The sequence below is a fragment of the uncultured Aquabacterium sp. genome, assembly GCF_913773725.1.
Lineage (GTDB): Bacteria > Pseudomonadota > Gammaproteobacteria > Burkholderiales > Burkholderiaceae_C > Aquabacterium.
On the sequence record NZ_CAJYGK010000043.1, the window covers coordinates 1 to 46,426 of the forward strand.

Annotated in this window: 35 protein-coding genes; 17 read left to right on the top strand and 18 right to left on the bottom strand. The window is 67.3% G+C overall.

From position 1 onward, the window contains the following. Positions 1-116 precede the first annotated feature (116 nt). The 4 genes from QZ709_RS04885 to QZ709_RS04900 are packed head-to-tail and all read left to right on the top strand — an operon-like array spanning position 117 to position 10,773. Positions 117-1,997, top strand: coding sequence for an ATP-dependent helicase (locus QZ709_RS04885; RefSeq protein ID WP_294636184.1), 1,881 nt, complete (start codon positions 117-119; stop codon positions 1,995-1,997). Between the two features lie 49 nt (positions 1,998-2,046). Continuing rightward, positions 2,047-8,457: a DEAD/DEAH box helicase gene (locus QZ709_RS04890; protein WP_294636185.1), complete on the top strand. Its 6,411-nt coding sequence runs from the start codon at positions 2,047-2,049 to the stop codon at positions 8,455-8,457. A 4-nt stretch (positions 8,458-8,461) separates the two neighbouring features. Next, positions 8,462-10,576: a UvrD-helicase domain-containing protein gene (locus QZ709_RS04895; RefSeq protein WP_294636186.1), complete on the top strand. Its 2,115-nt coding sequence runs from the start codon at positions 8,462-8,464 to the stop codon at positions 10,574-10,576. A gap of 59 nt (positions 10,577-10,635) precedes the next feature. Then, positions 10,636-10,773 (top strand): hypothetical protein, encoded by a 138-nt coding sequence (locus QZ709_RS04900; protein ID WP_294636187.1) that lies wholly within the window; start codon positions 10,636-10,638, stop codon positions 10,771-10,773. Positions 10,774-10,947: 174 nt separating this feature from the next. Here QZ709_RS04900 and QZ709_RS04905 read toward each other — a convergent pair whose 3' ends face one another. Then, complete coding sequence (locus QZ709_RS04905) at positions 10,948-11,163, bottom strand: hypothetical protein (RefSeq protein WP_294636188.1); 216 nt, start codon at positions 11,161-11,163, stop codon at positions 10,948-10,950. Between the two features lie 228 nt (positions 11,164-11,391). On the opposite strand from QZ709_RS04905, the gene QZ709_RS04910 reads away from it, so the two are divergent. The 4 genes from QZ709_RS04910 to QZ709_RS04925 all read left to right on the top strand — a co-directional run bounded on the left by QZ709_RS04910 (position 11,392) and on the right by QZ709_RS04925 (position 19,055). Then, positions 11,392-12,909: a glucan biosynthesis protein gene (locus tag QZ709_RS04910; RefSeq protein ID WP_294636189.1), complete on the top strand. Its 1,518-nt coding sequence runs from the start codon at positions 11,392-11,394 to the stop codon at positions 12,907-12,909. Then, a complete protein-coding gene (gene mdoH / locus QZ709_RS04915) occupies positions 12,906-15,131 on the top strand; it encodes a glucans biosynthesis glucosyltransferase MdoH (protein WP_294636190.1) in 2,226 nt (741 codons plus the stop codon). Before QZ709_RS04910 ends, mdoH begins: the two co-directional genes overlap by 4 nt. Positions 15,132-15,206: 75 nt before the next feature. Then, the gene (locus tag QZ709_RS04920) at positions 15,207-15,689 is read left to right on the top strand and encodes a glutathione peroxidase (RefSeq protein WP_294636191.1); all 483 of its coding nucleotides are present in this window, start codon (positions 15,207-15,209) and stop codon (positions 15,687-15,689) included. Positions 15,690-15,764: 75 nt separating this feature from the next. Beyond that, positions 15,765-19,055: an AAA family ATPase gene (locus QZ709_RS04925; protein ID WP_294636192.1), complete on the top strand. Its 3,291-nt coding sequence runs from the start codon at positions 15,765-15,767 to the stop codon at positions 19,053-19,055. Positions 19,056-19,065: 10 nt separating this feature from the next. Here the strand turns inward: QZ709_RS04925 and QZ709_RS04930 are convergent, their stop codons facing one another. Next, positions 19,066-20,751 carry an FAD-dependent oxidoreductase gene (locus QZ709_RS04930; protein ID WP_294636193.1) on the bottom strand — a complete coding sequence of 562 codons (1,686 nt, stop codon included), beginning with the start codon at positions 20,749-20,751 and terminating at the stop codon, positions 19,066-19,068. A 90-nt stretch (positions 20,752-20,841) separates the two neighbouring features. On the opposite strand from QZ709_RS04930, the gene trmL reads away from it, so the two are divergent. Beyond that, the gene (trmL, locus tag QZ709_RS04935; RefSeq protein ID WP_294636194.1) at positions 20,842-21,312 is read left to right on the top strand and encodes a tRNA (uridine(34)/cytosine(34)/5-carboxymethylaminomethyluridine(34)-2'-O)-methyltransferase TrmL; all 471 of its coding nucleotides are present in this window, start codon (positions 20,842-20,844) and stop codon (positions 21,310-21,312) included. 36 nt (positions 21,313-21,348) lie between these two features. Here trmL and QZ709_RS04940 read toward each other — a convergent pair whose 3' ends face one another. The 4 genes from QZ709_RS04940 to QZ709_RS04955 all read right to left on the bottom strand — a co-directional run bounded on the left by QZ709_RS04940 (position 21,349) and on the right by QZ709_RS04955 (position 23,886). After that, positions 21,349-22,401, bottom strand: a complete 1,053-nt coding sequence (locus tag QZ709_RS04940; RefSeq protein ID WP_294636195.1) for an NAD(P)H-dependent glycerol-3-phosphate dehydrogenase — start codon at positions 22,399-22,401, stop codon at positions 21,349-21,351. A 10-nt stretch (positions 22,402-22,411) separates the two neighbouring features. Then, complete coding sequence (secB, locus tag QZ709_RS04945; RefSeq protein ID WP_294636196.1) at positions 22,412-22,867, bottom strand: protein-export chaperone SecB; 456 nt, start codon at positions 22,865-22,867, stop codon at positions 22,412-22,414. A gap of 241 nt (positions 22,868-23,108) precedes the next feature. Continuing rightward, positions 23,109-23,369 (bottom strand): glutaredoxin 3, encoded by a 261-nt coding sequence (gene grxC, locus QZ709_RS04950; RefSeq protein ID WP_294636197.1) that lies wholly within the window; start codon positions 23,367-23,369, stop codon positions 23,109-23,111. A gap of 100 nt (positions 23,370-23,469) precedes the next feature. Further along, positions 23,470-23,886, bottom strand: coding sequence for a rhodanese-like domain-containing protein (locus tag QZ709_RS04955; RefSeq protein WP_294636198.1), 417 nt, complete (start codon positions 23,884-23,886; stop codon positions 23,470-23,472). Positions 23,887-23,997: 111 nt separating this feature from the next. Here QZ709_RS04955 and gpmA point away from each other — a divergent pair, with 111 nt between their 5' ends. Then, the gene (gpmA, locus tag QZ709_RS04960; RefSeq protein WP_109037562.1) at positions 23,998-24,741 is read left to right on the top strand and encodes a 2,3-diphosphoglycerate-dependent phosphoglycerate mutase; all 744 of its coding nucleotides are present in this window, start codon (positions 23,998-24,000) and stop codon (positions 24,739-24,741) included. Positions 24,742-24,780: 39 nt separating this feature from the next. Here gpmA and QZ709_RS04965 read toward each other — a convergent pair whose 3' ends face one another. From QZ709_RS04965 to lysS, 12 genes are all read right to left on the bottom strand, one after another. Continuing rightward, positions 24,781-25,857, bottom strand: a complete 1,077-nt coding sequence (locus tag QZ709_RS04965) for an endonuclease/exonuclease/phosphatase family protein (protein ID WP_294636199.1) — start codon at positions 25,855-25,857, stop codon at positions 24,781-24,783. Between the two features lie 125 nt (positions 25,858-25,982). Then, complete coding sequence (locus QZ709_RS04970; RefSeq protein ID WP_294636200.1) at positions 25,983-26,888, bottom strand: carbohydrate kinase family protein; 906 nt, start codon at positions 26,886-26,888, stop codon at positions 25,983-25,985. Between the two features lie 36 nt (positions 26,889-26,924). After that, positions 26,925-28,592, bottom strand: a complete 1,668-nt coding sequence (locus QZ709_RS04975) for a DUF3426 domain-containing protein (RefSeq protein WP_294636201.1) — start codon at positions 28,590-28,592, stop codon at positions 26,925-26,927. Positions 28,593-28,626: 34 nt separating this feature from the next. After that, entirely contained in the window at positions 28,627-29,559 is a 933-nt protein-coding gene (gene prmA, locus QZ709_RS04980; protein WP_294636217.1) for a 50S ribosomal protein L11 methyltransferase, read from the bottom strand. A gap of 30 nt (positions 29,560-29,589) precedes the next feature. Then, entirely contained in the window at positions 29,590-30,939 is a 1,350-nt protein-coding gene (accC, locus tag QZ709_RS04985; protein ID WP_294636202.1) for an acetyl-CoA carboxylase biotin carboxylase subunit, read from the bottom strand. A gap of 10 nt (positions 30,940-30,949) precedes the next feature. After that, positions 30,950-31,420, bottom strand: a complete 471-nt coding sequence (gene accB / locus QZ709_RS04990) for an acetyl-CoA carboxylase biotin carboxyl carrier protein (protein ID WP_294636203.1) — start codon at positions 31,418-31,420, stop codon at positions 30,950-30,952. 94 nt (positions 31,421-31,514) lie between these two features. Beyond that, positions 31,515-31,973, bottom strand: coding sequence for a type II 3-dehydroquinate dehydratase (gene aroQ, locus QZ709_RS04995; protein ID WP_294636204.1), 459 nt, complete (start codon positions 31,971-31,973; stop codon positions 31,515-31,517). A 178-nt stretch (positions 31,974-32,151) separates the two neighbouring features. Continuing rightward, positions 32,152-32,760, bottom strand: coding sequence for a TlpA disulfide reductase family protein (locus QZ709_RS05000; protein WP_294636205.1), 609 nt, complete (start codon positions 32,758-32,760; stop codon positions 32,152-32,154). A 14-nt stretch (positions 32,761-32,774) separates the two neighbouring features. Beyond that, positions 32,775-33,386, bottom strand: a complete 612-nt coding sequence (locus QZ709_RS05005; RefSeq protein WP_294636206.1) for a hypothetical protein — start codon at positions 33,384-33,386, stop codon at positions 32,775-32,777. Beyond that, positions 33,383-35,626 (bottom strand): molybdopterin-dependent oxidoreductase, encoded by a 2,244-nt coding sequence (locus QZ709_RS05010; protein ID WP_294636207.1) that lies wholly within the window; start codon positions 35,624-35,626, stop codon positions 33,383-33,385. Before QZ709_RS05010 ends, QZ709_RS05005 begins: the two co-directional genes overlap by 4 nt. A 103-nt stretch (positions 35,627-35,729) precedes the next feature. Continuing rightward, positions 35,730-37,889, bottom strand: a complete 2,160-nt coding sequence (locus QZ709_RS05015) for an FUSC family protein (protein WP_294636208.1) — start codon at positions 37,887-37,889, stop codon at positions 35,730-35,732. Between the two features lie 64 nt (positions 37,890-37,953). Beyond that, positions 37,954-39,480, bottom strand: coding sequence for a lysine--tRNA ligase (gene lysS, locus QZ709_RS05020; RefSeq protein ID WP_294636209.1), 1,527 nt, complete (start codon positions 39,478-39,480; stop codon positions 37,954-37,956). Positions 39,481-39,577: 97 nt separating this feature from the next. On the opposite strand from lysS, the gene QZ709_RS05025 reads away from it, so the two are divergent. The 7 genes from QZ709_RS05025 to QZ709_RS05055 all read left to right on the top strand — a co-directional run. Next, positions 39,578-40,993, top strand: a complete 1,416-nt coding sequence (locus QZ709_RS05025) for a teichoic acid transporter (protein ID WP_294636210.1) — start codon at positions 39,578-39,580, stop codon at positions 40,991-40,993. 19 nt (positions 40,994-41,012) lie between these two features. After that, a complete protein-coding gene (locus tag QZ709_RS05030; protein ID WP_294636211.1) occupies positions 41,013-41,672 on the top strand; it encodes an acyltransferase in 660 nt (219 codons plus the stop codon). After that, the gene (locus QZ709_RS05035) at positions 41,669-42,787 is read left to right on the top strand and encodes a glycosyltransferase (protein WP_294636212.1); all 1,119 of its coding nucleotides are present in this window, start codon (positions 41,669-41,671) and stop codon (positions 42,785-42,787) included. The genes QZ709_RS05030 and QZ709_RS05035 overlap by 4 nt, the downstream gene beginning before the upstream one ends. Positions 42,788-42,811: 24 nt before the next feature. Further along, positions 42,812-43,909 (top strand): glycosyltransferase family 2 protein, encoded by a 1,098-nt coding sequence (locus QZ709_RS05040; RefSeq protein ID WP_294636213.1) that lies wholly within the window; start codon positions 42,812-42,814, stop codon positions 43,907-43,909. A gap of 72 nt (positions 43,910-43,981) precedes the next feature. Next, positions 43,982-45,163 carry a DegT/DnrJ/EryC1/StrS aminotransferase family protein gene (locus QZ709_RS05045; RefSeq protein ID WP_294636214.1) on the top strand — a complete coding sequence of 394 codons (1,182 nt, stop codon included), beginning with the start codon at positions 43,982-43,984 and terminating at the stop codon, positions 45,161-45,163. Positions 45,164-45,196: 33 nt separating this feature from the next. After that, positions 45,197-45,841 carry a sugar transferase gene (locus tag QZ709_RS05050; RefSeq protein ID WP_294636215.1) on the top strand — a complete coding sequence of 215 codons (645 nt, stop codon included), beginning with the start codon at positions 45,197-45,199 and terminating at the stop codon, positions 45,839-45,841. Between the two features lie 43 nt (positions 45,842-45,884). Continuing rightward, positions 45,885-46,426 (top strand): AAA family ATPase (locus QZ709_RS05055; protein WP_294636216.1); only part of this gene is annotated, 542 nt, incomplete at its 3' end.

The window sequence follows — 46,426 nt, forward strand, 5'->3', positions numbered from 1 at the left end:
GGCCAAAGGAGCACCCCAGACAGATCACGCAGTAGACTTATCCACATCCGAACAGTCCATTTCTTCGTCAACTTAGTGGCTCAGTTTTGGACGTGACGCCTGGCTCAGTTTTGCTCGTGATTCAACATCATCCCTACAACAAGCATTTGCTCGTCAACGCTGGGCCCGGGGCCGGCAAGACGTCCGTTCTGGTGGGGCGAATCGTGCACTTGATACGAGAGCAGCATGTCGCCCCCAACGAGATCATCGTGTTGGCGTTCAACCGCGCGGTCGTCTTCGAGATCAAACAGCGAACACGTAAGCTGTTCCAACACCTCGGCTATGGCTCCTACGTGAAGCGATTGAGGGTGTACACCTTCCACGCTTTTGCCACGCTCCATCTCAACAGCGTGGATGACGCTGGCTACACGGCTGAAGGCAAGGACAAACTGCTGGCGCCGTTCGCGCAAAAACTGCAATCAGACCCAATGTTCCGACAACAAGTTGTCGGGGCTTGCCGCTGCATTCTGGTCGACGAGTTCCAAGACGCCACCGAAGACATCTACACCATCATTCAGCAACTGCACCTGGGCTCTGACCAGCAAGCCGGTGTGATGGTGATTGGTGACGATGACCAGGACATTCTGCGTTGGAACCGCAAGAAGAAGGAGTTCTCAGAGATCTACTTCAACCGGTTCCAAACGGATTTCGTAAAACCGACATTGACAACGCTTCACTTGGCGGTGAACTTCAGATCTGGCAAGAGAATCGTCGAGAAGAGCCAAGTCATGATCAATGGCTTCTTCGAGCACTGCCAGCTTTCACAACGGCTCAAACAGAATGTGGCTCTCAAACCAAGTGACGAACAGCTTGATGACTTGGTTGAGCGAATCGGGTGGCAAGACAAAAACTGGCAAGGCGCGCTTGAGCACGTAAAGAGTATGAGCCTTGAGGAAGTCAGGCCATGTGGTAAGTCCATTGCCATCTTGTGTCGCAGCAACGCGGAAGTTGCCAGTGCCTATTTCCATCTGAAGAATGTCGTTTCCAACTTGAAGGTGCAAGGAGGCGCGAACTTAAGGCTGGCAGATCTGAGGCATGTTGGTCTGTGGCTTGATCATCTGGAGGCCGAAGTCAAGATTGCAGATCGTTCGTTAAGTCCAGACCTGAAGGGCGAACTGCTCGCGTCTTTCAATGAGAATTTCCAGATTCCCGAGACGTCGAGGTTCCAGGCAGCGGGCCAAATTCAGGTCAGCTTGAGTGATCTATGGGATCTTTGCGACAAAGAAGGCAGTTTCCAACATCTATCCGATTTGATTCGGTTCATCAGGGGCTTAAACGTAGATGAGTTGACACGGCTGGTCAGTCGAGATCGTCATCTATCTCAGCCCATCGTCTCGACCATCAACAAGGTGAAGGGGCTTGAATTCGACCATGTGATTGTGTTGCCTTCGTACATAGGTTTTGCGCAGGGACTACAAGCCGGGTCGCCTGGATTGACGCTTGATGCAGCGGAGGAGGCGCGACTCTTGTACGTCGCAATGACCCGAGCAAAGGAGCGGTTGACCTATTTCGTTGGTGATCGTGAACACGCTTGGGCGAGCGCGTCAGACCGGAAGCCATTTGCTCCACCAAATTCAAACAATCAGAAGGTATTAGAAGGATTGAATGGTGAGGTGAGCTTGGGATGGTCGAGCACCAAAATCTACAGGTTCAATGACGAACCTGATGCTTGCCAAAACTATATTGAAAGACATGTCAGGGTTGGTGATGCCATCAGCGTGGGCGGTGTCAAAAATATGTCGCTCTTTCATCGCAACGCTGCTGGAGAGCAAAGACAAGTCGGCTACTTGGCTGAGAAATTCGGGCCAGGCAGCACAAACTCCTCGCTGGTGGTCAGTGCTGTTGTACGGTGGAAACCTGATGTGAAGAGAACAGGTGATTTTGATGCCAACATCGCATCCTCGGTTCGCCAGCGAGGATGGGCGTATGTGGTGTTGGTGTCTGGCCAACTACGGTAATCACACGCTTTATCCACCGCCAGTTTAATTTCAGATTTTCGGACTATTCATGCTTCCATCGCTTCTGGCCAGAGACATCAAGGCGGGCTTAAAGCAGTTCCTGGTTTCCGCGTTCGAACCCGCCGATGTTTTCAACCACGGCCTGATGTCTCGCTTCGTCAACGACGAGGCATCTTGGATGAAAGGCCCGTACCTTCAGCTGGGTTTGCCTTTTTCTCCCGGTGCGTCCGGAAAGCAGTTCTTCAAGAACTTTGAAACCGAACATCCTGGGCACAGCCACCAGGAAAAGGCATGGCTGCGCTTGTCCAGTGACCGTCTCGCAGCCAGCACGCTGGTGGCAACCGGTACTGGCAGCGGTAAGACGGAGTGCTTTCTGTACCCCTTGCTGGATCACTGCGCTCGAGCCAAGGCATCTGGTGAAGGCGGCATCAAGGCACTCGTCGTCTACCCCATGAACGCCCTGGCCACTGACCAGGCGCGCCGCATTGCGGGCATGGTGGCATCGATTCCAGCATTTGCGGGCTTGCGCGTGGGCTTGTACGTCGGTGGGCAAGCAGGCATGCCGGGTGAGGGGGCGATGATGACCCCGCAATCCTGCATCACCGATCGCGAGACGCTCCGCAAGCATCCCCCTGACATCTTGCTGACCAACTACAAGATGCTGGATTACCTGATGCTGCGGCCCAAGGACCGCCAACTCTGGTCTAAAAACACGCCGACTACCTTGCGCTACATCGTGGTGGACGAGCTGCATACCTTCGATGGGGCACAGGGAACTGATCTGGCCTTGCTGCTGCGGCGCCTTCGCGCACGCCTCAAGTCACCTCAGGGGCATCTCATTTGTGCAGGCACCTCTGCAACATTGGGCGCATCATCCGACTCCACACCTTTGCGTGATTACGCGATGCAGATCTTTGGTGTGGCGTTTGATCCCGAATCGGTTGTCACTGAAGATCGCCAAACCGTGGGCGCTTTTTTGGAAGACGCCATGGTGGAGTACATGTTCGCCTTTCGGAACGAGGAAGCCAGCAAGCTGGACCCCGCCGCCTACACCACGCCTGAAGCGGCGATCGCTGCGTGGTTCTCGGTGTTCTTCCCTGACCTGCCTGCCCCCGCTGATGTGGCCGACGCACAGTGGCGCGAGGAGCTGGGCCGCGTGCTCAAACAGCATCAGCTGTTCGTGAACCTGCTAAAACTGTGTAAGGCCGGAGTGGCGCGCTATCAAGATGTGACTGAGGCCTTGGCCCGTCACATGCCCGCCGCCACGCCCTTGCAGGTGGCACAGGTTCTGGACGCCGTGCTGGTGCTGGTGGCTTGGGCCCGCCGCGAAGGAGGCCAACCCCTGGTGACCTTACGCGTGCAACTGTGGGTGCGTGAGCTGCGCCGCATGGTGGGCAGGCTCAGCGTGGACCCTACCCATGTACGCTTGCGCAGCGAGGGCGACTTGCCCGGCGAGCGCGACGGTGTTTATCTGCCCATGGTTCAGTGCCGCCAATGCCGCACCACGGGCTGGATCTCGCGCCTGGTGCAGGGCAGCAGCAAGTTGTCCAATCAGCTGGACGAGATCTACAACACCTGGTTCTCGCGCCGTCCAGAGGCTGCTCGCTTGTACGCCGCTGCCAGCATCCAGCGCAGCCATGTCGAAGGCATTTTTGAGCGAGCCTGCGTGGCTTGTGGCACCTTGCAGCAAGCCAAGGACGAGTGCCTGGCATGCGGCCACCGGGAGTTGCTGGAGGTGTTTCACGTCACCGCGCAGAAAACCCAGGTGCGGGGCCAAGCCCAGTACACCTTGCACGACAACACCTGCCCTGCATGTGGCGACCAGAACGAATTGCTGCTGCTGGGTGCGCGCAATGCCACCTTGGGTGCTCAAGTGGTGGAGAGCAGCTGGGCCAGTGTCTTCAACGACGACAAAAAGTTGATCGCGTTTTCTGATTCGGTTCAAGATGCGGCCCACCGAGCGGGCTTTTTTGGTGCGCGCACCTACCAGAACAACATCCGCACGGCCCTGTCGCATGTGCTGGACGAGTTGGGGCAACCCTGCATGTCCTGGGCGGGCTTCCTGGCTGATGTGGAGGCACGCTTTGGCGCTGCGGGATCGGTGCTGGACATGCCCCCGACGCAACTGGTTGCTGAGTTCATTGCACCCAATATGACCTGGCAGCACGACTGGGCCGTGGAGCTGCTCCAAAAACAGCGTTTGCCCGCAGAGAGCAAGTTGCCGATGCGCGTCAAAAAGCGCTTCCTGTGGCAAGCCTTCAGCGAGCTGACTTACCTCAGCCAGCGTGGGCGCACACTGGAGCGGATTGGCAAGGCTGCGTTGGCTGTGCCTTGGGCTGTGGTGGAAGATGTGGCAGCGGAGCTGCTGCCTGTGTACCGCGAGCAGTACGGCGCGCATGGCCTTCAGCTCAACACTGTGGCCCAGTGGCTGTGGGGTTTCTTGACCCACATGCGTCGCAGGGGGGCAGTGTTTCACCCAGAAATGGTCGGCTATGCGGGTGATGGCAATGTGTATGCCCTCACCAAAACCGCGGGGCGCAATGAGTGGATGCCCAAGATGGGTGAGAACACCCCCCGCCCGGTGTTCTTGACCGAAGGCCAGCAGCGCGACTTTGACAAGCTGGCAGGTGTCAGGCGTGCCACCTGGTACGACCGCTGGGCAGACGCCGTGTTGGGCCAGCAGACCCTGCTGGGCAAGGGCATGGCCGAGGCCATGTACAAAGAGGCTCTGCGTGTGCTGAACGGTGCGGGCCTGCTGGTATGCACCAAGCATCAGCTAGGAGACACCTGGGCACTGAACCCAGAACGCTTGGAGCTTCACACCGCATTGGCTTTCGTGGCCACCGAGGGCAGCAAGCGCAGGCTCACGGTGCCTCAGCGCGATGCGGAACATCTGCTGGGCATGCCTTGCCTGGATGCACCCGAGTCGCACTACGAGGTGCTGCTGCCTGAGGCTTCGTCTTGGTGGGCTGAGCGCTTCAGCCGGGGTGACCTGCGCCGCGTGATTGCCGCCGAGCACACCGGTTTGCTGGAGCGCAAAGAGCGCGAGGACCTGGAGACCCGGTTTAAGCACAAGAACCCGCAGCCATGGTTTGAAAACCTGCTGTCGGCCACCCCCACACTCGAAATGGGTGTGGACATTGGTGATTTGTCGTCTGTGCTTCTGTGCTCCGTGCCACCCAACCAGGCCAGCTTCCTGCAGCGTGTGGGGCGTGCTGGCCGCAAAGACGGCAATGCCGTCACCACCACCCTGGCGGACGGCAGCAGCCCGCATGACCTGTACTTCTTCGCCGAAACCGAGGAAATGCTGGCCGGCGAGGTAGACCCGCCAGGCGTTTTCTTGCAAGCCGCAGAGGTGCTGCGTCGTCAGCTGTTCGCTTTTTGCATGGACGACTGGGTAGCCTCACTCAGCAACGACAAAGGCTTGCCAGAAAAGACGTCGCAGGCGCTGGACGCGATGGACAAGAAGAAGCTGGACCGCTTCCCTTACTTGTTAAACGACCATGTACTGGCCCATGAAGAGCGACTTTTCCAGGCCTTCATCGGCCTGCTGCAGCCAGATGTGGACGAGGTGGTGCAACAGCGCTTGCTGGACTTCATGCAGGGGCAAGGAGAAGGCGACGGCCTGCGCACCCGCCTGGTCAAGACGCTGACCGAGCTGCTGCAAGAGCGCAGCAGCTACAAGGTGCGCAAAGATGAGCTGGACAAGCAAAAAGCCAAGCTGTTGCAGCGCCCGCAAGATGACGCCACGCAAGAGGAGATCGACAACCTGCTGCGTGAGCGTGACAAGCTGCTGGAACTGATCAAAGAGATCGATGGGCGCGACCTATTGAACACACTCACCGATGCGGGCCTGATCCCGAACTACGCCTTCCCGGAGGCAGGCGTGGAGTTGAAGTCCGTGCTGTGGCGCAAGCGTGCCAGCGACGAGCCTGGCCAAGGCGCGTATGTGACGCTCAACACCTTGAAGTACGAGCGGCCCGCGCAATCGGCCTTGTCAGAGTTCGCCCCTGAAAACCGCTTCTATGCCAACCAGCGGCGTGTGGAGGTGGACCAGATCAACATGAATCTGGCCAAGGCCGACGACTGGCGATTCTGCCCCTCGTGCCATCACATGCAGAACCTGGCCGTTGAGCCTGATGTGCACATGGCCTGTCCGCATTGCGGTGACCCAATGTGGGCGGATGCCGCGCAGAAGCGCACCTTGTTGCGTTTCAGGCAGGCAATTGCGAACAGCAACGACACCGAAGTACGGATCGACGACAGCACGGAAGACCGTGAGCCGAAGTACTACATCCGGCAGCTGATGGCTGATTTCTCGCCCAAGGATGTGCGCGAGGCCTGGAAGATCACCACGGATGCCTTGCCCTTTGGCTTTGAGTTCATCAGCCGTGTCACCTTCCGTGACGTGAACTTTGGCGAACTGGCCAAGCCGGGTGAAGCCTTCAAGGTGGCGGACAAGGAATCGTCTCGCCCCGGTTTCCGCTTGTGCAAGCACTGCGGCAAGGTGCAAAAGCCTGCCAAGCGCAACGGCGAGGCGGGTGAGCAGGTGCACGCCTTTGATTGCCCCAAACGGGACAGCGACGAACCTGGCAATTTGCTGGAATGCCTGTACCTGTATCGCGAGTTCACCTCTGAGGCGTTGCGGATTCTGGTGCCGTACACCAAGAACGGTGTGGATGAACGGGTGGTGCAGTCCTTCATGGCCGCCGTGCAGCTGGGCTTGAAAAAGCGGTTTGGCGGCAAGGTAGACCACCTGCGCATGGTGATGCAGGACGAGCCAGGCAAAGACGGCGGTCCACGCCGCCACTTCGTCATGCTGTACGACTCGGTGCCCGGTGGCACCGGTTACCTGCACCAGCTGTTGGCTAAAGACGCGGCCACCTTGTCTGATGTCCTCAAGTTGGCCCTTGAGGCCGTGACCAAGTGCAGCTGCCAGGAAGACCCCGAAAAGGATGGCTGTTATCGCTGCGTTTACCAGTATCGGCTGGGGCGCAGCATGGAGCAGGTTTCTCGCCGGACTGCCCAGTCCGTGCTGGAGGACCTGGTGGCCTCGCTGGACCAGCTGGAGCGTGTCGAGACAATCAACGAGATCTACATCAACCCGAACTTTGATTCGGTGCTGGAAGCGCGGTTCATCGAGAGCCTGAAACGCTTGGGCGGTGTGGGCAGCATTCCGCCGGTCAAGCTGGTTCAAGACGTGGTCAATGCCAAGGCTGGGTTTGTGTTGGAAGTGGGCAGCCAGCGCTACAAGATCGAGCCACAGGTGAATCTGGGCAAGAACGATGGCGTCTTGGTGGCCAGCAAGCCAGACTTCGTGCTTTGGCCTTGGTCTGCATCAACTGCACGACGCCCCATTGCTGTGTTTTGTGATGGCTGGGCCTATCACAAGGAGTCGCTGAGGGAGGACGCCCTCAAGCGCAGTGCTTTGGTCAACAGTGGCCGCTTCTGGGTGTGGTCGGTGACGCACAACGACGTGGCCGCAGCGCTCAAGGGTGATCTTTCGACTGACCTCGAGTCACCTTTGACTTGCATGAGCCGACATCAAGGGCAAGTCGCGCCCGAGAAGGTGCCTAGGGCGCAGGAAGGTGCCTTCACTCAGCATGCTGTGGCCAGATTGCTGCACTGGCTGGCCACGCCATGCACGGAAGCCGCAGACCCTGTGGTCAAGGCGTTGCAACGCAACGCCTTGTGGCTCGGGTTCCTCATGGTCCCCAATGATGAGGCGTCTCGTACGGCTTGTTCAACAGAGTTGGCGGCTTGGCAGGATCGCCTGCCTGCTCATGCTCGCAGCCCGGGAAAGGGCTGGGTGCCCAGTGTGGCGAAGCCAACGGCGCCGTGTCGCTACTTCGGTACATGGCCGATGGACGTTGCTCGCAATGGCTTGGTCGACGGCACGGAAGTGTCAGCGCCCGGCGTCTTGGTACTGGTTGATCAACCAGAAGCGATTGAAGAACAGTTGCACATGTCCTGGCGCCACTGGTTGCATGTGTTCAACACCTTGCAGTCGCTGCAGCGGGTTTGGTTGGTCACGTCAACTGGACTGAGCGAGCTCGACTACAGCGGTTTGTCTGCTGACTTGCCCTCAAGCTTGCCTACGCCGGGTCAACTCCATGCTGGAGGCTCCGCCATCAATGAGGGATGGACAGTGGTGTTGAACGAGTCGCTGAAATCCCTGAAGGCGGGATTGGTTCAACTGGCCGAAGCTGGTGCATCCACCCCCGAGGTGGGGACGGAGCTGTGCGATGAGCGGGGTAAGGTCGTGGCCGACTGTGAGCTCAGTTGGGCTAACGAGAAGTTGGTTGTTTTGCGTGATGATCAAGCCGACTTGGCTGGAGCTTGGCAAGGTCAGGGGTGGTTGACCTTTACCCTGGATGAACAGACCGAGAGCATTGGTGATGAGCCTTGGCCAGATGTGGTGGCGCAGGCATTGGGACTGACGCTGGTCAGCAAGGAGTGATGTGATGAGCTTGCAACCCAAAGTTGCGTTGAGTAATGAGTTCCTGATTCAGTTGTCCAAGCTGCCCGCCAGCGTTCACACCAAGGTGATGAAGTGGGCCATCAAGTTCCAGAGTGATCCACGCAGTCCTGGCATCAATTACGAGAACATCAACGGCGCACGGGATGCGAACCTGAAGTCTGTTCGCATTGATCAAGACTGGCGCGGAATCGTCTTCAAACCCCAGTCGGGTGACGTGTACGTCCTGCTCTACGTCGATCACCACGACAGCGCCTACCGGTGGGCAGAGAACCGAAAGCTGGCCATTAACCCGGTCACGGGGGCGATGCAATTGGTCATGTTGGAGATGGGGGCTCCCGAGCTCGTCTCGGCGCCGGCACAGCCAGTGGCAGCCGATCCGTCTTCGACTGCCACAGTTGCTGCGCCAGCCGCCTCGTCTCCGCTGTTCGATACGCTGTCTGACCAAGAGCTGATGAGCCTGGGCGTCCCTCAAGAGCTGTTGTCATCTGTGAAGCGTCTGAGTTCAGATGCTGAGCTGGACGCCATGCAGCCCATGCTGCCTGTGGAGGCCTACGAAGGGTTGTTCCTGGTCGCTGCGGGTGATACGGTGACTCAGGTTCTGGTCTCGCGCGAGACGCGTGTCGACAAGGTCGTGGACACCACCGATTACGCGGCAGCTTTGAGTACGCCGGAATCTCAGGCGCGGTTTGTGGTGGTCAGCGACGATGAGACGATGGCTGCAATCTTGAATGCGCCCTTGGCACAGTGGCGTGTCTTCCTGCATCCCACCCAACAGAAGCTGGCGGTCGGTGACCGCAGTGGCCCGGTTCGTGTGCTGGGCGGTGCAGGCACTGGAAAGACAGTACTGGCCATGCACCGAGCCAAGTGGTTGGCTGAGAACCGGACGGGTGATGGACAGAAAGTGCTGTTCACAACCTTCACGCGGAACCTGGCGTCGGACATCGAGCAAAACCTTAAGACGTTATGCGGCGCTGCCACGTTGGAGAAGCTGGAGGTCAAGAACCTGGATGCATGGGTGAGCAACTTCATGCGTGCCAACAAGCTGGAACATCGCATCGTTTACGACCGCAAACAGGAGGGCGCGCTACAAGCCTGGCAGGCTGCCCTGGCGGTGCGAGACACCACACTGGATCTGCCTGATGACTTTTACGAGCAAGAACTAGAGCACGTGGTGCTGGCACAGGGCATCACCACTCAGGATGAGTACCGAACGGCTCGTCGCACAGGGCGTGGCGTGGTGCTCACTCGTGGCAAGCGTGACGCGGTATGGCCGGTGTTTGAGGAGTACCGGGGGCAACTGGCGTCTCGCCGACTCAAGGAGGTTGACGATGCCTACCGAGAGGTCGCGTCGTTGATCGCGTCAGAGGCGAAGCATCAATCTCGATATAGCGCCATCGTGATCGACGAGACACAAGACTTTGGTCCGCAGGCATTGCGGCTGCTGCGCGCGATGGCCAGCGGTGCACCGAATGATCTGTTCTTCGTGGGCGACGGCCACCAACGTATTTACAGCAGGCACAAAGCTGCGATGAGCAAATGCGGGATCGATATCCGGGGCCGCTCCAAAAAGCTGTACATCAATTACAGAACCACTGACGAAATCCGCCGTCAGGCGGTGGCCTTGCTGGAGGGCGTGGAGATCGACGACTTGGACGATGGCGCGGATGAGTCGAAGCGCTACCGCTCCTTGTCGCATGGACCGGTGCCCGAGGTGAAGGCGGTTGACGGCATTGAGGCTGCATTTTCGGAAGTCAAAACATTCCTCGATGGGTGGCAATCGCTGGGCGCGCAAGGTGGCTCACCAGTCACGTGCTGCGTGGTCGCTTCCAGTGAGAAGGTGCGTGATGCGCTTGCATCGCAACTGCAGCGAGTGGGATCGAGGACTGTTTCTGTCACCGCGCAAAGCAGTCACACCGACGAAACGGGGGTGGTCTACCTCGCCACCATGCATCGCGCCAAAGGCTTGGAGTTTGATTGCGTGGCGGTGGTGGCGCCTCGAAGCTACGCAGTTGAGGTGGCCGAGGAAGGGAACAAGAGGCAGTTGCTTTATGTGGCTTTAACCCGCGCGAAGCGGGGGGCGGTCCTCTTGCTCACATGATCTGAACAGACCTTTGTTGTTCGAGATGCTCAATGCGGTGTAGATCAGATGGGAAAGACATGGCTCCGCACCACAACGACAAGCTGGCCGTACTCATTGACGCGGGCAACGCGCAGGCCACCCGCCGTGTCGCCTGCCACCTCTTGCAGCAGGTTCTCGAAAAAGGCCTGTACCTTGGGCCCGATCAGGCGACCTAGATAGAGCTAGCGCGCGATGCTGGACAGTGGGAAGGGGCCGGCTGGCTGTCGCCCGCCCAGCCAAGTCGGCGCGTATTCGTAGCCCAGGGGCTAGGCGTCGAATACGGCGCCGATCAACTCGTCGCCATAGAAGACGTCCAGCGCAGTGAAGCGTTCCATCACGGCGTCACGGCGTCACGGCGTCCTGGATGTCTTGGGCACGACTTCCAGGCCGGCGACATCGAGCTGGCGCAGATTCGTCCCCTTGCGCTGCCGCTTGACCATCTGCCCGACGTCCCGCGCGGTGCGGACCACATGCGGTGCCAGGTAGTGCAGGGGCGTGTCAGCGGTGGCGTCTGCGGGGTCGGTAACCTGCGGATCCTTGACCACCCAAATAATGGTTGGCTGCACGGAAGTATGCAGACGCGTCGACTTGTAAGCCCTGCATCGCTTTGCCACCAACGGGAATTTTCCGCGTCGGCCCGACGTCCCACAGGCATCTTCAACACGCACCGCGCGCCGGGCATGGCGTTTGCCTGGGCGTTGCAGGCGGCCTCTGCCGCGGTGCCCGATGCGATGCCAACACACTCCTCTTCTCTCTCACGTTTTCCTGCTCTCCGCCCTGCGCTGTGGTGCGCCGTGGGGGCCTTGACCGCATTCATCCAGCCGGCCGCCCAGGCGCAGGCACGCACCCCGATCTGGGGCTTCGACGACGTGGCGGCCCTCGCCAAGGCGGCTGCCGGCCGGCCCTATGAAGAGCCGAAAGCGGCCCCCTTGCCCCCCGCCCTGCGTGAGCTCGATTACGACCAGACCCGGGACATCCGCTTCAGGCCCGCGCAGGCCCACTGGCGCAGCGAGGGCCTGCCGTTCGAGTTGATGTTCTTCCACCTCGGCGGCTATCACCAGTCGGCAGTCGGCATCGAGGAGATCACGCCCAGCAAGGTGCAGCCCATTGTGTACAAGGCTGATTTGTTCGACTTCGGTCGCAACCGGTTGCCGTCCCGCGAATGGGGTGACATCGGGTTTGCCGGATGGCGTGCGCACCACGTGCTGAACCGGCCCGACTACAAGGACGAGGTGATTGCCTTCCTGGGGGCCAGCTATTTCCGCGCCGTCGGCAAGGGCCAGCAGTACGGCCTGTCGGCACGGGGGCTGGCGGTGGACACCGTCGGCGGGCAGGGCGAGGAGTTCCCGCGTTTCACGCGCTTCTGGGTTCAGCGCCCGACCAAGGGCGAGGCCGTGCTCACGGCCTACGCCCTGCTCGACTCGCCGCGGGTGACGGGCGCATACCGCTTCGACATCCGGCCTGGCGTGACGACGACGGTGGACGTGCGCATGCGGGTGTTCCTGCGCAAGCCCGTGGCGACACTCGGCGTGGCGCCGCTGACCAGCATGTTTGTCTCCGGCGAGAACCAGCCACATCCGGAAGACTACCGGCCGGAAGTGCACGACTCCGATGGCCTGCAGGTTGCGCTGGCCACGCGAGAAGGGCGGCCCGGCGAGTGGCTGTGGCGCCCGCTGCACCGCCCGAACACGGTGCAGGTCAACGGCTTTCAGGCCGGTCGGGTGCACGGCTTCGGGCTGATGCAACGTGACCGCCGCTATGCCAGTTACGAGGACCCGGAAGCGCGCTATGAACGTCGCCCCAGCGTGTGGGTCGAGCCCGTGGGCGACTGGGGTGCCGGCCGGGTGGAACTCGTCCAGCTTCCGGCACCGGACGAGACGCACGACAACATCGTGGCGTACTGGGTGCCGCAGGGCATGCCCAAAGTGGGTGAGCCGATGGAATGGCGCTACCGCCTGCATTGGGAAGCCGAACGCGAGCATCGGCCACCGGGGGGCTGGGCGGTGCAGACCCGCATGGGGCGTGGTTGGGCGCCTTTGCCGCCGGGGGAGGCCCAGTATGTGGTCGATTTCGACGGGCCGGTGCTCGATGCCCTGCCTGCCGACGCCCGCCTCGAGGCGGTGGCCACCGTGGGACCCGGCGGGGCGCTGCTGGAGCAGCACGTCTTCCGCAACGAGCCCGGCGGCACGTGGCGGATGACGCTGCGTGTGCGCCGCGTTCACCCCACCCAGCCGGTCGAATTGCGAGCCTTCCTGCGCCGTGGCGGGGATGCGCTGACTGAAACCTGGACCATGCAGTTGCCGACACCATGAACCCGACATCCTCCCCTCAGGGCGCAGCGCCCTCACCGCAACGCGCCAGCATGCCGGCGCGCCCGTGGCGCGGCATCGTGCCGCAGCTGACACAGTGGCTGTCGGACCGCACCGGGGCCGTGGCATGGTGGCCAGGCACCAGCGAAGGCCGGCTGGCCTGGCCGGTGGTCGGCTCGTGGCGCGCGCCCTTTGCCTCCACCGACCTGCCCTGGCAGGCACCGCAGCCCTGGGAGCAGGCGGCCACCGAGCGCCGCACCCTGCTGCTGCAATCCGTGGCGTTGGGCTCCGCACTGGCCACCTTGCTCATCCTGCCGGCCCAACCGTTCGAAGCCGCCCCGCTGGCCAGCACGGTCTACGTGCTGATGTTCGCGCTGCTGTTCGCCTGGATCATGGCCGGCTTCGTCACGGCGCTGATGGGTTTGCATGCACTGCGCCACGGTGATCGCCATGCCCTGCGTGCGGCGTCGTTGTCGTCGCGCTCGGCCGAGCCCATCGACGTGCATGCCCGCACGGCCCTGATCATGCCCATCCGGCACGAGTCCGTGGCATCGGTCTTTGCCGGCCTGCAGGCCGTGGCCGAATCGCTGGCCTCCCGCCCCGAAGCCGGGCTGTTCGACGTGTACGTGCTCTCGGACAGCAGCGACCCGGACGTGCGGGTGGCCGAGCTGGCCTCGTTCTCGGCCTGGCGACAGGCCGTGGCCCGCACCGACCCCGCGCTCGCATCGCGGCTGTACTACCGCTGGCGTCAGCGCCGCACCCATCGCAAGGCGGGCAACGTGGCCGATTTCTGCCGGCGTTGGGGCCGTCGCTACCGCTACATGGTGGTGCTGGATGCCGACAGCGTCATGAGCGGCGACGCCCTGGTCACGCTGGTGCGGCTGATGGAGGCCCATCCGGATGCCGGCATCATCCAGACCACCCCGCAGCCCTGCGGTCTGCACACCGTGCACGCGCGTGCGCAGCAGTTCGCGGCGCGCATCACCGGTCGCCTGTTCACGCTGGGCATGCAGCACTGGCAGCTGGGCGATGCCCATTACTGGGGGCACAACGCCATCCTGCGTGTGGCCCCCTTCATGCAGCACTGTGCGCTGGCGCCGCTGCCCGGTCGGGGCGGTCTGTCGGGCGACATCCTGTCCCATGACTTTGTCGAGGCGGCGCTGATGCGGCGGGCCGGCTTCCAGGTCTGGATGGTGTCAGACATCAGCGGTAGCCATGAGCAGGTGCCACCCAACCTCATCGAGGAGTTGCGACGGGATCGCCGCTGGTGCCAGGGCAACCTGCAGAACCTGCGGCTCGTCGCCGAGCCGGGGCTGCATCCGGCCCACCGGGTGATGTTGCTGACCGGGGCGATGGCCTACCTGTCGGCGCCACTGTGGCTGGGCTTCGTGCTGTTGGGCTTGTGGTTGAACCTCGGGGTGCCCGGTTCCGCGGTGAACGACGGTGCGGCGTGGTGTGCCCGCTTGCTGTGGGGCGGGATGGTTGCCATGCTGCTGCTGCCACGCATGCTCGGTGCCTGGGCAGCGGCCGGCTCCGATGAGCGCCGCCGACTGGGCGGAGGCGCCGTTCTGGCCAAGGGCGTGGCGCTGGAGATGCTGCTGTCGGCGCTGTATGCCCCGATACGCATGGTGGCGCACACCGGCTTTGTGGTGGCAGCCCTGACCGGCTGGGCGCTCGAGTGGCGCTCGCCGCCGCGCGATGCGCAGGCCCTGTCCCATCGCCTCGCCTGGCAGGTGTTCTGGCCGGGCGCGCTGGCCGGTCTGTGCGTGACGGCCGCGCTCGCGCTGTGGGCGCCGTCCTCGCTGCCACTCGTGCTGCCGCTGGTGGTGCCGCTGATGCTGGCCGCACCGTTGGCGGTCTGGACGAGCCGCGTCGACGCCGGGCAGCGGCTGCGGGAAGCCGGCTGGCTGGTGACGCCGGAAGAGCGCTGGGCGCCGGCTGTGCTGAACAGGGCGTGGTCGCTGGCGGCGGGGCCCTGGCCCATGCCGCGCTGGCTGGACCTTCTGCGCGACCCCGCTCTGATGGCTCAGATTGTGAGCCTGTCCGCGCGCAGCAAGACGAGCGGTGCACGCGGAGTCGCCCGGCGCGGGTGGGTGGACCAGGCCCTGGAACAGGGGCCTCAGGTGCTGGACGAAGGCCAGCGCATGCACCTGCTCAACGAGCCTCGCCACCTGCTGCCGCTGGCCGCGGCCGACGCGCGGCGACGGTGTGTCGGCGAAGGCTAAGCCCCGCGCGCCGAAGGGGTGATGCGCTCGGTTACCATCCGGGCACTGTTGTTGCACCCCCGCAAGGAGCCCCCCATGGCCGGACTCGGCGACATCAACGTCACCACCATCGATGGCGCACAGCACCCGCTGAGCCACTTCCTCGGCAAAGCCACGCTCATCGTCAACGTGGCCAGCAAGTGCGGTTTCACGCCACAGTACAAGGGACTGGAGGCGCTGTACCGCGCCAACCGCGACAAGGGCCTGGCGGTGCTGGGCTTTCCGTGCGACCAGTTCGGACACCAGGAGCCCGGTGACGAGGCCGAGATCAAGTCTTTCTGCAGCCTGAATTACGACGTGACCTTTCCGATGTTCGCCAAGGTCGAGGTCAATGGGCCGGGCGCGCATCCTCTGTTCCAGGCGCTCAAGCAGCAGGCACCCGGACTGCTCGGCAGCGAGGGCATCAAGTGGAACTTCACCAAGTTCCTGCTGGATGCGCAGGGGCAGGTCGTGGACCGGTTTGCGCCGGTCACCCGTCCCGAAAGCCTGCAGGCCACCCTCGATCGGCTCATTGGCTGAGCCGGCTCCGACCGCGCGTGGCCAAGGCCGCGTGGTGGTAGGCTTCGCGTCCATCTTCCTGCTGATTGGGTCCCCGTGTCCACGCCAGACCTTGCTCCAGCCGCCCCGGGCCGCGTCCGCCTGAGTGGCGAACGCCTCCGCGCCCTGCGCAATCGGCTCGGCCTGAGCCAGGACGCGTTCGCGCTGGCGTGCTTCGAACGGCATCTGTGTGTGTCCATCGCCTCGGTGAAGCGGGCCGAGACGGGCAAGAGCGTGTTGTTGCGCACGGCTCGGCACTTGGCCGCATTTCACAACGTCGCCTTGGCAGACATCCTGGCAGAGGGGGCGGTGGGCGATGAAGCCGACGATCGCGACCTGCCGGATGAACTGCTGGTGGACGAGGCCATGCCCACAGTCCAGCGGGCCCCGGCAGCGTGGGGCCTGGACGGGCGCCGTGACGAGCTGGATGCCGCTTGTGAAGCCCGCCTGGTGCTGGTGCTGACGGCCTGGCCTGTCCCGCAGGCATCGCTGCCCGCCGTGTGCGCTGCCGTCGAAGCGGAGGGCGGGCTGGTGCATGCCCGGCCGGGGCCGGCCGGGCGCGATGCGGGACCAGGCTTCATCACCGTGCTGTTCGGGCAGCCGCGCGCCCAGCGCAGCGACGTGCCCCGCTCCGTGCGGGCGGCCCGGCAGGTGCTGCATGCAGCGGGCGATCGGGCGCGGGTGCTGTTGTCGGCCGGCCTGCTCACGGGGGACGTGCTTGACTGGCCTCTGGCGCGCGAGGACTGGCGCCGCGCGCTCTCGGCCGAGCCACCTGCGCTGTACGTGCACCGCACGCTGGGCGCCGCCTTGCGGGTGCAGCACGAACTTCAGCCCAGTCCGGTTCCGGATGCCCTGCTGCTAGGGGAGCCCCTGCAGCGGCCCGGACGTGCGTTCCGGCTGGTCGGCCGCGATGCCGAGCTGAGGACCTTCCAGCGTCTCCTTGCTGGCGTGCTGCGGGACCAGCAGTCGCAGGTCTGGGTGCTGCGCGGGATGGCCGGCCTCGGCAAATCCCGCCTGCTGGCGGAGTGTGTCGACACCGCCCAGCAGCATTTCGTGCAGACCCAAGTCATCGAGCTGCAGGATTTCGGCGGCGACCGGCACCGTGAAGTGCTGTGCGGTCTCGTCAGCGCACTGCTGGACCTGGGTGGGGCCACGGTGTTCCGCAACGAACTGATCCGCCAGCGCCTGACGTGGTACCAGCTCGACGACACTTCGCTGGTGTTGTGCAGGGAACTGCTGGGCGTGCCCCAGTCGGACGCCGACCGGGCCCTGCTGGAGGCGATGGGCCATGCGCAACGGGCGCAGCTGACGGCCCGGGCCCTGGCGCACCTGATCACGCGCACCGCGCTCACCCGTCCGCTGATGCTGGTCGTCGAGGACGTGCATTGGGCCTCGGTGGCCACGATCGAAACGCTGGCCCGCGTGGTCTCGGCCAGCCAGGAAGCGCAGGTCCTCTGGGTGCTGAGCTCCCGGGTGGAAGAGCCGCTGCGTCTGGCTGACCTGCAGCGGCTGCTGCCCGAGGTCGAGGTTCACGAAACCACGCTGGCACCGCTTCAGCCGCGCGAGGCCCGCGAACTGGCGCGTCAGTTTCCCGGCGACGACCATTGGCGACAGCAGTGCAGCGAACGGGCGCAGGGCCATCCGCTGTTCCTGACCCAGTTGCTGATGGCCGAGCGGCATGAGCAATTGCCCGACAGCTTCCAGCACCTGCTGCAGGTTCGGCTCGACGACATCACGCCGCAGGACCGACAGGCGCTGCGCGTGGCCGCGGTGCTGGGCCAGCCCTTCACGGCGACGCAGCTCGATGCGCTGCTGCCGGAGCCGGGCTATGCGCTGCACCCCCTTGTGCAGCACTGCTTCCTGCGTGAGTTGGGTGACGGACGGTACGACTTCCTGCATGCCCTGATCCGCCAGGGCATCTACGAGGCGCTGCCCGTGCGCCAGCGGGAGGCCCTGCATCTTCAGGTTGCCCTGAGCATGGCCGGCGAGAACGCCGCGCTGCATGCCCGTCACCTGCACCTGGCTCGGCGAGCGGAAGCCCCGGCGCGCCTGCTCGAGGTTGCCCGCCAGCGCCATGAATCGCTGGACCATGAGGGTGCCCTGTCGCTCCTGCTGGACCACGAGCGCGTCGATTACGCCGAGCGTGACGTGCACGCCTGGGCGATGCTGCTGGGCGACGTGCTGGCCAAGACGGGGCAGACCGCAGCGGCCCGCGCGGCCTACACGCAGGCCCTCGACGCTGCACCGGATGTGCCCGGACGCCTCACGGCGACCGTGGCCCTGGCGGGTGTACTCAATGTGCTCGAGGACCTGCGGGCCGAGGAGGACCTCATCGACGAGGCGCTGCCGCTGGCCGACCGGCCCGACACACGGGCCCAGCTTGCGGGCTTGCACTACCTCAAGGGCAATCTGTATTTCCCCCGTGGCGATGTGGCGCGCAGCCGCGAACACCACAGCCGCGCCATGGCCGTGGCCAGTGACGCCGGCGAGGTGAGGCTGCAGGCCAGGGCGCTCAGCGGCCTGGGGGACTCGTTCTACGCGGAGGGCCGCATGGTGACGGCCCATGCCCGCTTCGTACAGTGCCTTGCGCTGTGCGACGAACACGATCTGCGCGACATCGAGGCCTCGAACCGCTTCATGCTGGCCACCACGCAGATCTATCTGTGCGAGACCGCCCCCGCCCTGCGCAATGCCGTGGCGTCGGCCGAGCTGGCCCGTCAGGTCGGGAACCACCGGGCCGAGATCGTGTCTCGCCTGACGGCCAGCTGGATCGAGTTGGGGCGGGGCAATGCGCACGGCGCCCTGCTGCACGTTGACGAGGGCCTGCGCATCGCGCGTGCCATCCGGGCGGGCCGCTTCGAGCCCTTTCTGCAGGAGGCCCAGGCCCGTGCACAGCATGCGCAGGGCGACCTCGAGGGCGCGTGGCGGACCATCCAGCAGGCACAAGAGGCCGTGGACCGTCTGGGCCTGCACGCCTTCATCGGACCCTGGGTGTCGGGCACGCTCGCCCTGATCAGCCCGGACGAGGTGCGCGCCCGCGAGGCGCTGTCACGTGGCATGGCCCAGATCGACCTGGGCTGCGTGGCGCACAACGTCTACCGCTTTCATGCCGCGGCCATGGAATGGCATGTACTGAAGGGGCGGCATGACGACGCACAGCGGGTCGGTGCCCGCTGGCTGACGCTCACCGGTGCCGAACCGACGCCCTGGGTGGCGGGCCTGCATGCCTTCATGCAGGCCTGTGTGGACGGGCCGACGCCGCGTCCGGGCGACGCCGTGTGGCAGCGTCTGCGCGAGCACGAGATCCTGCACGTGATGCTGCGGCTGCCGCGCACGCTGCTGGCCTGAACCGGGGCGGTCAGCGGGTGCGCTGTGGCGCCAGGTAGTCCAGCGCCCACCCCGCCATCTGTTCCGACTGCGCCATGCACTGCTCGTGCAGTCCGGCCCCCCGGGTCCATCCGCCTCCGAAGAACAGGGGCCACTGCGGAGAGGCTGCATTCTTTTCATTGAACGCCGCGATCTGCACCTGGGCCTGCAGGCAACCCGCATCCAGCACGTTGTGCTTGAACAGCGTCCAGGCCTTGCCGCCGTGGTGCGTGAGGCCCGCCGGCGCGTGGGTCTCGGTGTAGCCGGTGGCAGGTTGGGCCGCGGCCGCCAGCGCCAGATGCGGCAGGGCGGCCCGCGCGGCAGATGGCAGGTGCTCGCCGCCAGCCCGATCCAGCACCATGGACGGGTCCACGGCATGCAGGTCGGGCGTCAGCGTGGTGAAGAACACCGGCAGCCCGGCCTCGTTGTAGCGGGGGTGGGCGCGGTCGTTCTGGTGCCAGTTCTCGACGTAGCTCATGCGGTAGGGCTGAGCCTGCTGGCTCACTGGGTGAGCCAGAACGTTGTATGTGCGCCAGCTGTTGCGGTTGGCCGGCAGCAGCCGGTCATCGGTGTGGCAGGCGGCATAGCTGCGCGTGTAGCGAACCTGGCCGAGGATGCGGGTCAGTTCCGGCCCGAGGTCTGCGCCATTCGGAATGTGCAGCGCCTTCAAGGCATCGTCTGCATGCAGGGCCATCAGCACCAGGTCCACCGCCTGCGCAGGCCCTTCACCGGCCTGCACCACCGCGCCACTGGCTGACACCGTCACCTGCGCGGCTTGCCCGGTGCAGACCGTCACCCGCACGCTGTCGTCGCTGCGTGCGACCAGCGCCTGCGCCAGGGTGGCGAGCCAGTGCTGCGACCCCCACTCGAAGTAGCGGCGGTCCGGGCGGCCGGTTGCCGGATCCTGTCCTTCCTGGATGAGGTAGTACTGGAAGGGCGACAGCAGCGGCATGCCCGCCGGGCCACTGACCGGGTCGGTGAAGTACATCGCCGAGATCCGCGGGTAGTAGAGCTCGTCGCGGATGCGGGCGATGCGCGTCGGCAGCGCCGGGTCCTGCCAGTCGATCGCAATGCCCAGGCGGGCGGCCGTGCCGGCCAGTTGCGCCTCGGGCGCGGCCATGCAGTCGGCAAAGTACTGGCCCACCGTGTAGCTCGCGGGGACCGGTGCCTGCCCGTGCTCCCCCGACACCCGCTCGCATGCCCGTGCATGCACCACCCGCATCAGCGGCAGCAGCCGGCCGGCATCGGCCTGAGCGAGGTCGTGGCGCGGGTCGGACACCGTGCCGGGCGCATCGTCGTCGTCGGTGAACAGCGTGTGGCGCTCGGGCGTGAAATAGCTTTCGTTGTCGCACAGCGGCCGCAGGTGCGCGAGGTAGCCGATGTCGGCCAGCGCCGCCTTCAGCCGCCGGTAGGTGGCCAGGTTCACGTCGTTGACGCCGAGATCCGCCCACCGCACATAGGGCTCCGGGGGCGCGTCCGGTGCGGTGCGCTGCTCACCCAGCTGCACGAACACGGTGTCGGCGTTGCCGCCGAGCACGGCCTTGCGCTCGTAGACCGTGATCTGCAGACCGCTCAGGCCCTGCTGCTGCGCGCGCTGCTGAAGGTAGTAGGCTGCGGACAGGCCGGAGATCCCGCCGCCGATGATGGCAATGTGCAATCCCATGGTGTGAGGTGTCATGATGGTCTGCCGCAGTCTAGGCAATCGGGCCTGCGGCAGCGGTATCAGTTCACTGCGGTTTCAGGGATGCGACGCGTATCATCGGCGCCCATGTTCCGCATCGTCCTGGTCCACCCCGAAATCCCGCCCAACACCGGCAACGTCATCCGGCTGGCGGCCAACACCGGCTGCGAGCTGCACCTCATCGAGCCCCTGGGCTTTTCGATGGACGACAAGCTGCTGCGTCGCGCCGGGCTCGATTACCACGAGTACGCCGAGGTGAAGCGCCACGCGGACTGGGACGCCTTCCTGGCCGCCATGCAGCCCGACCCCGAGCGGATGTTTGCCTTCACCACCCGTGGCAGCCGGCCCTTTCAGGAGCCAGCCTGGCAGCCGGGCGACTGGCTGGTGTTCGGCTGCGAAACCAGCGGCCTGCCGCCGGCTCTGCGCGACACCTTTGCCCCTGCCCAGCGCGTGCGCTTGCCCATGCGTGAAGGGCAGCGCAGCCTGAACCTGAGCAATGCGGTGGCCGTGGCGGTGTTCGAGGCCTGGCGGCAGAACGGCTACGCGGGCGGGGCCTGAGACCGGCCCTGGCACCGGCCGCCGCCCGAAAGGGCGTCAGGCGTGGCCGCCTTCGGCCTTGGCTTCGCGGCGCATCAGCGCGCCCACGGCTTCGCGCGGGGTCTGCCGGCCTTCCAGCACGGCCACCACCGCCTCGGTGATCGGCATGGCCACGCCCAGCGCCTGCGCACGCTGCCACACTGTGGCGGCGCTGTAGACGCCTTCGGCCACATGGCCCAGCTCGCTCAGGATCTGCGCCAGCGGCTTGCCCGTGGCGAGCTGCAGGCCCACCGTGCGGTTGCGCGACAGGCTGCCGGTGGCCGTCAGCACAAGGTCGCCCAGCCCCGACAGGCCCATGAAGGTGTCGGCGCGCGCACCCAGCGCCAGGCCCAGGCGGGTCATCTCGGCCAGGCCGCGCGTGATGAGCGCGGCGCGGGCATTGAGGCCCAGCTCCATGCCATCGGCGATGCCGGTGGCGATGGCGAGCACGTTCTTCACCGCGCCGCCGACTTCGACCCCGACCGGGTCGGCCGAGGTGTAGACGCGCAGGCTGTCGGAATGGAAGGCCGACACGGCCTGTTCGGCCAGCGTGGCGTCGGCCGCGGCGGCCACCAGCGCGGTGGGCAGCCCGAGGGCCACTTCACGCGCAAAGCTGGGGCCGGAGAGCACGCCGCAGCGCAGGCCGGGGCGCAGCGACTGCGCGATCTCGTGACCGAGCCGGCCGGTGCCTTTCTCGAAACCCTTGCACAGCCACAGCGCCGACACGTCATCCGGCAGGCGCTGCAGCATGCTGCCCAGTGCCGCCATCGGCGTGCCGATGATGACCAGCCCGCGGCCTTCGCGGCACGGCGCGATGGCCGCGTCGAAGTCGGCTTCGAGCTGCAGTGCCTCCGGGAAGGGCGCCTCGGGGAGGTAACGGGTGTTGCACCGCGCGGCCTGCATCTCGGCCACCTGGGCCGCGTCGCGCGCCCACAGGCGCACGGCCGGGTTGTGGCGCGCCGCACTGATGGCCAGTGCCGTGCCCCACGCACCGGCACCCAGCACCGTCAACGACGGGCCGGGTGTCGAGGGCGTGTCCGGGGCGGCGACGTCTTGAACCGTGAGGTTCATCGCCGCGCGATCAGGCGTTGCCGGCCTGCTCGCCAGCGGCCTGGGCCAGCTGGGCTTCGTACATGGCCTGGAAGTTGACTTCGGTCAGGTGCACGGGCGGGAAGCCAGTGCGGTTGATGACGTCGGCCACGGTGGCGCGCAGGTAGGGGTAGACGATCTGCGGGCAGGCGATGGCGATGATCGGCTGCAGCTGTTCCTGCGGGATGTTGCGGATCTCGAACAGGCCGGCCTGCTTGGCTTCCACCAGGAACAGGGTCTTGTCGTTGACCTTGGTGGTCACGGTGGCGGTGACGGCCACTTCATAGATGCCATCGACCACGGGTTCGGCGTGCAGGTTCAGCTGCACGTCGACCTGCGGTTGACCTTGTTCCAGCAGCACCTGGGGCGCGTTGGGCATTTCCAGCGACAGGTCCTTCAGGTAGATGCGCTGGATGGCAAAAGACGGTTGTGCGGCTTGGTCGCTCATGGAGGGTCCGGAAGAAAAGGGTTGTGTCGGTCAGGCCGGGCGCTGCGATGGGCGCATCGATCCAAGCCAGAAGTTCGACAACGATTATGGACCAGCCCGATGACCTTCCCGTGGCATCCTGGCCAGGGGTTTGTGGCAATGCGTGCCACGTCGGGTGCGCGCCGGCGTCACGCGACCCTGCGCCTGGAAGGGGCGTTGCCGCGGGCAGACCGGTCAAGGCGGGCAGACCCGCCCGCTGAAATCAGGCGGCGTTCAGCAGCGGCAGCAGGCCGCCCCGCTGGTCGAGCGCCATCAGGTCGTCGCACCCCCCGACGTGGGTGTCGCCGATGAAGATCTGCGGCACGGTGCGGCGGCCCGTGAGCGACATCATGGCGTCGCGCTGGGCCGGGTCCAGATCTATGCGGACTTCCTCGATGGACTCGACCCCGCGCTGCTTGAGCAGCATCTTGGCCCGCTGGCAGTAGGGGCAGACCTGGGTGGTGTACATCTTGACGGCTTGCATGGCAGACCGGGTTTCGGGACCCGTTGGAGTTGGCTCCCTCGCATTGTGCGGCTGAGTGCAAGACCGCCCGGGCAGTGGGGAATGACTCCCCCCGCTCCGATCAGGCTTTCTCGACCGGCAGGTTGGCTTCGCGCCAGGCCTTCAGGCCGCCGGCCAGCGGCTGCACGTTCTCGTAGCCCAGCTTCTTGAGTTCGGCCGTGGCCTTGCCGGCGCGCATGCCGGTGGCGCACACCACCACGAGCGGCGTCTTCTTGTTCGAAGGCAGGCCCTTGGCCGTGCCGATCTGTCCGAGCGGCACGTTCTTGGCGCCGACCGCGTGGCCGGCGGCGAACTCGGCCGGTTCGCACACGTCGATGAGCTGCGCCTTTTCCTTGTTGACCAGTTGCACCGCGGCGGCAGGGGTCACGCCGCTGCTGGCCGCGCCCTGGATCTGCTGCCACAGCAGCACACCGCCCGAGCCCACGGCGGCCACGATCCAGTACCAGTTGTCTGCCAGAAAGCTCGAGGAGGTCGACATGCGTGTGTTCTTTCAAGGCGCGGGGCGCCGGTTCAGGTTCCCGCAGACCAGGGTGGCGCGGGCAGCGGCGGATTATAAAATCGCGAGCTGACCTTCACTCGGGACGACCACATGTACAAGCTCGTGCTGATTCGCCATGGCGAATCGACCTGGAACCTGGAAAACCGCTTCACCGGCTGGACCGATGTGGAGTTGACCCCCACCGGCATCTCGCAGGCCATGGCCGCGGGCAAGCTGCTCAAGGCCGAAGGCTACGAGTTCGACGTGGCCTATACCTCGGTGCTCAAGCGCGCCATCCACACGCTGAACTACTGCCTGGACGAGATGGACCGCACCTGGCTGCCGGTCGTCAAGGACTGGCGCCTCAACGAGCGCCACTACGGCGGCCTGCAGGGCCTGAACAAGGCCGACATGGCCAAGCAGTACGGTGACGAGCAGGTGCTGATCTGGCGCCGCAGCTACGACACCCCGCCGCCCGCGCTGGAAGCCAACGACCCGCGTGGCCAGCGCCAGGACCTGCGCTATGCCAAGCTGAACCCGGAGCAGATCCCGCTGACCGAGTGCCTGAAGGACACCGTGGCCCGCGTGCTGCCGTGCTGGAACGACACGCTGGCCCCGGCGATCAAGGCCGGTCAGCGCATCGTCATCGCCGCGCACGGCAACTCGATCCGTGCCCTGGTGAAGTACCTCGACAACATCGGTGACGCCGACATCGTGGGCGTGAACATCCCCAACGGCATCCCGCTGGTGTACGAACTCGACGCCGACCTCAAGCCCATCAAGAGCTATTACCTGGGTGACGCCGAAGCCGCCGCCAAGGCCGCGGCCGCCGTGGCTTCGCAGGGCAAGGCCTGATGGCTGGATCCATCGCCCGTCTGACCCGCGGCCGGTGGATCAGGGTCTGAGCGACCAGATCAGGGGGCAGTGGTCGGACAGCATCCGACCCTGCTCCCGCGGGTCATAAGACAGGCGCGCAAAGCGCCTGTTTGCGTTTCTGTCGGCCAGTCGGCGGTCGATGAGGATGTCGTCGATGTACTGGCTGTGCGTGTCCTGTGCGTCGCAGGGCAGGTAAGGCTGGCCCTCGGTGGCGCGCAGCAGGTCGGCGCCGGGCGGCTGCTGGTCGCTCCAGGCCTGGATGACGTTCAGTGGTGCCCGCTCGTCCGGGCCGGCCGGAAAGCGGGCGTCCTTGGCCAGGTGGCGGTTGAAATCGCCCAACACGGCCAGGGCCACGCCCTCGCGCACGCGCTGGTCGATCCAGGCCTCGACCACCGGAACCTGCTGCTGCAGGCGCTGGCAGGGGGCGAAGCTGCGGTCGAGCTTGCCGGTGAAGCAGCCGCTCTTGAGGTGCACGGCCAGGACGCGCACCTCGCGCGGGGTGCCGGGCCACAGGCTGATGTCGGCGCCGGCTCGGCTGGTGCCATCGACATCCAGGGCAGCCAGGTCGCCGTTGCAGCGGTAGGGCAGGCCCTCACGGATGGCAAAGCCGACCTTTTGCGGGTGGGCGCGTTGCACGAAGCAGTCCACCCGCCAGCCTTGCCGGAAGACGAGCCGGGCGGCCTCGGGGCCGTCCACTTCCTGCAGCGCCACCACATCGACCTGCTCGCGCTGGCGCAGGCGATCGGCGTGGTGCGCCAGGGCGTCCAGGTCGGCCAGAGAGCGCCGTGGCGGCGGGGTGCGGCCCGGCGTGCAGGGCAGGGCGCGTTCGCGGCTGGCCGGTTGCTGGCGCACGCAGCGCGCCGACAGTTCCTCGTGCACCGCGGGGCTCATCAGCCATTCCAGGTTCCACGTCGCCAGCGTCAGGCCAGCATGGGTGTCGAGGCTGGTGCTGCCGCCCAGGCCGAAGAGGGCGGCGTGGCCGGAGGTGGCCGTCGAGAGGGCAACGGCCGCCTGCACGGCGGGGCGTGCCCAGGAAGCCCAGAGGCGGCGCAGCCAGGTGCGCGACCCACCGGCCAAGGTCAGGAACGAGAACACAGACAGGGCTCCGAAGCGGTGATCGGGGCCGCCATCATCGGGCCAAAACCGGCCCGCGCCACCCGCCCCACCCGCGCGGGGGAGGCGGCTGACGCCGGGCGAGGGGCTGCCCTGCCCGCCGCGGTTCAGAGGCCGAGCGCGGCGCGGTCCAGGCTGTAGTTCTGCGGGCCGGCCGCCGCGATCTTGATGGCGCCGATGCGGTTGGCCAGTGCCACCGACTTCACCAGGTCCCAGCCCTGCGACAGGCCGTACAGCAGGCCGCCGCGGAAGGCGTCACCGCAGCCGGTGGGGTCGACCACGGCGTCGGCCTTGACGCCGGGCACATGGGTCTTCTCGCCCTGGATCCAGACGTTGCAGCCCTCGGCACCCAGCGTCTCGATCAGGCCCTTCAGGTGCGACCTGGACAGCTCGGCCAGGCTCTGGCCGGTGCGTTCGGCCAGCATCTTGCCTTCGTAGTCGTTGACGGCGACCCAGGTGGCCTGCGACACGAAGCGCTTGAGCTCGTCGCCGTCGAACATCGGCAGGCCCTGGCCCGGGTCGAACACGAAGGGGATGCCGGCGGCCTGCAGCTGCTCGGCGTGCTGGATCATGGCGTCGCGGCCATCGGGGGCAATGATGGCCAGCTGGATCGTCGGGTCGGCGTCGATGCGCTGGATGTGGGCCTGCTGCATCGCCCCGGGGTGGAAGGCCGTGATCTGGTTGTTGTCCTGGTCGGTGATGATGATGGCCTGGGCGGTGTAGCTGTCATCGACCGTGCGAACGTGGTCCATGCGCACGCCCCAGTGCTGCATGCGCTGGCGGTAGGGCAGGCCGTCGCTGCCCAGCGTGGCCATCACCACCGGCGCGCCGCCGAGTTGATGCAGGCTGTAGGCGATGTTGCCGGCGCAGCCGCCGAATTCGCGGCGCAGCGACGGCACCAGGAAGGACACGTTCAGGATGTGGACCTGTTCCGGCAGGATCTGCTGGGCAAAGCGGCCAGGGAAGGTGGTGATGGTGTCAAAGGCCAGGGAGCCGCAGATCAGGACGGACATCGTCTTCTCCGAGAAAGTGCAAAGCCTGAAAGCGTATCAGGGATAGAAGAGCTCGGCGGTGTAGCCGGCCGGGCTCAGTGCACTCACCTTGAGGTCCCACAACAGCGTGGTGCTGTGCCCCGGCGGCACGGCCTCGGGCAGCGGGCCGGAGGCGACCAGGCTGCGGGGGTTGTCCGTGCGCGGCTCCGCCGTGTCCAGCCAGCGGGCCTCTCGGGGGGCGAAGGCGCGCCGTGCGATGACCGCGCCGTTGGCATCCGTCAGCGTCAGGTCGATGTGGGGCCAGGCCAGGCCGATGCGCGCGCGGTTGTGCACGACCACCGCCAGCCGGTAGCGCTCGGCGCCTTCGGAGGTGGCGCGCACGAGGGTGGCACTCTCGACCTGCAGGTCGTCCAGGCGCAGGGGCGGCGCCAGCCGGCAGCCGACCAGGTCGCACCATTGCTGCAGCTGCGGACGGGTGTCCGGGTGGTGGGCGGCAATCAGGTCGCGGAACTGGTGTGTGAGCTGCAGGCCGAGCGCCAGCACCAGGGCCACCGTGGCGCCACCCAGGGCGGCCCGTGTGGCCGGATGCCGCCAGAAGGCCCGCCGCTGGGCCTGCTTCATGAACCCCGGCGTGGGCGGCGCCTGCTCGCGCAGACGCAGCCGGCTGCGTCCCCGGCGTTGGCTCGGCGGCGGCACCGGTTGTTCGGGCACGAAGTCGCTGTCACCGGCCTGCGGGGGGCGTGGCGCCGAAGGGGCAAGGGGCGGCTCGGACAGCGCCTCGGCCCCGGTGCGGGGTGCGGACGGCTCCTGCGTCTCGCCGGCAAGTGCCGCGGGCTCGACGCCTTCCCGCCACGCAGCCGGCGCTGGCTGCGACGGCGCCGCTGCGGGCAGGTCCTGGGCTTCGTCGGACAGGGCAGGTTCCGACAGCCCCCATTCGTCGTCCAGATCCAGCAGGGCGTCGTTGGGGAACTGGGCGTCGGCGAATTCGGGGCCGTGCCGCCGGCGGAAGGCCGCCTTGCGGTCGCTGCGCGAGGGCATCAGAAAGCGCGAATCCAGCGCGTCGGACTCGTCGGTGCGCGGAACCTCGTCGTCGTCACGCGGGCCCCGCGTGGCCGCCTCGGCTGAGGAGACCATGTCGGCTGGGGCGGCCTGTGCGGGCCCGGCTTCGTCTGCGGGCGCATCGGCATCCGGCACCAGGGCCACCGCGGTGTCCAGTTCGAAATCGGTGGCGGCGGGGCGCGGAGGTGGCTCGGGCGGGGCCGCCTCGAAGCGCGGGGTGTCGCGCCAGGGCATGGGCTGCTCGAACAGCTCGTCTGCGGCCGGCCAGGTGGGCGGCACGGTGTCGGGTGGCGGCGCCGTGACGTCGGCGGGCAGGTCGGCCACGATGCCAGCAGGCTCCGTGGGTTCGAACGCCGGTGGGGCGGTGTCTGCGCTGCGCCGGGTGAGGAAGGCCGGCAGGTCTTCGGCTTCCTGGAAGGGCGCAGCCTGCGTCGGGGGCGCGGCTGCGGGCGTGGCCGCCGCGCTGCTGCCAGCAGGGAAAGCGGCGGGGCTGGCCGGCGTGCTGCGCGGCGGGGGCGGTTCGGTGTCGAGGTCGAACAGCGTCGGGATCGCGTGAAAGACCTCGTTGCAGCGCCCACAGCGCACCCAGCCCTCAGAGACCTTGAGTTGGTCCTGAACGACCTTGAAGATGGTGCCGCAGTGGGTGCAACGGGTGGCGAGGCTCATGACGCCTTCGTTTATGCCACCGTTTTGGCCGGATTCACGCCGCCTTGCAGGCGGTCATCAGGATCCAGCCCTCTTCCGCGTTGGCGACCTGCAACTGCAGGCCGACCTCGGCGTAGGCGTCCTTGAGTTCCTGCTCCTGGCGGGCCAGGATGCCGGCCAGCACCAGATGACCACCGGCTGCCACATGGCCGGCCAGCAGCGGCGCGAGCATCTTCAGCGGGGTGGCCAGGATGTTGGCCAGCACCACGGGGTAGGCGCCTTTCGCCGCGCCCACCAGATCGGGCAGACCGACCAGCAGCGGCAGGGCACCGTTCGCATCCTTCAGGTGGGCGACGTTGGCTTCGGCGTTGGCCAGCGTGGCCTCGACCGCGGCCGGGTCGATGTCGACCGCATCGGCCCACTTTGCGCCATGCAGCAGCGCGCCGATGGCCAGGATGCCCGAGCCGCAGCCGTAATCGAGCACGGTCTGGCCCTGGTAGGCCGACGCGTTCTGCGCGATCCACTTCAGGCACATGCGGGTGGTCGGGTGGGTGCCGGTGCCGAAGGCCAGGCCCGGGTCCAGTCGCATCGCCACGGTGGCAGCGGCCGGCACCTCGTGCCAGGTCGGCACGATCCAGAACATGTCGGTGATGGGCACGGGCTGGAACTGCGACTGGGTCAGGCGCACCCAGTCCTGCTCGTCCACGGGCTGGATACCCTGGACGTGGATGTCGGCGGCCCATTCCTGGGCCAGAATCAGCGTGACGGCTTCCAGCGCCTCGGTCTCGCTCGGGAACAGGCTCTTGATCGTCGAGCGCTGCCACGCCTCGCGCGGCACCGGCATGCCGGGCTCACCCCACAGGGCCTCTTCGTGCTCGGTGTCGGCGTCGGCGTCTTCGACCGAGACGGACAGGGCCTCGACCTCCATGAGCGCGTCGCTCAGGGTGTCGACTTCGGCCTCTTTGGCCAGCAGGGTGAGTTCAAACAGGGGCATGTCGGTGCTGCAGGGAAAGGCCGCTCAACGCTTGCGCGCGGCCATCCAGTTTTCGAGGTAGTGGATGTCGGTGCCGCCTTCGATGAACTTGGCGTCGACCATCAGCTCGCGGTGCAGCGGGATGTTGGTCTGGATGCCTTCGACCACGGTTTCCGACAGCGCGGTGCGCATGCGGGCCAGGGCCTGCTCGCGGGTGTCACCGTGCACGATGATCTTGCCGATCATCGAGTCGTAGTTGGGCGGCACGAAGTAGTTCGTGTAGGCGTGCGAATCGACGCGCACCCCGGGGCCGCCCGGCGGGTGCCACATCGTGATGCGGCCCGGCGACGGGATGAACTTGACCGGGTCTTCGGCGTTGATGCGGCACTCGATGGCGTGACCGCGCGATTCGATCTGGCGTTGCGTGAAGGGCAGCTTCTCGCCGGCGGCCACGCGGATCTGCATCTGGACGATGTCGACGCCGCTGGTCAGCTCGGTGACAGGGTGCTCCACCTGCACGCGGGTGTTCATCTCGATGAAGTAGAACTCGCCGTTCTCGTAGAGGAACTCGAAGGTGCCCGCACCGCGGTAGCCGATCTTCTTGCAGGCGGCGGCGCAGCGGTCGCCCACCTTCTCGATCAGGCGGCGGGGGATGCCGGGGGCCGGCGCCTCTTCGATGATCTTCTGGTGGCGACGCTGCATCGAGCAGTCGCGCTCACCCAGCCACACGGCGTTCTTGTGCTGGTCGGCGAGGATCTGGATTTCCACGTGACGCGGATGCTCCAGGAACTTCTCCATGTAGACCTCGGGGTTGCCGAATGCGGCACCGGCCTCGGCCTTCGTCGTCTGCACGGCGTGGATCAGCGCGGCTTCGGTGTGCACCACGCGCATGCCGCGGCCACCACCGCCGCCGGCGGCCTTGATGATCACCGGGTAGCCCACCGAGCGGGCGATGCGGATGATTTCCTTCGGGTCGTCGGGCAGGGCGCCGTCCGAACCGGGCACACAGGGCACGCCCGACTTGATCATGGCCTGCTTGGCCGAGACCTTGTCGCCCATCAGGCGGATCGATTCGGGCGTGGGGCCGATGAAGGTGAAACCGGACTGCTCGACGCGCTCGGCGAAGTCGGCGTTTTCCGACAGGAAGCCGTAGCCGGGGTGGATGGCCTCGGCGTCGGTCACTTCCGCGGCCGAGATGATGGCCGGCATGTGCAGGTAGCTCTGCGCCGAAGGGGCCGGGCCGATGCACACGGCCTCGTCGGCCAGCTTCACGTACTTGGCATCGCGGTCGGCTTCGGAGTAGACGACGACCGACTGGATGCCCATCTCGCGGCACGCGCGCTGCACGCGCAACGCGATCTCGCCGCGGTTGGCGATGAGGATCTTCTTGAACATGGGCGCGCCCTTATTCGACGATGAACAGGGGCTGGCCGTATTCGACAGGCTGGCCGTTCTCGACCAGGATCTTGGAGATGACGCCGTCCTTGTCGGACTCGATCTCGTTCATGATCTTCATCGCTTCGATGATGCAGACGGCCTGGCCGGCCTTGACGGTGTCACCGACTTCGGCGAAGGCCTTGGCGCCGGGCGACGAGGCGCGGTAGAAGGTGCCGACCATCGGCGACTTGACCACATGGCCGGTCTCGACCGGGGCGGCCGGCGCGGCTTCGGCGGCCGGGACTGCAGCAGCCGGGGCAGCGGCGGCCGCAGCGGGGGCGGCGGCCACGGCTTGCTGGGCGACCGGCATCGTCATCACCACCGGCTGGGCGCCGGCCTTCACGATGCGGACCTTGCCGTCGGCCTCGGTGATCTCCAGTTCGGACACATTGGATTCCGACACCAGGTCGATCAGGGTTTTCAGTTTGCGCAAGTCCATGTTGGCTCTCTCCAGCAAATGCGTCGGGCGGGGTACGCCCGTGTGTGATGCGTGGTCCGGGGACGGGTTGGGCTCCCGGACGGGTAAAGAAGGTTCAGCCTTGAGGCTGGGCAGGTGGGGCACCCAGGCGGTCCAGGGCGGCGTCCACCGCCAGCCGGTAGCCCGCCGCCCCCAATCCCACGATCACGCCCTCGGCGAGGTCGGAAAAATAGGAGTGGTGTCGGAATGGCTCGCGCCGGTGGACGTTGGACAGGTGCACTTCGATGAAGGGCAGGGCCACGCCGGCGAAGGCATCGCGCAGGGCCACGCTGGTGTGCGTGAACGCGCCGGGATTGATGACGATGAACTGGGTGCCGTCGGTCCGTGCCGCATGCACGCGGTCGATCAGCACGCCTTCGTGGTTGCTCTGGAACGTGTCCAGCCGGGCACCCCGGGTGGCGGCATGCTCGACCAGTCCGGCGTTGATCTGCTCCAGGGTGGTGGCACCATAGACCTGCGGTTCACGGGTGCCCAGCAGGTTGAGGTTCGGGCCGTGGAGAACAAGAATCTGCATGCTCGGTTGGTCCGCCCCTCGCGTGGTTTTCAAACCACCGTTTGAGGGGCCGGCCAAGAAAATGAAAGTAGGCGGATTTTAGGGGCAAATAAGCGCAAATCAAGTCATTGCAAAGTTCGTGACTTGTGGTAAGCGCGGCGCGTTCAACGTGTCGGTTTCAGCGTCGGTCCGGCCCGGTTCACGCGATGGCGCCCGCCCAGGCCGCCAGTTCCTCGTAGTGGGTGGCGCCCATCTTGCGCTGACGAATGCGGCCCTGCGCATCGACCAGCACCGTGAACGGCAGCCCCCCTGCCGTGTTGCCCAATGAGGCCGCCAGGTCCGTGCCGTCCATGCCGGCCAGGCCGATCGGAAAGCGCACGGGGGTGCGGCCGAGGAATTCTCTCACGGGTGTCGGCCCGTCGATGGCCAGTCCGACCACCTGCCAGCCGCGGGGTCCGAAGGCCTCGTGGAAGCGGTCGAGTTCGGGCATCTCCTTGACGCACGGTGGGCACCAGGTGGCCCAGAAGTTGATCAGCAGCGGCCGGCCTTGGAGGGCGGCCCAGTCCAGCGGGCCGCCCGATGGTTGCTCGAACTGATGCTGCCAGAAGCCATCCGGCAGCAGGTCGCCATCCGCTCCGGCAAGGGCCGCATCCGGAGCAGCGCCTGCCGCGGGGGTCGATGACCGGGTCGCCCACCAGGCACCCAGGCCGGTGGCGCCGAGGCCGGCCGCCGCGAACAGCAGGGTGCGACGCCGTGTCGACGAAGGTGTTTCCGGTGGGGGGGAGGGGGGAGTCGGCGTGTCGGACATCAGGGGGCAGAAAGTCAGAAAGAGTTGGTCGCCGCATCGGGCGTGGCCGGCTCGGCCAGCAGTCGGGTCAGGGCCTGAAGGTCTCCGCGATCGGTCCGGCCGCGGGCGTCCGGTTTCAGCGCGCCCCGCAGGTCGTCTGCGTCCAGGATGGTGAGGTGCAGGCCGATGGGTTCACCCAGGGCCGGGCAGGGGATGGTCAGGCTGAGGCGGTCGACTTCGCTGCCTCGAGGGCCGGGCACGCTGCCGACGTCGTAGTCCACGCCCTTGTTGAGCAGCGTGATCTCGGCGGACTTGCTGTCGTCGCAGTACAGCTGGAGGTGGATGTCGTTCAGGCGCGTGGCGGTGCCCCGCCACACGGCACCGGTCAGATGGGGGCGAAACTCCGACAACCGTTCCATCCACACGGCGGCCAGCTCGCGCAGGGCCCGCAGCTCGGCTGGCTGGGTGTCGGCGCAGAAGATGGACAGGTACTCGAAGACGGCCGATTCCACCTGGTCGTTGTCGGGCAGCGGCGCGCGGCTGCCCAGGCCCAGCTGCTTGACGGCGCGGCGCTTGGCCTGACCGTACTCCAGGCCTTCTTCGACCACGATGCGGGCCGCGGTGGCGGCGATGTCCTCGGTGCTCATGCCCGGATTGTCGCTGTTCGGGACCGCCCGTGCGGGCGTCGGGGGCAGCCGTACACGGCCACGGGCACGGCGCTGAAGGCCGCATTGGCGCTGATGCGGTCGGTCAGCTGGTCGTCGGTCAGGTCGTTGATGCTGGCGCCGGGGTGGGCGCGCGCCACCGTCAGGGCCACGCCGGGCCGGTCATGCCCCCAGCCGTGGGGCAGGCTGACCACCCCGGGCCGGATGTCCGGGGTGATGTGCACCGGCACGCTCACCTGCCCGGTTCGTCCTTGCACGGTGACGGTCTGGCCATCCCGCAGCTGCCGGGCCGCCGCGTCATCCGGGTGGATCCACAGGGTGCAGCGCGGCTTGCCGGAAACGAGCCGCGCGCTGTTGTGCATCCACGAGTTGTTGGAGCGCACGTCGCGCCGGCCGATGAGTTTGAGGGCGGGGCGACCGTCTGCGCCCGGTTCGGGGGGCGCGGCCCGCGTGAACAGATCGGTGAGTGCCGCCAGTTCGCGCCGGACCGGTTCGGGCAGCAGGCGGATGCGGCGGCGGCGCTGCTCGAGCCGCTTGACGAGAGAGGGCCGCAGCGGACCCAGGTCCACGCCATCCGGGCGGGCCTTGAGCTGGGCGAAGGTCACCCGTCCGCCTGCCCGACGCAGCCCCAGGTCCAGCAGGCGATGCGGTGGCAGCCGACCGACCAGGCCCCGGGTCAGCAGGCCGGCCAGGCGCTGGCGGATGCCGCCCCGCTCCAGCGCCCAGGCGCGGCGGGCGTACCGGCGTGCCAGTTCGGCGTAGATCTGCCAGTCATGCAGCGCCCCGTCGGCCGGCGCCACGATCGGGGGGCTGTAACGGGCCACGTTGTGCACAGCCAGGTGCAGGAAGACCAGGTCGTAGTGGTCGTGCTCGACAAAGCAGGTGGGCGGCAGGATGACGTCGGCGTGTCGGGTGGTCTCATTGATGTAGAAGTCGACCGACACCATGAAGTCGAGTTGCGCGAGCGCCGTGTCGAGCTGTCGTCCATTCGGGGTGGACAGCACCGGGTTGCCGGCGGCGGTGACCAGGGCCCGGATCTGTCCTCGGCCGGGCGTGAGCATCTCTTCGGCCAGCACGGACACGGGCAGCTCTCCGCTGAACTCGGGTGCGCCCCGCACGCGGCTGTGCCACGCGCCCAGGTGTCCCGGGCCCATCAGCTTCATGTCGATCAGGTTGAGCGCGGGGCTGGTCAGCAGGGCGCCGCCCTCGCGGTCGACGTTGCCGGTCAGCAGGTTGATGGCCTGGATCGCCCACTGGCACACAACACCGTGCGCTTGCGTGGACACCCCCATGCGCCCGTAGACCACGGCCCCCTCGGCCTGGGCCAGTTCGCGGGCGAGCCGCCGGGTGGTGGCCGCGTCCATGCCGGTGTGGGGTGCGGTCGCTTCCGGGCTGAACGGCTGCACCGCCCGCCGCACGGCATCAACCTGGTCCAGCAAGGGGGTGAGGTGCATCGGCCGCACGAGGTCTTCTTCGAACAGGGTGTGCAGCACCGCCAGCAACCAGGCCGCGTCGCTGCCCGGGTCGATGGCATGGTGTTCGTCGGCGACCGCGGCCGTTTCCGTGCGCCGCGGGTCGAGCACGACCAGCTTGCCGCCGCGCTCGCGCAGGTCCTTGAGGCGGGCGCGCACGTCGGGCACCGTCATCAGGCTGCCGTTGCTGGCCAGCGGGTTGCCCCCCAGGATCAGCATGAAGCGGGTGTGGTCGATGTCGGGAATGGGGATGGCCAGCTGGTGGCCGTACAGCCAGTGCGCGACGACGTGGTGCGGCAGCTGATCGGCCGAGGTGGCGGAAAACCGGGCGCGCGTGCGCAGCTGGCTGAAGAACAGGTGACCGTGGGTGATGTTGCCCCAGTTGTGGACGTTGGGGTTGCCCTGGTAGACGGCCACGGCGTTCGCCCCGTGCTGCTCGCGCACGCGCACCAGGCCATCCACCACGAGGTCGAAGGCCTGGTCCCACGAGATGGGCTCGAAACGGGGTTGACCGTCGGCGCCGGTCACGCGACGCACGGGCTGGCGCAGGCGATCCGGGTCTTCGTGCAGGTCCTTCAGCGCCACGGCCTTGGGGCAGATGTGGCCGCGCGACAGGGGGTCGTCCGGGTTGCCGCGGATCTGCGTGATGCGGGCCGCGGGGCCGTCGCCCTCGACCTCGAAGCGCAGCCCGCAAATGGCTTCGCAGAGGTTGCAGACACCGGTGTGGGAGCGGGAGGCGGGCGAGGGCATGCGGCAGGGGTGGTTCTGTCGGGAACCATTCCATGATGCCAGGGGGAGGCCGGGTGCCGGCCTCGGGGAAGTCTCGGGGTTGCGTCGGGCCGCGGCAGCCCGCTCAGCGTGTCCGGGCCACCCCGTCGGCGGCGTCGGCCCAGGCTGCGGCTTCGGCCTCGATCTGCGTCAGCCGGCGCAGCAGCCAGGGGGTCGGGTCGCCCTGGGGCTCGGGCAGGGCATGCGAGACGAGCACGCCGTCGTCCTGGTGGGGCGTGGCGGCCGCCAGGGGCGCAGGCGCGCGGTGCTGCCGCTCGGCAGGGTCGTCGCTGAGCCAGGCACACAGCGCGGCTTCGGTGCGCTCGATGGCGCTGGTGGCGGTGGGGCCGTGCAGGTCGCCCTGCCGGTGGGTGAGCACGATGCGCACGACCGCCAGCTGGCTGATGAGCCGGTGGCTGCGGATGAGCAGGGCCTCGAGGTGCGGGGAGCGGCTGCCAGCGTAGGTGGGTTCGCGCACGGTGCGCTGAAGGGCCTGCGCCAGCATCCAGATCGCGTCGTAGACCTCGCGCCGGGCGTGTGTGCGCTCGGGTGCCAGGGCGGAGCCCTGCTGCCAGTGCAGCACGTGGTGGGCGTAGCGGCGCAGTGCCTGCTGCAGCCGGTGTGTCAGGGCGGGCAGCTGGGCGCGTTCCCACGAGGGCAGCACATAGCTGAATCCCCAGGCCAGGCCGGCGCCGATCAGCGTGTCGGCCAGGCGCTCGGCCGCGTCCAGCCACACGGCATGCGGCCCGGTGGCGAACATCTTGGCCTGCAGCAGCGCCATCACGGCTGCCGCCGTGGTGGTGATGCGGTAATCGCGCAGGACGTAGGCGTGCGCCAGGGCCATGCTGAGGGCCAGCACGGCAAAGCGCGCTGCCATGCCCAGCGGCAGGGACAGCAGCAGCGAGGCCACGGCGCAGCCGAGCAGGGTGCCGATGACCCGCGCGTCGCGGCGGGCCAGGGTCTGCTCCAGGCTGCCGCGCATGACGACGGCCACGGTCAGCAGCAGCCAGTGCGGGTGGCTGTGCCAGGGCAGGTGGTGGCTGAGCCACAGCGCGCAGGCCATGGCCAGCGTGGCCCGCAATGCGTAGCGCAGGGTCGGCGCGCCCAGGTGCAGTTGCCGGCGCAGCACGGGCAGCGACCACGACACCGGCGAGACGAGCGACGTCAGCAGCGGTGCCTCGGGGTGGGGTCCGGGTGCGGTGCCCTCGGCGGCGCGGCGCAGGGCCTGGCCGTGTTCATGCAGATGGCCGGCCCGGCGTGCCAGGGACTGCAGCGCCCGGCTGTCCTCGGGGGCCAGCAGGGTGGGTGCTTGTGGCGCGGGCGGTGCGGGCTCGCCCAGGCGCACGGCCAGGGCCAGGTCGGCGACCCGGTCGGCGTGCCAGTTCAGGAAATGCGCCAGACGCAGCAGAGCCGTCCGGGTCGAGGGCGAGGTGGGCAGCTGGTCGATGTCGAGCTGGCACGCCAAGACCACGTCGCGCAGGTTCACGACGTGGATGAGGGTGTCGATCTCGCGGCGGCGGCGCGCGGAGGCGTCGTGGGTGGCCCCGTCGTACAGCAGGTCTCGCGCGCTCTGGAACACATCGGCCAGCGCGGCCTGCTGTCGGATCAGGCTCAGCAGATCCTGCTGACTGCTGGTGCGGGCGTCGGGCTCGGCGCGGTCCCGGGTCCAGCGGGCCTGCGTGCGGATCAGCCGGGAGAGGTTGTGCAGGCTCTCGGCCAGCGCCAGGGTGCGGTAGCGCCGTGCCAGCGCCACGGCGCACAGCTGGGCCCACAGGCCCATGAATGCCGCCCCCGCGGCCACCCACCCCAGGTGGCTCAGCGCCGCGACGCGGTCCATGGGCACCTCGCGGAATGCCGCCATCTGGAAGATGAGCGACAGGATCATCACGAAGCTGAGCGGCATGCCACGCTTGCCCCAGGCGGTCCACAGCAGGGCGCCGAAGGTCACGGCCAGCACGGTGAGCGCTTCGGCCACGGCGTGGCCGTGGGTCAGGGCCACCAGGAGCGACACCAGCAGGCTGCCCGCGATGGCAGGCAGCATCGCGGCCGGCTTGCTGCGCGCCGTGACCACGGTGTCGGCCACGCCCACCGCGCCATAACCGGAAGAGGCGGCCACGGCGGCCGGCAACCCCCACAGCGGCGCGATCAACCCGGTGCACAGCAGCAGCCCGGCGCCGATGCCCAGGCCGTTGAGGAGCGGCGCGGGCAGTCGGCGGAGCAGGCTCAGGGGCGAAGCGGAGGGCACGGAGCAGGGGCGGGCTGGTGGGCGGAGGGCCAGGCGGTGAGGGCGCCTGCCTGGCCTTCGGGCCTCACGCCTCGCGGCGCAGCGCGGGGAAGAGGATCACGTCGCGGATGTTCGGTGCGTCGGTCAGCAGCATCATCAGGCGGTCGATGCCGATGCCGCAGCCGCCCGTCGGGGGCAGGCCGTATTCCAGCGCACGGATGTAGTCGGCGTCGAAGTACATGGCTTCCTCGTCGCCGGCGTCCTTGGCGTTGGCCTGGGCCTGGAAGCGGGCGGCCTGCTCTTCGGGGTCGTTCAGCTCGGAGAAGCCGTTGCCGTATTCGCGGCCGGTGATGAACAGCTCGAAGCGCTCGGTGATGCTCGGGTCGGCGTCGGAGGCGCGGGCCAGCGGGCTCACTTCCACCGGGTAGTCGATGATGAAGGTAGGTTGCCAGAGCTGCTCTTCCACCGCGGCTTCGAACAGGCCGAACTGCAGCTCGGCCAGCGTCCAGCGGGCGGGCGGCTCTTCGCCCAGGGCCTTCAGCTTGTCGTGCAGCACCTGGGCGTTGTCGGCCTCGGCTTCAGTCAGGCCGGCGTACTTCACCAGCGAGTCGCGCACCGTCAGGCGCTGGAAGGGCGATTCGAGGTCGACCTCCTTGCCGCCATACGTCAGCTTGGCGGTGCCCACGGCGGCGATGGCCGCGTGGCGCAGGATGGATTCGGTGAAGTCCATCAGGTCGCGGTGGTTCCACCAGGCCGCGTAGAACTCCATCATCGTGAACTCGGGGTTGTGACGGACCGACACGCCTTCGTTGCGGAAGTTGCGGTTGATCTCGAACACGCGCTCGAAGCCGCCCACCACCAGGCGCTTCAGGTACAGCTCCGGCGCAATCCGCAGGAACATCTCCTGATCGAGCGCGTTGTGGTGGGTGATGAAGGGCTTGGCGTTCGCGCCCCCGGGGATGGGGTGCATCATCGGCGTTTCGACTTCGAGGAAGCCGTTGTCGACCATGAAGGCGCGGATGGAGGCAATGCCCTTCGAGCGGGCGATGAAGCGGGCGCGCGAGTCTTCGTCGACGATGAGGTCGACGTAGCGCTGGCGGTACTTCTGCTCCTGGTCGGTCATGCCGTGGAACTTGTCCGGCAGCGGGCGCAGGGCCTTGGTCAGCAGGCGGATGGACGTGACCTTGATCGACAGTTCGCCGGTCTTGGTCTTGAACAGCGTGCCCTCGGCACCCAGGATGTCGCCCAGGTCCCAGTGCTTGAAGGCGTTCAGGGCGTCGGCACCGACGTTGTCGAGCGTGACGTAAACCTGGATGCGGCCGGTGGCGTCCTGCAGGGTGCCGAAGCAGGCCTTGCCCATGACGCGCTTGAGCATCAGGCGGCCGCCGACGCTGGCCTTCACGGCCTGGGCTTCGAGGGCCTCGGCCTCGGTGCCGTCGTGGGCAGCGTGCAGGGCGCCGGCGCGGTCAGCGGGCTTGAAGTCGTTCGGGAAGGCCACGCCCTGGGCGCGGATGGCAGCCAGTTTCTCGCGACGCTCGGCCACCAGTTTGTTGGTGTCCACCAGGGTGTCGGCGGGTGAGGCGTGCGTGTCGTGAGAGTGGGGCGTGCTCATGGTTCGGGCGGGCGCTGCGTTGGAGGAGGGGCCGCAGCCGCAGGTGCGACTCAGGCCAAACCCTCGATTGTATGAAACCCTGCGCGACAATGGGGCCATGTCTGTTCAAGATTCACCGCCGTCCGGTCGGTTGGCGGCCCTGAAACAGGTGTGGCAGGCCGTGCCCCGCGCGGCGCTGGGCAACCTGGTGGCCAAGCTGCTGATCGTGTCGCTCGGGCTGGCCATCACCGTGCTGGTGGCCCGCCAGGGGCCGCGTGTGCAGGGGGCTTTTGCGCTGTTCGTGGCCGTCGAGTCGGCCTTGCTGACGCTGTTTTCCGGTCTCGGGCTGTGGCTGGCGCGGCAGATGTCGCGCCAGGCCGGTGCGCTGGAGGGCGCACGGCAGGGCGCACCGGCGCGGGCCTTGCCGATGCTCCGGGGCGTGCTGCGCGCGGCCGTCGGGCTGGGCGCGCTGGCGTCGCTGGTGCTGGTGGCCGTGTCCTGGTGGGCCACCACCTCCCCCTATTCGCAACTGTGGCTGCTGGCGCTGGCGGCGCCTTTTCTGCTGCTGGTGCCGACGGCCACAGGCCTGTGGCTGGGCGAAGGTCGGATGTGGCCGATCAATGTGGCGCAGGTGGCGGCGCCCGCGACCGTGCTGATCGGGCTGGCCGGGGCCTGGTGGATCCAGGGCGATTCGCAGCGTAGCGCCCCCATGGTGGTGCTGGTGCTGACGGCATGGGTCACGGGCAAGTCGCTGGTGGCGGTGGTCACGGCCTTCCGCGCGCTGCGGGACGCCGACCGGCGCGATGCCCGGGTGGCCGATGAACTGTCGGCATCGCGGCTGACGGACTACTGGCGGCCGCAGCCCCGCTGGTGGCACGACGCGGGCTTTGTCGCGACGATCGGGGTCACGAACGTCATCAGCCTGTTGAACTACCGTGCCTCGCTGTTCCTGGTCGAGCGTTTTCATGGCCTGGCCTCGGCCGGCACCTACTCGGTGGCGGTCACGGTGGCCGAGCTGTTGTGGCTGCTGTCCTCGTCGGTCACGGTGTCGGCCTATGCCCGCATCGGCCACCCGGAGGTGCGCGTGGCCGCCGCGATGACGGTGCAGGCGGTGCGCATCAACGTGCTGGCCACCGTGCTGGCGGCGCCTGTGCTGCTGGCTGGTGCCTGGTGGGCCTTGCCTGCCGTGATGGGGGAGGCCTATGGCGCCTCCCTGCTGCCGCTGGCGGCCCTGTTGCCCGGGGTGGCGGCGTACGCGGCGGCCTCCAGCCTGTCGGCGTTCTACACCAACCACCTGGGGCGGCCGCAGCTGTCCGGGGGCATCGCGGGCCTGTCGCTGGCCGTGAGTTTCGGGCTCGGCCTGTTGCTGGTGCCCCGGTGGGGCGCCCTGGGGGCCGGGGTGTCGTCCACCGTGGGCTACCTCCTGGCCATCACCGTGGCATACGGGGTGTTCCTGCGCCACGCGGGCCTGCCGGTGCGGGCGCTGTGGACGCCGTCCCTCACCCGGGTGCCCGCTTCTGGCCATGCGGCCTGATCGGGGACAATACCGGCCCATGTCCGTCCTGAGCCTGCGTCTCAAGCATTTCCTGGTCCGCCTGCTGTCGGTCTTCACCGGACCGCGCATCGTCTATGGCTGGCGCCATCCGGACGGGCGGCTGTGCCCGCACACGCGGGTCAGCACCCACAGCTGCCTGGAAGGGCTGTCCGGGCTGCGGCTGGGCGACCACGTCTTCATCGGCCACTTCAACCGGCTGGACGGCTCCAACGGCCTGGAGATCGAGGAGGGCGTCCAGGTGACCAGCCACGTGGCCATCCTGAGTCACTCCAGCCACCGCGCAGTGCGGGTCATGGGGCGACGCTACATCCATGACCCGAATCCGGCCGGCTACGTGCGCCGCGCCACGCGCATCGGGGCCTACAGCTTCATCGGCCCGCACAGCGTGATCGCGCCGGGCACCCAGATCGGCAAGGGCGTGATCGTGCAGGGCTACAGCTTTGTTTCCGGCGAAGTGCCGGACTTCGCCATCGTGGGGCCGCAGGCCCACGGCAAGCCGGCCGTGGTGCTGGGCGACACCCGCGAACTGGACCGCGACGTGCTGCGGCGCCACCCTGAACTGCACGACGTGTACGCCCGCTGGGCGGGGCTGGACAACCTGCGTCGCGCGCTGGGGGGCGACGTGCCCGATGGCGCGGTGGCCAAGGAGCGCCCATGAACGCGTGCCCGGTGCGCATCCTGTTCTTTGCCGATGCGGCGAGCGTGCACACGCGCCGCTGGGTGGCCGCGGCCGTCGAGCGGGGTGCCGAAGCCGTGGTCGTGACGCGCCAGCCGGCCGAGGTGCCGGGTGCGCGCGAGGTCATCGCCATCCGGCCGGGCGGCGACAAGCCGGGCTGGTTCCTGGCCCTGCCCGAGGTGCGCCGCGTGGCCGCCGACCTGGCGCGGCGCTTCCAGCCCACGCTGGTTCACGGGCATTACGTCACCTCGTACGGCATGTGGGCCGCGGCGTGCGGGCTGAAGGTGCCGCTGGCGCTGACCGCATGGGGCAGCGACATCCTGGTCACCCCCCGTGAAAGCCGCCTGATGCGGCTGATCGTGGCCTGGTCGCTGCGCCGTGCCGACCTCATCACGGCCGATTCGATGGACATGCTCGACGCCATCGCGCGCTACCACCCGCAGGCCGCCTGCCACCAGATCCTGTGGGGTGCGGACACCGACCGCTTCGTGCCGGGCACGCCGGCGGAGGGCTTCGAGGTGGTGAGCCTGCGCAGCTGGGAACCGAACTACAACATCGACGTGCTCATCGAGGCCTTTGCCCGCTTCGTGCAGGCCCGGCCGGCGGCGGGCGCGCGTTTGCACCTGCTGGGTGGCGGGCCGATGGCCGAGGCGCTGAAGGCGCAGGTCGCCGGCCTCGGTCTGTCCGATCAGGTGCAGTTTCACGGTCGGGTGGGTGACCAGGCCATGGTCGACGCCATCCAGCGCAGCAGGGTGAGCCTGTCGGTGCCCACGAGCGACGCCACGTCGGTGTCCGTGCTGGAGTCGATGGCCTGCGGCCTGCCCCTGATCGCCACCGACCTGCCCGCCAACCGGCAGTGGCTGGACGCGCGCGGGGGCTGGATCGTGCCGGTGCGTGATGTCGCAGCGGTGAGCGCCGCGCTGCAACAGGCCCATGACCAGCCTGCGTTGACCGCCGCCATGGGCCTGCACAACCGCACCCTGATCGAGCGCGAGGCCTCGCGCCGCGGCCAGATGGACGCGATGTGGCGCCTGTACCTGAAGCTGCTGCAGCCCGTGTGCAAGGGGCCCCGCGCCTCGGCGCCGGCTCGCGGCTGAGGCCGTTTTCTTCTGCCGTCCGCCATGCCCATTGTTTCCGTCATCGTGCCCTGCCGCAATGAGCGCGACCACATCGAGGCCTTCTGCCGCAGCGTGGCGGCCCAGGCCGTGCCTGCCGGCTGGACGCTCGAGGTATGGGTGGCCGATGGCCTGAGCGACGACGGCACACGCGAGCGCCTGGCAGCGTGGTGCGCCACCGATCCGCGCTTCGTGATGATCGACAACCCGGGTCGCATCGTCTCGTGCGGCCTGAACCGCTGCATCGAGCGGGCGCGCGGCGACTTCATCGTCCGCCTGGACGTGCACACCGTGTACGCCGACGACTACATCGCCGAGTGCCTGGCTGCGTGGCAGCGCACCGGTGCCGACAACGTGGGCGGGCCATGGAAGGCCGAGGCGGCTCCAGGTTCTGGCCAGGTCGTGCAGCGGGCGGTGGCGGCGGCCTTCCAGTCGCGCTGGGTGGCCGGCGGCGCGCGTTCGCGCGACCTGGCCTACGAGGGCGAGGTCGACACCGTCTACCTCGGGGCCTGGCCGCGCACCACGTTCGCGCGCTTCGGTGGTTTCGACGAGCAGCTGGTGCGCAACCAGGATGACGAGCACAACCTGCGCATCCACCGGGGTGGTGGGCGCATCTGGCAGTCGGCCCGCATCCGCTCGACCTATGTGCCGCGTGCCAGCAAGGCCGATGTGTTCCGTCAGTATCGTCAGTACGGCTACTGGAAGCCGTTCGTGATGAAGAAGCACGGCCAGCCGGCGGCGCTGCGCCACCTGGTGCCGGGGCTGTTCGTGGGCGCGCTGCTGCTGGCGCTGCTCGTCATGCTGGCGGGGGCAGCCGCGCTGTTGGCCTGGGCCCCGCCCGCCGGCACGCGCGCATCCGACGTGCTGGGCTGGGTCACCCTGCTGTCCTCGGTGGCGCTGATGGGTCTGTGCGTGGTGTACGGGGCCGCCGTCAGTGCCGTCAGCCTCGCGATCGCGCGCCAGCAGGGATGGGCGCTGCTGCGGCATCTGCCCGATGTGATCGGGGCCTACCAGATCGGCTACGGGCTCGGTTCCCTGCGCGGGTGGTGGGATGCCGTCGTGCGCGGTCGACCCGATCCGGCGTTTGGCCGGCTCACGCGGTGAGCAGGCCGATGACCGTCTGCCCTTCTTTGTCTTTTCTTTCTGCTGCGTTCGCGGAACAAACAGGATCACCTGATGAGCTCGTCTGACACCAAGCTGCCCTTCCTGCCTTTTGCGTTGCCGGAGATCGGTGAAGAGGAAATCGCCGAAGTGGTCGATGCGCTGCGTTCGGGCTGGGTCACGACCGGGCCGAAGACGCGCCAGTTCGAGCAGGACTTCGCCGCCTTCCTGGGTGAAGACGGGCTGCACGCCATTGCCGTGAACTCGGCCACGGCCGGGCTGCACCTGGCGCTGGAGGCGCTTGGCATCGGCCCGGGCGACGAGGTCATCACCACCACCCACACCTTCACCGCCACCGCCGAGGTCGTGCGCTACCTGGGGGCCGACGTCAGGCTGGTCGACATCGACCCCGCCACGCTGAACATCGATCCGGCCGCGATTGAGGCCGCGATCACCCCGCGCACCAAGGCCATCATGCCGGTGCACTACGCGGGCCTGGCCGTCGACATGGATGCGATCGCCGACATCGCGCGTCGCCACGGCCTGAAGGTGGTGGAAGACGCGGCCCATGCGCTGCCGACCACCTGGAAGGGTCGGCTGATCGGCACGCACGGCTCCGATGCCATCGTGTTCAGCTTCTATGCGAACAAGACGATGACGACGGGCGAGGGCGGCATGCTGGTCACACGCAGCAGCGAGCTGGCAGCGCGGGCCAAGGTCATGCGTCTGCACGGCATCAACCGCGATGCCTTCGACCGCTTCACGGCCAAGGTGCCGAGCTGGTATTACGAGATCGTCGCGCCCGGCTTCAAGTACAACCTGACCGACATCGCGGCGGCCCTGGGCCTGCACCAGCTCAAGCGCGTGCAGGGTTTTCAGGCCAAACGGGAGGCCCTGGCGCAGCGCTTCGACGCCGCGCTGGCCGACCTGCCGTTGATCCTGCCGCCCCGGCCGGTGCATGCCGGCGACCTGCACGCCTGGCACCTGTACGTGGTGCGCCTGAAGGACGACGCCGGCATCACCCGTGACCAGCTGATCGAGACCCTGTTTGCCGATGGCATCGGCGTGAGCGTGCACTACATCCCGCTGCACCTGCACCCGTACTGGAAAGAGCGCTACGCGCTGCAACCCGAGTCCTTCCCGCACAGCCAGAAGGCCTACGAGCGCATGGTCAGCCTGCCGCTGTACACGCGCATGACCGAGGCCGATGTGGACCGCGTGGTGGCCTCGGTGCGCCGCGCCTTCGGCCGCGGATGAGGCGCTGGCGCAGGATCACGGGCTGAGCGTGCGATGGGCGAGGAGATGAGCGACAAGGCGGGCGAGGTGAGGGCCGGGCCGACGGGCAAGCGGCTGTTCGACCTGTTCGGCGCGGGGCTGGGGCTGCTGGTGCTCGGCCCGGTGCTGCTCTTGATCGCGCTGGCGGTGAAGCTGGACTCGCCCGGGCCGGTCTTCTTTCGCCAGGAGCGCGTGGGCCGTCACGGCCGCCTGTTTCACATCCACAAGTTCCGCACCATGCGGCACGAGCCAGCGGGCCAGGGCCTTCAGATCACCGTCGGGGCCGACCGCCGCATCACGCGGGTGGGCCGTTTCCTGCGGGCCAGCAAGCTGGACGAGCTGGCCCAGTTGATCGACGTGTGGCAGGGCACGATGAGCCTGGTGGGCCCGCGTCCCGAGGTGCCCCGCTATGTCGCGCATTACCCCGCCGCCCTGCGCGACAAGATCCTGTCGGTGCGCCCCGGCATCACCGACATCGCCTCGATCGAGTACCGTGACGAAAGCGCCGTGCTGGCGCGCGCGCCCGACCCCGAGCACGCCTACATCCACGAGGTGCTGCCGCACAAGCTGGCGCTGGCCGCGGCCTATGTGGACCAGGCCTCGGTGTGGCTGGACGTGCGGCTGATCTGCCGCACCGTCCTCGCCATCGCGCGGCGCTGACCCGCACCGCGTCCTGGCCGCGCAAGCCGTTATCCTTGGCGGCATGTACGCCTCTCACTTCGGCCTGAAGCGCGAGCCCTTTTCCATTGCCCCCGATCCCCGCTACCTCTTCATGAGCGAGCGCCACCGGGAGGCATTGGCGCACCTGCTGTACGGCGTCAACGGCGGTGGCGGTTTCGTGCTGCTCACGGGCGAGATCGGCGCGGGCAAGACCACGGTGTGCCGGGCATTTCTCGAGCAGGTGCCCCGGCGCTGCAACGTGGCCTACATCTTCAACCCCAAGCTGACGGTCGAAGAGTTGCTGCGCTCGGTGTGCGAGGAGTTCGGCGTGCCGTGGGCGCATCCGGGCGGGGGCGATCCCACCGTCAAGGACCTGATCGATCCGCTCAACGAGTACCTGCTGCGCACCCATGCGGTCGGGCAGAACAACGTCCTCATCATCGACGAGGCCCAGAACCTGTCGGCCGAGGTGCTGGAGCAACTGCGCCTGCTGACCAACCTGGAGACCAGCGAGCGCAAGCTGCTGCAGATCATCCTGATCGGTCAGCCCGAATTGCGCGACATGCTGGCCCGCCCCGAGTTGGA

Bases quoted from the DNA above. Each gene is read 5' to 3' on its own strand.
- QZ709_RS04890 (WP_294636185.1), top strand. From the start codon at position 2,047: ATGCTTCCATCGCTTCTGGCCAGAGACATCAAGGCGGGCTTAAAGCAG.
- QZ709_RS04895 (WP_294636186.1), top strand. From the start codon at position 8,462: ATGAGCTTGCAACCCAAAGTTGCGTTGAGTAATGAGTTCCTGATTCAG.
- QZ709_RS04900 (WP_294636187.1), top strand. From the start codon at position 10,636: ATGGCTCCGCACCACAACGACAAGCTGGCCGTACTCATTGACGCGGGC.
- mdoH (WP_294636190.1), top strand. From the start codon at position 12,906: ATGAACCCGACATCCTCCCCTCAGGGCGCAGCGCCCTCACCGCAACGC.
- QZ709_RS04920 (WP_294636191.1), top strand. From the start codon at position 15,207: ATGGCCGGACTCGGCGACATCAACGTCACCACCATCGATGGCGCACAG.
- QZ709_RS04930 (WP_294636193.1), bottom strand. From the start codon at position 20,751: ATGACACCTCACACCATGGGATTGCACATTGCCATCATCGGCGGCGGG.
- trmL (WP_294636194.1), top strand. From the start codon at position 20,842: ATGTTCCGCATCGTCCTGGTCCACCCCGAAATCCCGCCCAACACCGGC.
- QZ709_RS04940 (WP_294636195.1), bottom strand. From the start codon at position 22,401: ATGAACCTCACGGTTCAAGACGTCGCCGCCCCGGACACGCCCTCGACA.
- secB (WP_294636196.1), bottom strand. From the start codon at position 22,867: ATGAGCGACCAAGCCGCACAACCGTCTTTTGCCATCCAGCGCATCTAC.
- grxC (WP_294636197.1), bottom strand. From the start codon at position 23,369: ATGCAAGCCGTCAAGATGTACACCACCCAGGTCTGCCCCTACTGCCAG.
- QZ709_RS04955 (WP_294636198.1), bottom strand. From the start codon at position 23,886: ATGTCGACCTCCTCGAGCTTTCTGGCAGACAACTGGTACTGGATCGTG.
- gpmA (WP_109037562.1), top strand. From the start codon at position 23,998: ATGTACAAGCTCGTGCTGATTCGCCATGGCGAATCGACCTGGAACCTG.
- QZ709_RS04970 (WP_294636200.1), bottom strand. From the start codon at position 26,888: ATGTCCGTCCTGATCTGCGGCTCCCTGGCCTTTGACACCATCACCACC.
- QZ709_RS04975 (WP_294636201.1), bottom strand. From the start codon at position 28,592: ATGAGCCTCGCCACCCGTTGCACCCACTGCGGCACCATCTTCAAGGTC.
- accC (WP_294636202.1), bottom strand. From the start codon at position 30,939: ATGTTCAAGAAGATCCTCATCGCCAACCGCGGCGAGATCGCGTTGCGC.
- accB (WP_294636203.1), bottom strand. From the start codon at position 31,420: ATGGACTTGCGCAAACTGAAAACCCTGATCGACCTGGTGTCGGAATCC.
- aroQ (WP_294636204.1), bottom strand. From the start codon at position 31,973: ATGCAGATTCTTGTTCTCCACGGCCCGAACCTCAACCTGCTGGGCACC.
- QZ709_RS05000 (WP_294636205.1), bottom strand. From the start codon at position 32,760: ATGTCCGACACGCCGACTCCCCCCTCCCCCCCACCGGAAACACCTTCG.
- QZ709_RS05005 (WP_294636206.1), bottom strand. From the start codon at position 33,386: ATGAGCACCGAGGACATCGCCGCCACCGCGGCCCGCATCGTGGTCGAA.
- QZ709_RS05010 (WP_294636207.1), bottom strand. From the start codon at position 35,626: ATGCCCTCGCCCGCCTCCCGCTCCCACACCGGTGTCTGCAACCTCTGC.
- lysS (WP_294636209.1), bottom strand. From the start codon at position 39,480: ATGAGCACGCCCCACTCTCACGACACGCACGCCTCACCCGCCGACACC.
- QZ709_RS05025 (WP_294636210.1), top strand. From the start codon at position 39,578: ATGTCTGTTCAAGATTCACCGCCGTCCGGTCGGTTGGCGGCCCTGAAA.
- QZ709_RS05030 (WP_294636211.1), top strand. From the start codon at position 41,013: ATGTCCGTCCTGAGCCTGCGTCTCAAGCATTTCCTGGTCCGCCTGCTG.
- QZ709_RS05035 (WP_294636212.1), top strand. From the start codon at position 41,669: ATGAACGCGTGCCCGGTGCGCATCCTGTTCTTTGCCGATGCGGCGAGC.
- QZ709_RS05040 (WP_294636213.1), top strand. From the start codon at position 42,812: ATGCCCATTGTTTCCGTCATCGTGCCCTGCCGCAATGAGCGCGACCAC.
- QZ709_RS05045 (WP_294636214.1), top strand. From the start codon at position 43,982: ATGAGCTCGTCTGACACCAAGCTGCCCTTCCTGCCTTTTGCGTTGCCG.
- QZ709_RS05050 (WP_294636215.1), top strand. From the start codon at position 45,197: ATGGGCGAGGAGATGAGCGACAAGGCGGGCGAGGTGAGGGCCGGGCCG.